Raw genomic sequence first — 54375 nt, 5'->3', positions numbered from 1 at the left:
ATCTCGCCGTCGTCGGCGATCTCGACCTCGGTTGCCGGGAACGGCCAGCCAACCGTGCCGAACCGGTAGGCGTGCGGACGGTTGATAAACGACGCGGCCGCGGTCTCGGTAAGCCCATACCCTTCGAGCACGACGATCCCGACGGTATCGAACCACTGCGCGACGTCGCGATCCAAAGCTGCGGCCGCGGAGACGAAAAACCGCAGCCGGCCGCCGAACCGCTCCCGGATGGTGGAGAGCACCAGCCAGTCCGCCAACTTATAAGCCAGCGACGACGGTAACGACGGCTTACTGCCCGCTTGCCGCGCCGCCGACACCTTCAATCCGGCCCGGAGTGCCCAATCGTAGAGCCTTTTCGTGAGCCCGCCCTGCTCGGCGATCATCTGCTCGACGTGAGCATGCGCCTTTTCGAAGATGCGCGGCGCAGCCCCCATGATGGTGGGACGTTGGGTCGCGAGGTTGTCGACAATCCTCTCGACGCGACCGTCGATCGCGGTGGGAAACCCGATCTGGAGCGGCAGCGCCAGCATCACCTTGCCGAATGCGTGAGCCAAAGGTAGCCAAAGGAAATTCAGGTCGTCGGGACCGAGGATCCCGAGCGCGTCGATGGCGGCGGCGGTGTAGGTCCACGCGCTGTGCGTCAGCCGCACACCCTTAGGCCGTCCAGTGGTGCCCGACGTGTAAATGAGGCTCGCAAGGTGACCGGGACCTACGGTTGCGGTGCGCTGCTCCACCGCGTTGGGGGCGTTGGTGAGTAATTGCATACCCAGCTGCTCCAGTTCACCGAGAGTGATCACCCAGTCGCCGTCACCTTGACCGTCGATGATCACGACTTTGTCTACTTCCGGCAGATCGGCGCGGTGCTGGAGCAGCTTGTCCAGTTGCGTCTGGTCCTCGGCGGCCACGACCCGGCTGCCGGAGTTCGCGACGATGTATGCGACATCGGCGGGGATTGTCGTCGGATACACGGTGGTGGTCGCCGCGCCTGCGCACATCACGGCGAAGTCGACGAGAACCCACTCGTAGCGTGTCGATGATGCCAGCGCGACCCGGTCCTCGGGTGCGATCCCCAGCGAGATCAGCCCAGCGGCGAGGTGGCGAACCCGTTCGCCGACCTGCTGCCAGGTAACGCTTTCCCAGCCGTGGTTATGGGGATACCGGAAAGCTTCCGCCTCCGGGGTGGCGGCGATGCGGTCGAGGAACAACCGTGCTACCGACGGTGCCCGCTTTTCGATCTTGGCAACGTCGGGATTCTCAGCAGCGGCGAGCAGGGTCTTCATGCCCGGGTGGCAACAGTGACGTCGATGGACAAATGCGTGCCGATGGCGTGGGCGGTCGCCCAGTCGCCGGTTTGCACCGCGTATGCAAAGTCGTCAGCCAGCGGGCTGTGGACACCCAACTCCGCCAACCACCCCGACACGATGGTCGCGATCTGATCTCCTGACACCCGAGCTTTTCGGCCTTCATGCAGGCAATCGGTCAGCTGATAGATCGTCATGGCTCGCATCTCCTGCGGCGAGTTGTGATGTGGCCACCGCCATCCGAAGTAGTGAGCTTCAGTGACGAATGGACCTACCGAGGGGCACGGGGCGCCAGACGAGTGAGTTCCGATCAAGCGGGCCAGGTTGGTTGCCGAATTCATCATGGCCTCCTCAATGAGCCTTACCGCATGATCAGACCACTGCCACTGGTCAGGCTGTAGGGCCAAGAGCACCGACTCAAAAGGGCTTCCGCCGCGCGCCGAACGTGCCGAAGTGCTACCCCTCGGTAGGCCTTTCGTCCCTTAGAACTGCGGCGACATCTCCTCTTCACCTTTTGAAGTCGAACTCTGACACGGCTAGATTCAGCTCATGCTAGCCCTGAACCAGTGATGTCTGCTGTCGACGTTGAGTCGCCGGCTTTCGTGCAAAACTACTGGCGCACCGGTCGGTTCACTCCTTGCTCAGCGCCTGGCCGACGCTTCGCACCACGCTGCGGAAGAATTCGATCTGGTCGGTCGCCAGCTCTTCAGCCAAGTCGAGGCTTGCCTCGACAACAGTCTTCCGCCGCGACTGATCTTCGACTGCCGAAGTCACCTCATCGATGAACTTTCGCACGGCGTCGATGGCGTTCTTCCGTCCTGTCTCGATCGATTCGAGCACGTCGTCAGACAGCTCCGCCCACCGCGGTTCGGCCTTTTGTGATGTCGATGTCATGGAAACCTCCCGTGTACTTGCCGGTATGTTCTCGGCTTTGCGGCTCGAACGCATTTCCGGCGTTTGACCTGACTTGTTGACGCTATGGCTCCAAACGGTCGCCGTGCGAGTGACTAAAGTCCTTCGTCACCAAGTCATTTGACATCGTTTGAGCTACGTTGGGTTAAGCACACCGCCGGGTTTCCGGAGCCACTCCTGGGTGACACGCGAAGGCTTACTAGCCGCACTGTTTGACCGCCAGCACTCGCTTTCGCAGGCCTTCGGTCGCAGTCTTCATCAGGCTTTCTGCGCCTTTTCTGATGAGAAGCCCCGGCAGCGGCACCACCGGGTCAATGGTGAGCTCGAAGCGGACCCGGGTCGAATTCCCCTCGGGACTAAGCGTGTAGCGGCCTTCCTGCGCGCGTTGCTGTTTGGCGCTGACGAGTGTCCAGCTCACTCCGTTGTCTTGCACGGTGTAAGCCAGCACTTGCTCATCGCTGACACCCACGACTCGCACGACTTGCCGAGACATGCTCGGGCGGCCCTGATCGTCCCGCTCGAGTATTTGCACTTTCTTGTGAGCCGGGGACCACTCGGTGAGTGACTCGAGGTCGAACAACACGGCCATGATTTCGTCGGGCGTTGCCGCGATAAGCACCTCGCGTGTCTCAGTGATAGCCATACCGAGAACATACTTAACGCCGTACGTTCCGGAGGCTGCATTGTTCGTCGGGCGCCAGCTTGTTATACACCATCGCGATCCGAAAGTTGCACGCACTCAAGCGGCTACGTATCGAGGAGCATACGAGCGCGGGGACCAATGACGTATGAAACCGGGTCTAAAGCCCCTGCCGATCGAGTTAGACGGGCAATAGCGTGGGCCCAGGAGGGATAATGACTACTCAGGCGGTGGAATCTGGTACGGACGTCGAGTTGCTCGACGGCCGCCATGTGCGGTTGCGTCGTCTCTGTGCCAACGACGCCCAAGCCGTATTAGCGCTCCACCAAAACCTCACCGAGCGTGATCGTCTCTTCCGTTTCTTCACCCTTCATCCGGCTCATCTGGATGAGCTCGTCAGGCAACTGACCGAGCAAGGAGATAAACAAACCGCGATCGGCGCGTTTGAAGGTGGCCACCTGATCGGAGTGGCAAGCTATGCGGTCTCCGACGATCCCAACGCGGCTGATGTAGCGATAGCCGTAGCTCATGAAGATCACTTGCACGGCGTAGGTACAGCCCTACTCAAATACCTTGCCCATCTCGCTCGCTCCCACGGCATTCGACAGTTTCTCGCTGATGTCATGGCCGAGAACTACCGCATGCTTCAGGTTCTGTCCTACTTCGGCTGGCCGCGTCGGCGACTGGATGCGGGATCAGTCCTTCACCTGGAGATTGATTTGCCGGAGGACGTCTAATACGGCGGCCCCCGGGGCCGTTCTCATTGTCAAGAAATGCCGACGGCCGCTCGTGGTACAACCTTGAGCCATGACTGGCCTTGCTGACGAGACGCGATGGATGGACGCCACCGACCAGGCGGCGCTGGTGGCAAAAGGGGAAGTCACGCCGTCCGAGCTGCTGGAAGCGGCGATCGAGCGGATCGAGCAGTCCAACCCGGTGTTGAACGCCGTGGTCATCGAGTGGTTCGACCATGCCCGTTCGCTGGCCGCCGATCCCAACCTGCCCAATGGTCCATTTCGCGGCGTCCCATTTCTGCTCAAGGACCTCTACACCAGCTTCGCCGGCCAGACCCTGTCGAACGGAAGCGTCGCGCTCAAAGCCGCAGGCAGAATCGACACCGCCGACACGACTCTGGTCGCCCGGTTCAAGGCGGCCGGGCTTGTCATCGCCGGGCGGACGAATACCCCGGAGATGGGCAGCTTGCCGACCACGCAACCGCTGGCGTGGGGCGCGACCCGCAACCCGTGGGCGCTTGACCGCACCCCGGGCGGGTCGAGTGGCGGGGCGGCCGCGGCGGTGGCGGCCGGCATGGTTCCGTTCGCCAACGCCTCGGACGGCGGCGGCAGCATCCGCATCCCCGCGTCCTGCTGCGGGCTGGTGGGGCTGAAACCGAGCCAGGGACGGATCACGGTCGGGCCGCTGCGCGCCGAGGTGGGGCTGGGCGTCGAACTGTGCGTCAGCCGCACGGTGCGCGACACCGCGCGGCTGCTTGATGCGGTGCGCGGCCCCGGTGTCGGCGATACCGTGATCGCGCCGGCGCCGCAGCGGCCCTATGCCGACGAGCTCGGTGCCGACCCTGGCCGGCTGCGCATCGGACTGCTCGACGTCCATCCGCGCGGCGACTTCTTGCACGAGGACTGTGTTTCGGCGGTGCGCGCCGCGGCGTCGATGCTGGAGGGCATGGGGCACACCGTCGAGCCGGCCTGGCCGGGGTGTCTGGCAGATACTACGTTGGTCGACAAGTTCATGGCACTGTGGGCGACGCAAATGGCGATGGCCACGAGGGGTTTCGGCGAGATGCTCGGGCGCGAAATGACCAAAGACGACATCGAGCCGGTGAACTGGGTGCTCGTCGAGCAGGCTCAGCGGTTGACCGCCGTGGACTACGCGGCCGCGCAAGCCGCGGGCTGGGCGTTTCGGCGTGACCTGCAGCAGTGGTGGGCCGACGGCTGGGACTTGTTGCTCACCCCGACGTTAGCCGAGCCGCCGCTACCACTGACGGAATTCGAGGATGACCCCGAGCAGCCGACGGCGCCGATGCGCCGCGCCGGGCGGTTCGCGGCGTTCACGCCGCCGTTCAATATGAGCGGCCAGCCGGCGATCAGCCTCCCGCTGCACCGCAATGCCGAGGGTCTGCCGATCGGCGTCCAGCTCGCCGCCGCTTACGGTCGGGAGGACGTGCTGATTCGCGTTGCCTCCCAACTGGAGTCGGCCCACCCGTGGTTGTCTCAGCACCCGGCGGCGCATTGGCGATCCGACGGTCTTCGATGAAGTGCAGGCTGACCGCCGTCAATCGGCCTAGACTCGACGCATCGACGCATGCGGCTGGGAGGGCGCATCCGGAGGGGAGGCGGCGATGAGTTCTCAGCAAGCACACCGCAGATCTGCCCCGATACCACTTGAATTGCCGCCAAGCCGGATAGTGCCGGTGCGCGCCCCGGACGGCACCTGCCTGCATACCGAGGTCTTCGGACCCGAGGACGGCTATCCGATCGTGTTGGCGCACGGCATCACGTGCGCGATCCGGGTATGGGCCTACCAGATCGCGGATTTGGCCACCGATTACCGCGTCATTGCCTTCGACCACCGCGGCCACGGCCGCAGCGGTCTGCCCCCGCGCGGCAATTACCGGCTCCAGCACCTGGCCTCCGACGTCGACGCCGTACTCGAGGCCACCCTTGCCCCAGGGGAGCACGCCGTCATCGCCGGCCACTCGATGGGCGGAATTGCGATCGCCGCTTGGTCGGAGCGCTATCGCCACAAGGTCCCGCACCGCGCCGACGCCGTCGCGCTGATCAACACGACCACCGGAGATCTGCTGCGCGAGGTGAAGCTGCTGCCGGTGCCGGCGCCGTTCGCAGCGGTCCGGGTGTTGGGCGGGCGCGCACTGGTCAACATCTTCGGTTCGTTCACGGTGCCGCCCGCGGTACGGCGCGCAACCCGCGAAATGATTTCGCTGCTGGCAGTCGGCGCCGACGCCGACCCCGACATCGGGGACCTCATCTACGAGCTGTTCGACGCCACCTCACCGGCGGGACGCGGCGGCTGCGGCAGGGCGCTGGTCGACGCGCTGGGGTCGCGGCACATCAGCTTGTCCGGTCTGACGGTGCCCACGCTGGTCATCGGCAGCGAACGCGATCGGCTTACGCCGCTGAGCCAGTCCCGCCGGATCGCGGCGGCCGCGCCGAACCTGGTCGGGCTCGTCGTGCTGCCCGGTGGTCACTGCGCGATGCTCGAACGCCCCACCGAAGTCAACCGCCAGCTGCGCGAACTGGTGGAATCAGTCGCCGGCGCGCGGCGCATCAGCTCGTAGCCGGCCGGCAACCTCGGCGGCCGCACGCTGGCCGGATCGCACCGCCCCGTCCAGGAACCCGGTCCACTCATCGGAGGTCTCGGTGCCTGCCCAGTGAACCGGCCCGACCGGGCGGCGCAACCACGGCCCGTAACGGGTCCACGATCCCGGCGGCACCGCAGCCGTCGGCCCACCGGCCGCAAATTCTTCTGCGCCCCAACGGTGATCGACATAGTCGAGTGGCTTGAGGGCATCGTCACCGAACAGCGAGGCGAAGCAGTCCAACGCGCGCTGGCGACGCTGCTCTGCAGGTAACGCGTCGAAGCTGCGGGCGTCGACGAATCCCAGCAGGATGCCCGGCCCGTCTGGCTGCGGGCTCACGTCGAACGTGATGAACACCGGGCCCTCGTCGGACAGCGCTTCGCCTGAGCACCCGGCGTCCCGCCAGAACGGAGTGGGGTAGGCGGCGTAGGCCTTGGACAGTCGGCCCTGCGGCCAACAGGTAGCCAGCCGCTGGTATTCGGCCGGCAGCGCAGGAGTGAACTCGATGCTCGCCCGATGCTCCGGAGGGATCGCCACGACCACGAATCTGGCTTCGGCCCTTCCGTTTTCGCTGGCAATACGCGCCGCGCCGTCCCGGTGCTCGATACTGCGCACCGCGGCGCCCAGCACCACCCGGTCGCCGAGTTCGACGGCCATCGCGTCGGCGATCTGCTGAGTGCCGGCCAAGAAGCGGTCCTGCTGCGCACCGTCGTGCACGTCGAGCAGCCGATCCAGGCCACCGGCCGCCCGCACATATCGGGCGGCGTGCAGCATCGACACGTCGTCGGGTTCGCAGCCCCAGGTGACCCGGGCCATGATCGCCAGCAGGTCGCGGGCGGTGGCGCCGGCACGCACTGACTGCAGCCAGCCGCCCAGCGACTGTTCGTCCAACCGCGACGCTCGCCGCGCGGTCCACGGTTCGGCCAGCGGCACGCGCCGGGCAATGCGCTCGAATTGCCAACGCACCCGGCCGATGTCGAGCAGTCCGCCCAGCGACAACCTCGGGATCGTGCCGGAATACGAGCGGGTCTCGCCGCGCCACCGGATCAGGTTGGCGCCATCGGCAAAGGTCGGGATGGTGTCGATGCCGAGTTCGGCGGCCAGCTTCAACACCGCGTCCTGGGTCGGGCCGACGAACGTACCGCCCAGATCGACCGGGATGCCGGCGACATGCCCGGTGTAGGAGCGCCCGCCCACCCGGTCGCGGCCCTCGAGGACCACCACGTCGTGCCCGAGTTGCCTCAGCTCACGGGCTGCGGTGAGTCCGGCGAAACCGGCCCCGATTACGACAACGTCGGCGGTCCAGTCCATGCCTCTCAGTGAACCGTCCAACGTCGACTTGTTGCGCCCAAACGCCCGAAATATCCCAACAAGTCGACGTTCGCGCCGGTCAGGGCGCCGGTCAGGGCGCCACTGTCAGCCAGTCGGCGAACCCCGACGGGTCATGTCGACCCAGCGCGCCGTGCTCGTAGAGCCCCCAGCCCTCCACCGGCTCGGCGTCGCCGTCGCGGCACACCGCCCGGCCGACGTGGTCGATGACCCCGAATCCGGCGCGCGCGACGATGGCCGGGTCGGTCATGTCGTAGGTCAGCCGCTCGGTGAACTTCTCGCCCTTCCACATGCCGTGCAGCCAGTCCGAATCGCCGCCGTAGCCGCCGCCGACGTGGATGGGCACCGCCAGCTTGGACTCCACCTCGAAGCGCACCGGGGTGCCGTCCGGCCTGGACGCCTCGATCGTGGCGCCGGTCGGGATGCGGGTACCCGACCGGTAATGAATTTTGACCCGCGGCCAGCCCAACTGTTCGACGCGGCCGTCGCGCCAGACTCGCGTGCAGTCGTTGAGTGACCGGAACCCGTTGGGCTCCTCCTGAATGATCAGCACGATCGCGAAGTCGTCGAACGCGATCGGCACGTAGAGCCACCACATGCCCTCGAAGGGCGGATCGGCCGGACGTCCCGCTGGTTCGGCCTCACCGATCGGGCGGATACCCCACGAGCGGTCCCGGCTACCGATCCAGGTCGATGGGTCGACGGCGATTTCCTCCCCGTCGAGCACGATTCGCCCGCTCCACGAGCCCAGCTGGGCGAAGCGCTGCGCGTTCAGCGTCACCCGGTTACCCGATCGCAAAATGTGCGGCTGCTCCTGGACGGGGTCGAACAACCCCTCCCAGGCCAGGTCGACGGCAATACCCTCGGTTTCCTCCAGGATCACCCGGAGCTTGCGCAGCGGTTCGCTGACCTCGACTCGGTAGCGGCCCACGTGCTGGTTGAGCCGGTCCTGGTCGATGGCGTCCGACAGGTGCACCGCGGTTTGGGTGTCGCCGCGGCGGATCAGCACGAACGCGTCCTTGACTCCGAGGTTGGGGTAGTAGCCGATGCCGGTGATCAAAAAGATGTCGCCGGTGCGGTCGTGGGCGTTGAGGTAGGACCGGTCGTAGAAGTTGCGGTCCGACGAGCCCGGCCAGGCGATCGGCTGCGGGATCTGGTGTACCGGAAACTCGTCGAGCGGTCCGAGCATCAGTCTTCTCCTATAAGTCTTTTCATCAATCCGGCGTGGTAGAACAGCGACTCGACATCGTCGGGTTTCTCCACTTCGCCGAAATGCACCCGCCGCGCGCCGGTGCGCATGAACACACAGGCCCACATCACGCCCGAATACACGTAAAACCAGTGCAGGTCCCCGAGTTCGACACCGGCCAGGCGCCGATAGCAGGCGCTGACGTCATCCTCGCGCATCACCTCCGGCAGCCCGGGCAGCGTTGCCAGACCGGCGAGCTCTTCAAAGACCATGTGCGCGAAGATCATCCATGCCACGTCGAGTTCACGCGGCCCCAGCGTCACCATCTCCCAGTCCAGCACCGCCACCGGTGTGAAATCGCGGTAGAGCACGTTGCCGATCCGGGCGTCGCCCCAACACAGCACCGGCTCAGCGGCGGCCGCCTGCTGCGGCCAATGCGCCTCCAGCCAGTCGAAGCTGCGCTCCAGCAAGGGGGAGCGGCCGATATCCGGAACGGCGAAGTCGTACCAGGACCGCACCCACTCGAAGTGCCGGCGCAGTGCCGTGTCGCCGGATCGGCCCTCGTCGAGAAACCCGAAGACCTTCTGCGGGTTCGGAATTGAGTGCAACTTAGCCAGCACTTCGACGGTGGTGTCCTGCAGTTCGCGTCGGCGTTCAGCGGGAGCGTCAGCGAACCAGTTGTTGCCGAAGGTGTAGGGCATCAAGTCGGGCGGCACCACACCCTCGACATGGTCCATCAGGAAGAACGGCTTGCCCAGGACATCGCCGGTGGTCTCGATCCAGCGCACCAACGGGACCGGCACGTCGGTGAGTTCGCCGACCAGGCGCATCACCTCGAATTGATGATCCAGTCGGTACGACGGGAACACCGGCACGTCCTCGGCAGTGGGCGCCACCCGCGCTACCCAGCGCTGCTCGACCGCAGCTCCGTGGTCGTCCCAGCGTCCGGTCAGGATGAGAGTCTCGGAGGACATCCCGTTGGCGTCGATGCCGCTTTCCACGGTCACCTGCGGGGTGACGCCACCGGGCATCACCGTCGAGAGCCATTGCGACATCACCGCCGGCACGGTGGTGACGTCGCGGCTGGACCGTTGCAGACGGCCGATGTCGCTGACAGCGGGTTGGTTGGCCACAATCGCCTCCGGCAATTACGATACGGTGGGTAGCGTTATGAAAGCAGACCTGACTTCGGTTGACAAGTCGCCGGGCGCCGGGCGGCCCCGGGACCCGCGCATCGACGCTGCCATATTGGCGGCGACGGCGGAACTGCTTGTGCAAATCGGCTATTCGAACCTCACGTTGGCTGCCGTCGCCGACCGCGCCGGGACCACCAAGACCGCGCTGTACCGCCGTTGGTCGAGCAAGGCCGAGTTGGTGCACGAGGCGGCGTTTCCGGTGGCGCCCACCGCTTTGGTGAGCCCGGCCGGTGATATGGCCGCCGACGTGCGGGCGATGATCGCTGCCGCGCGCGACGTGTTCACCAGCCCAGTGGTGCGGGCGGCACTGCCCGGACTGGTGGCCGACATGACCGCCGACTCCGAACTCAACGCCAGGGTGATGTCGCGGTTCGCGAATCTGTTCAGCGCTGTGCGGGTGCGGTTGCGGGAGGCCGTCGAACGCGGCGAGGTCCACCCGGACGTGCACCCAGACCGGTTGGTCGAACTGATCGGGGGAGCGACGTTGTTGCGGTTGCTGTTGCGTCCCGACGAGGACCTCGACGACGCCTGGGTGGATCAGACCACTGCGATCGTCGTGCACGGCGTGATCGCATAACGATCGTGGCGGCACTGCAGGCATTCCCCAGTGACTGGCGCAGCGCGCTGGTCTTGGTTCCGCACCCCGACGACCCCGAATACGGCATCGCGGCTGCGGTGGCGAAGTGGACGGCCCAGGGTAAGTCGGTCCGCTACGCGTTGGCCTGTCGTGGCGAAGCCGGCATTGCGGGCATGCCCCCCGAGCAAGCCGGGCCGGTCCGGGAAGCCGAGCAGCGCCGGTCGGCGGCCATTGTCGGCGTCGACGATGTTGATTTTTGGGACTTCCCCGACGGCAACATCCGCGATACCGACGAGCTGCGGGCGAAGATCGCGTCAGCCATCAACGACACCAAACCCGACGTGGTGGTGACGATTTACGGTGGGCCGCAATGGGCGCCGGAAATGCCCAACCAACGCGACCACATCGAGTTCGCAGCCGCGGTCAGCGCAGCCTACGATGCCCTGCCCGATCCGCCGCGCTGGTTGTTTCAGAACGGGCCAGACGGTACTCACGTCGAGGTGGTGGACGGCTATATCGCCGTCGCCGTCGCCGCGCTCGCGGCCCACACGGCCTACCTCTCGGTGCTGGACCCGCAGACACCGGTTATCGAGCAGGCCCGCCGGCAGGTCGACTTGGCAGTACCGACGCGGCCAGACTGCGGCGGGCGGATGGTGCAATTCATCGTGGAGAGGGGCAGTCGATGACAGGACGACTCGACGGTCGCGCGGCGATTGTCACCGGCGCCAGCCGCGGATTGGGCCGCGCGATCGCGCTGGCGCTCGCGGCCGAAGGCGCCGCCGTGGCCGTTGTCGGTCGCACCGAACAGGTTTGGGACGACCGACTGCCCGGCACCATCGGACAGACCGTCGCCGACATCGAGTCAGCCGGCGGGCGCGCCATTGCGATCCGCGCCGACCTGCTCGACCGCGACGACATCGACCGGTTGGTCAGCGAGACACGAGACGCCTTGGGCCCCATCACCATACTGGTCAACAATGCGGCGTTCACCGCGCCCGGCCGCCCGCCTAAGCCCGACGCTCCGGCCAAGCCAGCCAAACCGGCTAGAACGCCGTCAGGCGCGGCCAAACCGGGCTGGCCGCCGCTGCTGGGCACGCCGCTGGCCGCATACCGGCGACACTTCGAGATTTCGGTGTTCGCTGCCTACGAGCTGATCCAACTGGTGTGCCCCGACATGGTCGCCGCCCGTTTCGGGTCGATCATCAACATCACCTCGGTAGCGGCGCGGCTACCCGGCGACGGGCCCTACGCCGACCGCAGCGGTGGCGTGCTGCCCGGCTACGGCGGATCCAAAGCGGCGCTCGAGCACCTGACGTGGTGTGCCGCGTTCGATCTGCAGAGCCACAACATCGCGGTGAACGCGCTCTCGCCGTCCAAAGCCATACTGACGCCAGGACTTTCGTACTACACCCGCGAGTTCGACGAGGTCGCGACGGCGGAAGAATTCGCGCGGGCCGCAGTGAAATTGGCGCTAGTGGACGCGAGCGCTGTCACCGGCCGCACGATCGGTCATCTGCAGGTGCTCGACGGCAGCTTCCGGGCGTACGGCTAATCGGGTTTGGCGGCGGTCACCGCGTTGATGATCACCGCGTGCAGCCGATGCCAGCGCGGAGAGCAAAACCCGGCCTGCAGTAAAAGTCGAGTGGCGCGGCCGCGGGTACGCGCTTTGCCGCGGCGGGTGGTGATCAGAGTCGGCGCCAGCCAGCGGGAGAACTGGTCGACGAGCACCAAGCGGCCGCCAGGGCGCAGCGCCCGGAAGCATTCGGTCAGCCCTGCTTGCTGATCGGACCAATGGTCAAACGACGTCGTGCTCACGATCAGGTCGAACGCTGCGTCAGGGTAGTCGAGGTGTTCGGCCACCCCGACCGAGAAAGACACTCGGTTTTCGCGTGCTAAAGCGGTTGCGGTACTGATCATTTGCGACGCGGCATCGATGCCGGCCAGCTGCTGTGCGCCGGGATAGCGGGCGGCGAGTACGCCAAGCAGATACCCTGTCCCGCATCCGACGTCGAGCACTTGGTTGGGGGCTGCGACGGTCGCGACCGCCAACTCTGCGGTGCGATCGGCGATCGCGTGATGCAGCCTGCCGCGCCACCCGCGGTCGTATCCGGACGCGCGGTTCTCGAATGCCTCGACGTCTCGGTGCGGCGGCACAGCGTCAGTGTGCCTCATCCGCGCGGACACTGCTGCGCAGCGCGACCGCGAGCAGGATGGTGCCGAGCGCCAGGCCGGCGAACTCGAGCCATCCGACCAGCCGGCCGTCGGCATGGCCGGTGTCGACGATGTGGCTCAGCGAATGCAGTACCCAATGCGCCACCGCGAACGCCAAAGCCGGGACTCGCCAACTCGGCCACCGCAGTGCGGCGAGTAGCAGCAGACCCAACGGCAGCTCGAACGATGCCGTGTCGAAGATGTAGTGGTTGTTGCGCGGCCCGAACGCGCCCAGAGTGTCGAAGAAGGTGCCCGGGGCGAACAGCATGAACAAGCCGAGAAGTGTCGAATACAGTCCGAATCCGATCAGAACGGCGGCAACGAAGCGTGAGCGTGTCGTCATAGTGCGACCCTAGACGCTGGCGCGTCCCAAAGCATGTACCGCCTCGGCGACGGCGTCGGCCAGCGGATCGATCTCGGCGGCAACAAGATTCGAGACAGTAATCCGTATCCCCGGCGGGGAGCCGATTCTGAATCTCGTTCCCGGGGCGGTCGCCCAGCCGGCAGCGAGTAGCCGGGTGATCGCGACGGTTTCGTCGGGCACCGGAATCCAGACGTTGAGGCCGGATTCACCGTGGGAATCCACGCCACGCTCGGCCAGCGCCGACTGCAGCGTCGCGCGGTTGCGGCGGTACATGTCTTGGGCCTTGTGTACCAGCTGAATTGCCGCCTTGTCGCGCCACAAGCTGACCGCGAGGTCTTGCAGAAGATAGCTGACCCAGCCGGGCCCCAGCCGCAACCGGCCGTGTACCCGTTCGACCGTCCGGCGGTCCCCGGCCAGAACTGCCAGCCGCAAGTCCGGTCCGTACGCCTTGGATGCCGACCGCACGAAGGCCCAATGGCGCGTCGACCCGGCCAGGGCATGCAGCGCGGCGCCGGCGATACCGGCGCAGTGGTCGTCTTCCACCAGCAACAAGTCGTCGGCACGGTCGGCAATCACCCGCCGCAACTCCGCGGCCCGCTGCGCAGAGATCGCCGCGCCGGTCGGATTCTGGGCCCGAGTGGTGACCACCACGGCCCGCACGCCGCGGCGCAGCGCGTCGGCAACATCGGAGACCAGCGGCCCGTCGTCGTCGACGCGCAGCGGCTCGACCGAAAATCCCATGACAGCAAGGAGATCCAATAGATTCGCCCAGCCCGGGTCTTCGACTGCCACTCGATCGCCGGGCCGCAGGTGTGCTGCGAGAACTCGTTCGATGCCGTCGAGCGCGCCGGCTGTCACCGCGACGTACTCGGCCGGCACGCCCTCGTCGCGCAACGACACCTGCACGTATTCGGTCAACTCGGGCGACATCGCGGGCTCGCCATACAGCAGCGGCGCGCGTCGTTGCCGTAGAGGCTGGGCATGGGCGATCGGCAGCAACGCAGGATCGGGGTTGCCCGTCGACAGATCGCGCACGCCTTCGGGGATCGCCAGCCCGCGCAGGGATCGCGGTGTGGTGGCGGGGCGTTCGCGCACTCGGGTGCCTCGCCGTCCCGCGGTCTCGACTGCACCGCGGTCACGCAGCAGGCGGTAGGCGGCCGCAACGGTGTTGGCGTTCACGCTGAGCTGTGCGGCGAGTTGCCGGATCGGTGGCAGCTCGGCGCCGGGGGACAGCGCGCCCGTGGAGATGGCTTCCTCGACGCTGGTCGCTATTGCCTCGGCGCCCGACCCGCGAATGGTGTATCGTACTGGCACATATAACAGTATGCACTAGTACAAACACCTGCGGAGCGAAATGGACTCGCCGTCGACCTACGCGCCCACTGCGCGGAGCACGCCCAGCCGGTATCGGGAACGCGCCCACTACGAGCGCGCCACCGTCCACCGCATCCTCGACGAGGCCCTGATCTGTCACGTCGGTTACCTCCGCGACGGCCGCCCGGTGGTCCTGCCGACGACGCACGCCCGGGTCGGCGAGGTGCTGTATTTGCATGGTTCCACCGGCAGCGGTCCGATGCTGGCGGCCTCATCGGAGGGTCTGCCGGTCTGCGTCACGACCACCCTGGTCGACGGCCTGGTGCTGGCCCGCTCCGCGTTGCACCACTCGATGAAGTACCGGTCGGTCATCGTGCACGGCACCGCGCGCCTTGTCCGGGACCGACAGGAAAAGCTGCGCGCGTTGGATGCCTTGCTTGACCACGTGGCGGCCGGTCGCGCCGCTGACAGTCGGCCGCCCAACGCACGCGAGCTGGCCGCAACCGCCGTCCTGGCGATGGACTTGCTCGAGGTTTCGGCCAAAATACGCGACGGCGGGCCGGTCGACGACCCCGAAGACCTGGCGCTGCCGCACTGGGCCGGCGTGTTGCCGCTGGCCGTGACCGCCGGGGCACCCGTCCCGGCCGAAGGCCTCGACCCGGCAATTCCGCTGCCGCCGTACCTGGCGTCCTACCGACGAGGCTGACCGGCTAGCCCGACTGGCGCGTTTGCTGGCGGCAGTAGCGGGCGCCGTGCCAGGATGAGGCCAGCCCATGCCGCAACAGCGGCAGGCAACCGGTCGAGTGGTGTGCCGATGCCCGTGATCGACAAGGCGACAGGCCGCGTCGTCGCCGTGATCGTGCTCTTGATCGTCGTGGCCGCGGCGTTGCACGGATATCTGCCCGGCGTCGAACGCGCGCCGCGGCACGAGCCGCCGCGCGGTTCGGCCTCGCTGCTGTATGTGCTGGCACTGCTGGCCATCTCGCTGGTGATCGTCGGTGCGGCCGTCATCGCCCGACTCCGTGATCCGCGCACGCCGGCCACCAGTGCCGGCAATCTGCCCGACCGATTCGGCGGCGGCGCCGGACGGCCCGGCTGGCGGATACTGCTGATCGGAGCCGCGGTGCTCGTCGGGTGGCTACTGCTGGTGTGGCTGTTGACGCGGTTTTTCGGGCCATCCGGTGTTGGGCAGCTTCCGGACACGACCGCGCCGAACACCCAGCTGCCGACCGGTGAGACCGTGCCACCGCCTGAACAGCCGCGGGAGCCGGACTCTGACGAAGACGTGCTGGGTTACCTCGTCGTGAGCACGGTGGCGCTCCTGGTGTTACTCGTCGGTGGCGGAGTCGTCGCCGCCCGACGACGGCGCGGCACCGCACCCCGCATTGCGCCTGTCGAAACGGCCGAGCCGCCTGTTTCCACCGCAGCCTCCGAAACGCTTGTCCGCGCAGCCGAAGTCGGCCTCAGCGAGGTCGGCGATCTGAGCCGCGAACCGCGAGAAGCGATCATCGCGTGTTACGCGGCGATGGAGCGCGAACTGGCCAAAGTACCCGACGCTGCGCCGCAGGAATTCGACACGCCCACCGAAGTGCTGGCCCGGGCCGTCGAACATCGTGCGCTGCATGCCGATAACGCCGCCCAGCTCGTCCAGCTGTTCGCCGAGGCGCGGTTCAGTCGGCATGTGATGAACGAGGGTCATCGCCAGACCGCGGCAGATGTGCTGCAGTTGGTTCTCGCCGAATTGCGGAGCCTGGTATGAAACGCCTGGCGGTCTTGAGTGTGTGCGTGGTCGTCGCGGTAGAGGCGGTGATGTTGGTGCTGCCCGATCGTCGACTCGTGTTGTGGGCGTCCGGGGTGGCGGTGGCGTTGGCGGTGGTCAATATTCGTCGGTTCATCGGTCACCAGGACGAGTCCACGCGTGTCGCTGCCGGCAATGAGCTGGGGGAGTCGTTGCGCAGCTGGCTAACTCGCACCGAGACGTTGATCCGGTGGTCGGAATCCAACCGGGCAGACTGGGATCGGCATCTGCGTCCGATTCTGGCCCGGCGGTTCGCGATCGCCACCGGGCAGAAGCAGTCCAAAGATCCGGCGGCGTTTTCTACCACCGGGCAAATGCTTTTGGGTCCGCGGCTGTGGGCATGGGTGGACCCCAACAACGTCGCGCAAACCGGCGGCAAGGAACCGGGCCCCGGCCGAGCGGCGCTCGAGGAAATTCTGCAACGGTTGGAGCAGGTATGACTGGAGGCACCGCGGGACCCACCGAGGTAACTACTGCCCGCTGCGAGGCGGTGCTCGACGAAATCGAGCGTGTGGTCGTCGGAAAGCGTTCCGCCCTCACGCTGATTCTCACCACGGTGCTGGCCCGCGGTCATGTGCTCATCGAGGATCTACCCGGCCTGGGGAAGACGCTGATCGCGCGATCGTTCGCCGCGGCGCTGGGGCTTGGCTTCACCCGCGTCCAGTTCACCCCCGATCTGCTGCCAGCCGATCTACTGGGCTCGACTGTCTACGACATGCAGTCGGGGCGCTTCGAATTCCGTTCGGGACCGATCTTTACCAATCTGCTGCTGGCCGACGAGATCAACCGGACGCCGCCCAAAACTCAAGCGGCGTTGTTGGAGGCGATGGCCGAATACCAGGTCAGCATCGACGGGCAAACGCACCGGCTCCCAACACCATTCATCGTGTTGGCCACCGACAACCCGATCGAGTACGAAGGCACCTACCCGTTGCCCGAGGCGCAGCTAGACCGGTTCGCGGTTCGCCTCGAGTTGCGTTACCTTTCCGAGCGCGACGAGGCCTCGATGCTGCGCCGTCGTCTGGACCGGGGTTCGGCCGAGCCGACGGTCAACCAGGTTGTCGACGCCCACGATCTGCTGGTGATGCGGGAATCGGTGGAACAGGTGAGCGTGCATGAAGACGTTCTGCACTATGTGGTCTCGTTGGCCGCCGCGACCCGCCACCATCCGCAGGTCGCCGTCGGCGCCAGCCCCCGCGCCGAACTCGACTTGGTGCAACTCGCGCGCGCCCGCGCGCTGTTGCTCGGACGGGATTACGTGATACCCGAAGACATCAAAGCGCTCGCCGTTCCGGCGGTGGCACACCGGATCACGCTGCGCCCCGAGATGTGGGTGCGACGGATCCAGGGTTCAGACGTCGTCGAAGAACTGTTGCGCCGCCTGCCGGTTCCGCGTGCGCGCGGTGCAACGACGTGACCCAAACCCGGCAGGTCACCTTACGGTGGCGGGCGTCGGCGCTGACGAAAGCCGTGGCCACCTGTGCCGGTGCGGCTTTGGTGGCGGCGCTGGTCGCGTCGCAGTGGCAGCTTTTGGCGTTCGCGGCGCCGCTGCTGGGCGTGCTGTGTTCGATCGGTTGGCAGCGGCAGCTGCCCAAGGTCAGGGTGCACGCCGAACCTGGCTCACTGCGCTGCTTCGAGTCCGAGCAGACCCAGCTGAGCGTGACGGCGACCACCGAAAGTCCCGGCGTCGCAGTCGATCTCACGGTGGCTGCGGTCGACGGCATGCAGCTGGCCGTGGTCGAGCGGCCCTCTGCTCAGCAACAAACCATCGCCGCCACCGCCGACCGGTGGGGCCGCTATCCGATCCGGGCCACCCTCGACGTCGTCGCGCACGGCGGGTTACTGGTCGGGTCCGCCACCGCAGATGCGGCCTACGTCAACGTCTTTCCGATAGCACCCCCGCAGCCCACGGCTCTCCCGCAGACCGAACTGCTCGACCGGCTGGGCACCCATCTCACCCGGCACATCGGCCGCGGCGTCGAATACGCCGATATCCGCGCCTACGTGCCCGGTGATCAGTTGCGCACGGTCAACTGGCCGGTGAGCGCGCGGCGCGGCAGCTTGCATGTGACCGAGCGGCTGACCGATCGGGCAGCCGACGTGGTGGTGCTCGTCGATACTTATCCACAGCCGCCAGGTCCGGCGACAGAAGCCACCGAGCGCACCGTTCGCGGCGCGGCTCAGGTGGTGCAGACCGCGTTGCGCAACGGTGATCGCACCGGCATCGTGGCGCTCGGTGGGCGGCGGCCGCGATGGCTGGGCGCCGACATCGGCCAGCGTCAGTTTTACCGGGTACTCGATACGGTGCTCGGCGAAGGCGATGAGTTCGAAACCACCACCGGCACTCTCGCACCACGCGCCGCTGTGCCGCCGGGCGCGATCGTCGTCGCATTCTCCACGTTGTTAGACACTGAATTTGCGTTGGCGCTGATCGACTTGCGCAAGCGTGGCCACGTCGTGGTGGCCGTCGACGTCCTGCAGGGCTCGCCGTTCGAGGATCGGCAGGACCCGCTGATTGGCCGACTGTGGAGTTTGCAGCGGTCGGCCATGTATCGCGACATGGCCACGATCGGTGTCGATGTGGTGGCGTGGCAGGCCGAGCACACCTTGGACCAGTCGATGCGTGCGGTTCCTGACCATCGACGCCCAGTGGCGGGGCGACGATGATCGCCCGCGCATTGTCGATCGCCTGCGGGCTGCTGATGGTGGCAGCTGTCGGGATCGGCTCGCAGGGCGCCACATTCGTCGTCACGCTCCTTGCTCTGGTTGCCGTGGCCATTGGAGCGCTGGTTCGACCGGCCGCAACACTTGCGGTGCTGCTGACGGTGATCGCCATTGTCTTGTCAAACCCCGCGCCTATGCTGGCCGCGGCGGCCGGGCTGGCGGCAGCGGCCTATCTGCTACTGCGGCACGCCGTCAGTACGGGCACCGGGCTCGAAACCTTCAGCGGGTCAGCTCTGATGGGGGCCGTTGGTTTCACGCTGGTCGGATTGGTCGCAACAGCGTTTCCCTTGCAACTGCCATGGCTGCCGTTGGCCGCGCCGTTGGCGATCTTGGCGATTTACCTGTTGGCGATCCGGCCGTTCACCGTTGATCCGGCGCCGGCGGGTGACGAGCATGGTTGATTTCGGGCGACCTGCTACCCACGGATCTGTCGGCGGTTGCGTTCGCTGATCTCGGCGTAGCGGGCACCGAGATCGGTGGTGTCCGACCGCGCACCGGAGATCGCCTGCTCGGCGGCTAACGCGGGATCGGTGAGCGCAGCCGATCCTTTGAGGTAGATCTCCTTGAGCCCGGCCATGATCGGCGCAGGAACCTCGGCGATCTGGCCGGCCAACTCGACCGCCCGGGGCAGCAGCCGCGCATGCGGGACGACCTCGGTCACCACTCCGATCTGTTCGGCCCGGGACGCGTCGACGACTTCGCCGGTCATCGACAGCCGCCGCGCCATCGCCGCGCCGACCAACTGCGGCAGCCGCGCCGTCATCCCGCCGCCGGGCAGAATACCCACTCGCGCATGGGTATCGGCGAACACCGCTCGCTCCGAGGCGATCAGGAAATCGCAGCCCAGCGCCATCTCCAGCCCACCGGTGAACACCGGGCCGTTGATCGCGCCGACAACTGGCGTGGCCATCTCGGCCACCCGGGTGATGCAGTTATGCGACTGGTACCGCTCGAAATACGCCGCGCCCTCGAGCTGCGCCTGCTTCAAGTCCACACCCGCGCAAAACGCCGGGTCAGCCCCAGTGAGGACAACCGCGCGCACCGATGCATCGGCATCGGCCTCGCATAACGCATCGTACAAAGCTTCGATCAACGCGCTGTTCAACGCGTTCCGCGCCTCGGCACGGTTCAGGGTCAGTATTCGTACCGGTCCGGCGTCGTCGCGAAGGACCGTCATTGCACAAGTTGCGCGGCCCGCTCCACCAGATCGAGCAGCGGCTGCGGGAAGACGCCGAGCCCAATGGTCACCGCAGCGCACACTGCGATCGCCGCCTTACTCCAGAAACTCGGCATCACGACCTGCAACTCTTCGGCAGGCGGCTCGGTGAAGAACATCAGCACAATCACCCGGACGTAGAAGTAGGCCGCCACCCCGCTCGCGACCACACCGATGATCACCAACGGCACCGCTCCGCCCTCGGCCGCCGCCTTGAACACCGCGAACTTGCTGACGAACCCACTGGTCAGCGGAATACCCGCGAACGCCAGCAAAAACATCGAAAACAGCAGGCCCACAACCGGATAACGCCGCCCCAGCCCGCCCCACCGGGACATGGCTGCGTTCTCTTCGCCGTTGGTGTTGCGGACCAGACCGACGACGGCGAATGCGCCGACAGTGCTGAAGCTGTAGGCGACCAGATAGAACATCGTCGAGGAGACACCCGCCGGGATGTCGGCGATCACACCGGTGAGGATGAAACCGACATGTGCCACCGACGAATACGCCAGCATGCGTTTGACGTCGGTCTGGTTGATCGCGGTGATGGTGGCGATCACCATGGTCAAAATCGAGATCGCCCACAGCACCGGCCGCCACTGGTCGTGCAGCGGCGGCATCGCGACGTAGATCACGCGCAGCAACGCGCCGAATGCCGCGACTTTGGTGGCTGCCGCCATGAACCCGGTGATCGGCGTCGGCGCGCCGTCGTACACGTCGGGGATCCAGGAGTGGAACGGTACCGCGCCGACTTTGAACAGCAAGCCCACAGCCAACAGCGCGATGCCCGTCAACGCCATCGAGTCGCCGGGCCGTGCCGCCAGCGCGTCCCGGATACCGGGAAGTGCCAGTGTGCCGGTCGCGCCATACAGCAGCGCCACGCCGTAGAGGAAGAACGCTGACGAGAATGCGCCCAGCAGAAAATATTTCAGTCCCGCCTCCTGCGACTGCAGTCGGCGGTAGCGAGCCAAGCCACACAGCAGGTACAACGGCAGCGACAGGACTTCCAGCGCGATGAACATCGTCAACAGGTCGTTGGCCGCCGGGAACACCATCATGCCGCCGACGGCCAGCATCGTCAGTGGGAAGACCTCGGTCTGGGCCACCCCGAGCCGCACCGCTTGGCGTTCGCCTGCGCTGTCGGGAATCGCGGACGCTTGCGGGGTAAACGAGTCCAGGCCGGGCGCAACCGCCGTCGCCGCGCCCGGACCCGTGGCGACATTGTTCCCGCCGCGGCGTTCAGCGATGAAGATGATGGCCATCACCGACACCAGCACGACCGTGGCCTGCAGTAACAGAGTGGGGCCGTCGATGGCCAGGGCCCGCAGCACCGCGGTATCGCCGGACGACGGAATTTTCCCGGCCACCACCACAATTGCGACGAACGCGGCGACCAGCCCACCAATCGCCAGCGTCACCTGGCCGGCGTAGCGGAACCGTCGCGGCAGGAACGCCTCGAACAGCACGCCGGTCACCGCGACGCCGAAGACGATCAGCATCGGAGAAATCAGTACGTATTCGACGCTGGGCGTGGGCATGCTCATCGATGCGGTCCTTCTGCTGTCCGCGGCTGGTGCGCAGTCCGAGCCGGCGCAGTGGGCGCCGGGTCCTGCTGTCCGATGGTGGCCATGGTGTTGCCGACCGCGGGATTGATGATGTCCAGCACCGGTTTCGGATAGAACCCGAGCACCAGCAGCAGCGCGATCAGCGGCGCGACGACGACCACTTCGCGCGGGACCAGGTCACGGATCTTTTCGTTACCTTCACGGACAGGTCCGGTCATCACGCGCTGGTAGAGCCACAGCATGTAGATCGACGACAACACCAAAGCAGTGGCACCGAACGCCGCCGCTAGCCAGTAGCGATTGAAAGTGCCGACCAGGACCAAGAATTCGCTGATGAACGGCGCCAATCCCGGTAGCGACAACGTTGCCATTGCCGCGACCAGGAAGGTTCCGGCCAATACCGGGGCCACCTTCTGCACGCCGCCGAAGGCGCTGATCGACCGGGTGCCGCGGCGCGAGATCAGGAATCCCGCGATCAGGAACACCGCGGCGGTGGACAGGCCGTGATTGACCATGTACAGCGTCGACCCGCTCTGGCCCTGACTGGTCATCACGAAGATGCCGAGGATGATGAAACCGAAGTGGGAGATCGATGTGTAGGCGATCAAGCGCATGATGTCGGTCTGGCCGATCGCCACGATCGCGCCGTAGACCACGCCGATCACCGCCAGTACGACGATCACTGGCCGGAAATAGGTTGACGCGTCGGGGAAGAGCTGCAGGCAGTAGCGCAGCATGCCGAACGTGCCGACCTTGTCCATCACCGCCATCATCAGCACCGCGGTCGCCGGGGTGGATTCCACCGCCGCATCGGGCAGCCACCGGTGGAACGGCCACAACGGCGCCTTGATCGCGAACGCGAACATGAAACCAAGGAACAGCGCCTTGAGCACGGCAGGGTCGACAACCGAGGAACCCGGTGAGAATGCGGCGACGATCTCCCGGAAATCGAACGTCCCGGCGCCGTGCTGGGCGGTCACCACATACACCCCGATGACGGCCGCCAACATGATCAGGCCGCCGAATAGGTTGTACAGCAAGAATTTCACCGCGGCGCGGGACCGGTGCGCCCCTTCCCCGAACCCGCCGATCATGAAGTACATCGGGATGAGCATGGCCTCGAAGAACACGTAGAACAGCAGCACGTCGAGGGAGACCAACGAGATCAGCACCATCGACTCGACGGTCAATGTCAGCGCGACGTAGCCGTGCGGTCCCCGGCTGCGCTCACCACCATCGTTCCAGCCGGCCAGCATCAGCAGCGGCACCAGCCCCGCGGTGAGCAGCACCAGCACCACCGCGATACCATCCACCCCGAGGGTGTAGCCGGCACCGAATGCCGGTATCCATTGGCGGGATTCGAGGAACTGATAGGGCGCACCACCGGTATCGAATCCGGCGGTGATCACAATCGCCACCGCCAACGCTGCCAGTGCCACCGCCAGCCCGAACCATTTGGCGAATTGCCGCCACCCGGGTGGCATGACGATGACCAGCACCGCGCCGGCCAACGGCAGCAGCCACAGCAGCGAAAGCCAGGGGAAGCTCATGCCCACAGTTGCACCGCCAGGATTCCGGCGGCAACCAGTGCCGCACCCACGAACATCGACAACGCGTAGGAGCGGGCGAACCCGGTCTGCAAGCCGCGCAGCCGATCTGAGGTCCGGCTGACCAGCGCGGCCAGCGCGTTGACCGAGCCGTCTACACCGGCGTTGTCGACTTCGACCAGCGCGCGGGTCAATTGCCCACCGGGCCGCATGAACACCTCCTCGTTGAACGCGTCGCCGTAGAGGTCGTTACGTGCGGCCGCCGTCAGCGCAGAGACATCGGCGGGCGCGGTCGCGGGGACAGGCCGCCTGCCGTACATCCGGTAGGCAACCCCGACACCGACGAGCACGATGATCAGGGTCACCGAGGTGGTCACCCACACCGGGGCGACATGAGCGCCCTCATGGACACCCACAACCGGTTCGAGCCAGTCCTGCAGGGTGCCGCCCACGGCCAGCAGGCCCCCGGAGAACACCGAGCCGACCGCCAGCAGGATCATCGGCCACACCATCACCGCCGGCGCCTCATGCGGATGCGCATCGTCGGCCCAACGCTTTTCGCCGGCGAACGTCATCAGCATCACCCGGGTCATGTAGAACGCGGTGATGCCGGCGCCCAACACCGCCGCCGCACCGAGGATCGCGCCGCGGACCCCGCCGGCGGCCAGGGCGGCCTCGATGATGGCGTCCTTGGAGAAGAAGCCCGCAAACGGAGGTATCCCGATGATCGCCAGATAGCCGAGTCCGAAGGTGGCGAAGGTGATCGGCAGCAGAGACCGCAGCGCGCCGTAGCGGCGCATGTCCTGCTCGTCGTCCATCGCGTGGATCACCGAGCCGGAGCCGAGGAACAGCCCGGCCTTGAAGAAGCCGTGGGTGAGCAGATGCAGGATCGCGAAGGCGTATCCGGCCGGCCCGAGTCCGGCGGCCAGCACCATGTAGCCGATCTGGCTGATCGTCGATGCCGCCAGCGCGCGCTTGATGTCGTCTTTGGCGCAGCCAACGATCGCGCCGAACAGCAGCGTCGCCGCGCCGACGATCACCACCGCCAATTGCGCGTCCGGAGAAAGGTTGTAAAGCGGATTGGACCGCACGATCAGATACACCCCGGCGGTCACCATCGTCGCGGCGTGGATCAGCGCGGAAACCGGGGTGGGCCCCTCCATGGCGTCGAACAACCAGGCCTGCACCGGGATCTGTGCGGACTTGGCGCAGGCGCCCAGCAGCAATAGCAGTCCGATCGCGGTCAGCATGCCGCGACTGGCGCCGTCAGCCGCAGCAAAAACCCCGTCGAATTGCAGCGTGCCGAAGGAGGCGAACATGGCGAACATGGCCAGCGACAGCCCGATGTCGCCGACCCGGTTCATCACGAACGCCTTCTTGCCCGCAGTGGCTGCGACCGGCCGCTGGTACCAGAAGCCGATCAGCAGGTAGGACGCCAGGCCCACGCCTTCCCAGCCGACGTAGAGGCCCAGATAGTTATCGGCCACCACCAACAGCAGCATCGCCGCCACGAACAGGTTGAGGTAAGCGAAAAACCTTCTGCGGTCAGGGTCTTCGGCCATGTAGCCGATCGAGTAGATGTGGATCAGCGAGCCGACCCCGCTGATCAGCAGCACGAAGCAGATCGACAACTGGTCGATCTGCAGTCCGAAGTCGACCTGCAACCCACCGACCGGCACCCAGCTGAACAGATTCGGGTGGATCGCCCGGTCGTGGCCGGGCCGGCCGAGCAACTCTGTCAGCAGCGCTACACCCATGCCGAACGAGGCGAGCACGGTCGCGCAGCCCAGCAGATGCCCCCACCGGTCGGTGCGCCGACCGCCGAGCAGCAGGAGCAATGCGCCGGCCGCCGGCAGGGCTACGAGCAGCCAGGTCAGATGTGTCATATCAACCCTTGAGCAGGTTGGCGTCGTCGACCGAAGCCGACCGGCGGGCACGGAAAATCGTCATGATGATGGCCAGGCCGACAACGACTTCGCAGGCGGCGACCACCATCGTGAAGAACGCGACCATCTGGCCGTCGAGGCGGCCGTGCATGCGCGCGAAGGTGACGAACGCCAGGTTGACGGCGTTGAGCATCAGTTCGACACACATGAACATCACGATCGCGTTGCGCCGCAACAAGACACCGGCGGCCCCGATGGTGAACAGCAGCGCCGAGAGATACAGGTAATTCTCGGGGTTCATTTGCGCCACTCCTCTCCCCCGCAAGCGGGAGGTGCCCCCACATCGCTCTTTTGCTCTGCATCGTCGTCGGCGCAGTTCATTGGCGGGCTCCGTTCCCAGAACCGTTAGGCGTGCGCTGCTCCAATATCGGCGGCACCGACAGCTTCGAGTAGGAGCCGTCGGGTAGCAGGGCGGCGACGTCGACGGCGTTGTGCCGGGCATAGACGCCGGGGCCGGGTAGCGGCGTGGGGTATCCGCCGCTGCGGAACCGTTCGATCGACAGTTCGCGCTGAGATTTACGGCGCTCGAACCGTTCACGATGCGCCAGCACCATTGCCCCGACGGCCGCGGTGATCAACAGTGCGCTGGTCAACTCGAACGCCCACAGGTAGCGCGAGAAGATCAGCGTCGCCAGGCCCTCGACGTTGCCGCCGGCGTTGGCCTGGGTCAGCCCGGCGAACCCGCCGGTGGCCACGCTGCCGATGCCCGCGATCAGCACGATCCCGAATCCAAGACCGGCCACCACCGCGGCAACCCGTTGCCCGCGCAGCGTTTCCACCAGCGACTCCGCCGAATCGACCCCGATCAGCATCAGCACGAACAAGAACAGCATCATCACCGCGCCGGTGTAGACCACCACCTGGACCACACCGAGGAACAACGCGTCCTGCGTCATGTAGAAGATCGCCAGGATGATCATGGTCAACGCCAAGAACATCGCCGAATACACCGCGTTGGCGGCCATCACCACGCCCAGCGCGCCGATCAGCGCCAGCGCTCCGAGCACCCAGAACATCACCGCCTCACCGGTGGAAGTGCGGGTGATCGCATCAGCCAGCAGCGTGGTCATTGGCTTGCCTCGGCGGCCGGTTTGACATTGCCGCGGTAGTAATCGAAATCGGTGGCACCGGGCGCCCGCGGATGCGGGGGCGGTTCCATGCCGGGCTGCAGCGGGGCCAGCAATCGGTCCTTCTCGTAGATCAGGTCGGCGCGGTTGTCGTCGGCCATCTCGTAGTCGTTGGTCATGGTCAGCGCGCGCGTCGGGCAGGCCTCCACGCACAGGCCGCAGCCGATGCACCGCAGGTAATTGATCTGGTAGACCCGGCCGTAGCGTTCACCGGGCGAATACCGTTCCTCCTCGGTGTTGTCGGCGCCCTCGACGTAGATCGCATCGGCGGGGCAGGCCCAGGCGCACAACTCGCAACCGATGCACTTCTCCAAGCCGTCTGGATACCGGTTGAGTTGGTGACGGCCGTGATACCGGGGCGCCACCGGGCCGGGGTTTTCCGGATACTCCTCGGTGATCGGCCGTTTGAACATCGTGCCGAATGTGACGCCGAACCCGGCGATGGCCTCCAAAAACTTAGGTGCCACGTGCATCCTCCTTGATCGCACCGGCGGTGACCTCGCCCGGCAGCGGCGGGGTCGGGAATCGTGGTTCCGCTTCGGCGATTTCGTGCAGCGGCTGGCGCTGCTTCCGCTCGACTTCACGGGTTTCCAAGCCGGACAGCGGTCTTCGCAGATACAGCAGCAAACCGAAGGCGACGACGACGCTGGCGATCACCAATACCGCAGTCCAGTGCTGGTAACCGTCATTGCGCAGAGTGCGGATGACCGCGGCGACCATCACCCAGAGCAGCGATACCGGAATCAGGCATTTCCAGCCCAGCGCCATGAACTGGTCGTAGCGCAGCCGCGGCAGCGTGGCCCGCAGCCAGAAGTAGACGAACAAGAAGGTCCACACTTTGGCGGTGAACCACAGCACCGGCCACCAGCCGCTGTTGGCGCCGGCCCACATGTTCAGCGGCCAGGGCGCATGCCAGCCGCCGAAGAACAGCGTCGCCGCCAACGCCGACACAGTGGTCATGTTGATGTACTCGGCCAGATAGAACATCGCGAACTTCAACGACGAGTACTCGGTGTGGAAGCCGGCAACCAATTCGCCCTCGGCCTCCGGCAAGTCGAAGGGCGCGCGGTTGGTTTCGCCGACCATCGACACCAGATAGACCAGGAACGACGGCAGCAGTAAAAACACGAACCAGACGCGGTCCTGCGCGGCCACGATCTGCGACGTCGACATGGTCCCGGCGTAGAGGAACACCGTCGCGAACGACAGGCCCATCGCGACTTCGTAGGAGATCACCTGGGCGGTGGAACGCACCCCGCCGAGCAGCGGGTAGGTCGAACCCGATGCCCAGCCGGCCAACACGATGCCGTACACCCCGATCGACGACAACGCCAGGATGAACAGCACGGCCACCGGAAGGTCGGTCAGCTGCAACATTGTTCGGTGACCGAACACCGACACTTGCGGGCCGAACGGGATGAAAGCAAACGCGGTGATCGCCGGGACGGTCGAGATGATCGGCGCCAGTAGAAACACCGCGCGGTCGATGCCGGCGGGCAGGATGGCTTCTTTGAGGGCCAGCTTGATCCCGTCGGCCAGGCTCTGCAGATAACCGCGCGGGCCGACCCGGTTGGGGCCCCACCGCAATTGCATGCGGCCCAACAACTTACGTTCGGCCAGGATCGCGATCAGCACGGTCAGCACCAGGAACGCGAAGACGGCGACGGCTTTGGCCGCGAGCAGCCACCAGGTGTCCTGTCCGAAGCCGGTCATGAGTCCACCCCAATGCCTACGAGACCGCCAACTGTTACGCCGAGCTGTCGGTGCACCGCCGAGCCTGCCGAATTCAGCGGCAGCCACACCACCCGGTCCGGCATATCGGTGACCGCCAGTGGCAAGCTGACCGAGCCACGCGGCGTGCTGACCGTGACCGGATCACCGTCGGCAGCACCGATTTCGGCTGCTGTGTCGGCCGAGAGCCGCACCACTGGCGCTCGCGCGGTCCCGGCCAGATGCGGCTCGCCGTCCTGCATGCGACCGTCGTCGAGCAGCATCCGCCAGCCCGCCAGCACCGCTTCGCCCCGACCCGGCTGCGCTGCCGCGCCCGCCGGGACATCCGGGGCCGCACCCCGGTCGCCGTCCCAGCTGCCCAACTGGCTCAGCTCCTCGCGGGCGGCAGCGACGTTCGGCAGACCGAGGTCCACCCCCATTTCGTCGGCCAGCGCGTCGAGCACGCGATGATCCGGGGTAGCGCCATCCTGCAGCGCCGCGCCGAAGCCGCGGTAGCGGCCTTCCCAGTTGACGTAGGTGCCGGACTTCTCGGCCGCCGGCGCGATCGGAAATACCACGTCGGCGCGCTCAGTCACTGCGCTGTGCCGCAGTTCCAGGCTCACGACGAAACCGGCGGCATCCAACGCGGTCAGCGCCGCATCCGGATCGGCCAGGTCGCCCGGCTCCACCCCGCCGACCAACAGCGCTCCGAGCGTCCCGTCAGCGGCAGCGGCCAGGATGCCGTCGGTGTCACGCCCTGGGTCAGAAGGCAGTTCGTCGACGTGCCAGGCGGCGCAGACCTGCGACCGGGCTTCCTGGTCGGCGACCGGCCGGCCACCGGGCAGCAGCGCGCCCAGCGCGCCGGCTTCCAGCGCACCGCGCTCACCGGCGCGGCGCGGCACCCAGGCCAGCTGCGCCCCTGTGGTGTCGGCCAGCCGCGCCGCGGCGGTCAAGCCTCCCGGCATACCGGCCAGCCGTTCCCCGACCATGATCACCGCGCCGGGCTGGCGCAGTAATTCACTGATCTCGTCGCTGATCTCGTCGAGAGCGGTCGCTTCGCCGCCGGGCACGGTCTTGACCAGTCGGCCGGACATTCGCTGCAGGCCCCGGGTGGCGAACGGTGCGACGGCGTAGACCGGCAGCTTGTGCTTGCGGGCGGCCTTGCGCAGCCGCAGGAAGACGATCGGTGATTCCTCTTCCGGCTCGAAGCCGACGAGCAGCACCACCGGTGCTGATTCCAGGTCTGCGTAGCTGACGGTGACCGGCCGGCCCGCGATCCGGGCTGCCAAGAACGCAGTCTCCTCTTGCGAGTGGGGTCGGGCGCGAAAGTCGATATCGTTGGTGCCCAACGCGATTCGGGCAAACTTGGTGTAGGCGTAGGCGTCTTCCCAGGTCATCCGGCCGCCCACCAGCACGCCCGTACGTGCTCCGGACAGCCCTTTGACCGCGGTGGCCAGCGCCTGCGTCCAGGATGCCGGCACCAGCGAGCCGTCGGCGTCGCGGACCAGGGGAGTGGTGATCCGGTCGCGCTGGGTGGCGTAGGTGAACGCCCACCGGCCTTTGTCGCAGTTCCACTCCTCGTTGACCTCGGGGTCGTCGCCGGCCAACCGGCGCAGCACCTTGCCGCGGCGGTGGTCGGTGCGCTGCGCGCATCCGGATGCGCAGTGCTCGCACACACTTGGGCTCGACACCAGGTCATACGGGCGGGCCCGGAACCGGTAGGCGGTGCCGGTCAGCGCGCCGACTGGGCAGATTTGCACGGTGTTGCCCGAGAAGTACGACTCGAACGGCTCGTTGGCATAGATGCCGACCTGCTGCAGCGCGCCGCGCTCGAGCATGTCGATGAAATTGTCACCGGCGATCTGGTTGGAGAACCGGGTGCAGCGCGCGCACAGGATGCAGCGCTCCCGGTCCAGCAGCACTTGTGAGGAGATGTTGATCGGCTTGGCGAAGGTGCGCTTGACATCGGTGAAGCGAGAGTCGGGCCGGCCGTTGGACATTGCCTGGTTCTGCAGCGGGCACTCGCCGCCCTTGTCACACATCGGGCAGTCCAGCGGATGGTTGATCAGCAGCAGCTCCATCACGCCGTGCTGGGCTTTGTCGGCGTCTTCCGAGGTGAGTTGGGTGCGCACCACCATGTCGTCGGTTGCCGCGATCGTGCACGACGCCATCGGCTTGCGCTGGCCCTCGATTTCGACCAGGCATTGCCGGCAGGCGCCGACGGGGTCCAGCAGCGGGTGATCGCAGAACCGCGGGATCTGGATGCCCATCAACTCGGCGGCGCGAATCACCAAGGTGCCCTTGGGGACACTGATCTCGGTGCCGTCGATCGTCAACGTCACCATCTCGGGCTCGGCGACGTCGCCGCCGGCTTCCGTGTCGGCCGGTTTAGTCATGCGTCCGCTCCGTTCGCCGTGAGCATGGACTTTCGCGGATCGAACGGGCAACCCCCACCCTCGACGTGGGCGATGTATTCGTCGCGGAAGTACTGGATCGACGACTTCACCGGCATCGCCGCACCATCGCCCAACGCGCAGAACGACTTTCCGAACAGAACGTCACCGATGTCGAGCAGCTTTTCCAAGTCGTCGTGAGTACCCTTTCCGGTTTCCAGCCGTTCGTAGATCTGATCCAGCCAGAACGTGCCCTCGCGGCAGGGTGTGCATTTGCCGCAGGATTCGTGTTTGTAGAACTGCGACCAGCGCCGGGCCGCGCGCACCACGCACGTCGTCTCGTCGAAGATTTCCAGGGCTTTGGTGCCCAGCATCGAGCCGGCTTCGCCCACACCCTCGTAATCCAGTGGCACGTCGAGGTGTTCGTCGGTGAGGATCGGCGTCGACGACCCGCCCGGCGTCCAGAACTTCAGCCGGTGCCCCTTGCGAACGCCACCGGCGTAGTCGAGTAGTTCGCGCAGGGTGATCCCCAGCGGCGCCTCGTACTGGCCGGGCCGGGTGACGTGCCCGGACAGCGAATACAGCGTGAAGCCAGGCGATTTCTCGCTGCCCATCGACCGGAACCAGTCGACACCGTTGAGGATGATCGGCGGCACACTGGCGATGGTTTCGACATTGTTGATCACCGTCGGGCAGGCGTAGAGCCCGGACACCGCCGGGAACGGTGGCCGCAGCCGGGGCTGGCCGCGGCGGCCCTCCAGCGAATCCAGCAACGCGGTCTCCTCGCCGCAGATGTAGGCGCCGGCGCCGGCATGCACCACCATTTCCAAGTCGTAGCCGGAACCCGCGATGTCGCTGCCGAGGAAGCCGGCCGCATAGGCCTCGGCGACCGCGTTCTGCAGGCGGCGCACCACCGGTAGCACTTCACCCCGCACGTAGATGAACGCATGGCTGGCCCGGATCGCGTAGGCGGCGATGATGCTGCCCTCGATCAACACGTGCGGGGTGGCCAGCATCAGCGGCATGTCCTTGCACGTGCCCGGTTCGGATTCGTCGGCGTTGACCACCAGATAGTGCGGCTTGGCCGCCGCGCCCTCGTCGCCCTGCGGGATGAACGACCACTTGGTGCCGGTCGAGAAACCCGCGCCGCCGCGTCCCCGCAACCCGGAGTCCTTGACGGTCTGCAAGACCTCGTCGGGCTGCGTGTCGAGCGCCTTTTGCAGCGCCTTGTACCCGTCGTGGCGGCGATAGGTGTCCAGCGTCCAAGACTCGGGGTCGTCCCAATAGCGGCTCAGCACCGGGGTCAACCGGGTTCGCGACATCATTCACCGTCCCCGGCGTTGTCGGTCGGCGGTGCTTGCATGTCGCGTTCCTGGGCGACCCGCAGACCCGCCAAAGTGGCTTCGCCCGCACCGCCCTGCCCGTCGTCGCCGCGCTGATCGGGGAAACCCGCCAGGATGCGCTCGGTCTGGCGGAACCGGCACAGTTCTGCGCCGCGGGTCGGCCGCGGCGGCTGTCCGGAGCGCAGCCCGTCGACCAGCCGGCGGGCCGACTCGGGGGTCTGGTTGTCGAAGAACTCCCAGTTGACCATCACCACCGGGGCGTAGTCGCACGCCGCGTTGCATTCCACGTGCTGCAGGGTGATCGCGCCGTCGTCGGTGGTCTGGTCGTTGTCGATGCCAAGATGCTCGGTCAGCGCGTCGAAGATGGCGTCACCGCCCATCACGGCGCACAGCGTGTTCGTGCACACCCCCACCAGGTAGTCGCCGGTGGGACCGCGGCGATACATGCTGTAGAAACTGGCCACCGCGGCGACTTCGGCGCCGGTCAGTCCGAGTTGTTCGCCGCAAAACTCCAAACCTGCTGGCGTCAAGTAAGAGTCCTCGGACTGGACCAGGTGCAGCAGCGGCAACAGCGCCGAGCGGCTGTTGGGGTAGCGGCCGATGATCTCCTTGGCGTCGACCTCCAACCGCGCGCGCACGTCCGGGGGATACGACTCGGGGGCGCCTTCGACGACGAACTGCCCGGGCTCCTCGGGCGGCGGGCCGAGTTCCAGAAAAACCCGCCCGGTCACCGGTCGACTCCGCCCATGACCGGATCGATGCTGGCGACGGCGGCGATCACGTCGGCGACCATGCCGCCCTCGCACATCGCCGCTACCGCTTGCAGATTGGTGAACGACGGGTCGCGGTAATGCACGCGGTAAGGGCGGGTACCGCCGTCGGACACCATGTGCACACCCAGCTCGCCGCGCGGGGACTCCACCGCGACGTAAACCTGGCCCGGCGGCACCCGAATGCCTTCGGTGACCAGCTTGAAATGGTGGATCAGCGCTTCCATCGAGCTGCCCATGATCTTGGCGATGTGCTCCGGTGAGTTGCCCAGCCCGTCGGGACCCACTTTCAGGTCGGCGGGCCAGGCGATCTTGCGGTCGGCCACCATGACCGGGCCGGGTTGCAGCTTGTCCAGACACTGCTCAACGATCTTCAGCGACTCTCTCATCTCTTTGACGCGAATGATGTAGCGGCCGTAGGCATCACAGGCGTCATCGGTGATCACGTCGAACTCGTAGTTCTCGTATCCGCAATACGGTTCGGCCCGGCGCAGATCGTGCGGCAATCCGGTCGAGCGCAGCACCGGACCGGTGATGCCCAGGGCCATGCAGCCGGTCAGGTCGAGGTAGCCGATGCCCTGGGTGCGGGCCTTCCAGATGTAGTTCTCGTTGAGCAGGTTCTCCAAGTCGTTGAGCCGATGACTCATCAGCGGAAGGAATTCCCGAATGTCATCGACGGCATTGGGTGGCAGATCCTGGGCCAGCCCGCCCGGGCGGATGTAGTTGTGGTTCATCCGCAATCCCGTGATCGACTCGAATAGGTTGAGCACAAGTTCGCGTTCGCGGAAGCCGAGGAACATCGCGGTCATCGCGCCCAGTTCCATGCCGCCGGTCGCCAACGCGACCAGGTGCGACGAAATTCGGTTGAGTTCCATCATCATCACGCGGATGACGTTGACCCGCTCGGGGATCTCGTCGGTGATGCCGAGCAGCTTCTCCACCCCAAGGCAGAAGGCGGTCTCGTTGAAAAACGGTGACAGGTAATCCATTCGGGTCACAAAGGTGACACCTTGGGTCCAGTAGCGGTATTCGAGATTCTTTTCGATTCCGGTGTGCAGGTAGCCGATTCCGCAGCGGGCCTCGGTGACCGTCTCGCCCTCGATCTCCAGGATCAGTCGCAGCACGCCATGAGTCGACGGATGCTGGGGACCCATGTTGACGACGATGCGGTCCCCGGGATCACCGGCGGCGCGGGCGGCTTCGACGATCTGTTCCCAGTCTTGGCCGCCGGCCATCAAGACCGTTTCGGTGGGTTCGCTCATCAGTTGTAGGCTCTCCGCTCGTCGGGCGGGGGTATTTGCGCACCCTTGTACTCGACCGGAATTCCGCCGAGTGGGTAGTCCTTGCGCTGCGGGTGACCGTGCCAGTCGTCGGGCATCTCGATGCGGGTCAGCGACGGGTGCCCGTCGAAGATGATGCCGAAGAAGTCGTAGGTCTCGCGTTCGTGCCAGTCGTTGGTGGGATAGATCGCAAACAACGACGGGATGTGCGGATCGCTGTCGGGCGCAGCCACTTCCAGCCGGACACGGCGGCCGTGGGTGATCGATTTCAACGGGTACACCGCGTGCAGTTCGCGGCCGGTCTCGTGCGGATAGTGCACACCATTGACGCCCAGGCACAGCTCGAAGCGCAGCCCCGGTTCGTCGCGAAGTCGCTGGGCGACCTTCGGCAGATGCTCGCGGCGCACGTGCAGCGTCAATTCGTCGCGGTAGACCACGACATCCTCGATCGCGTCGTCGAAGTCGACGTCGTCGTTCTTCAGCGCTTCGGCCAGCAGGTCGACGACCTCGTCGAAGTAACCACCATAGGGCCGCGGGCTGCTGCCGGGCAGCGTGACCCGGCGGACCAGTCGCCCGTAACCGGACGTGTCACCAGTGTCGGCCACGCCGAACATGCCGCGCCGCACATCGATGACCTCATCGCCGTCGGGCGGTCCGCCCACACCGGACGGCTCGCTTGTTTTGCGTGGGTCGTGCTCCGGTGAACTCATCGCAGCAGCCCGCGCATCTCGATCGTGGGCCGAGCCGCCAGCGCCGCTTCTTCGGCTTCGGCGATGGCACGTTCCCGGTTGACACCCAATGGCATTTCCTGAATCTTCTCGTGCAGCTTGAGGATTGCGTAGAGCAGCATCTCGGGGCGTGGCGGGCAGCCGGGGAGGTAGATGTCCACCGGGACGACATGATCCACGCCCTGCACGATCGCGTAGTTGTTGAACATCCCGCCCGACGATGCGCAGACCCCCATCGCCAGTACCCATTTCGGCTCGGCCATCTGGTCGTAGATCTGCCGCAAAACCGGCGCCATCTTCTGGCTGACCCGTCCGGCGACGATCATCAGATCGGCCTGCCGCGGTGTCGCCGAGAAGCGCTCCATGCCGAAGCGCGCGATGTCGAATCGCGGTGACGCCGTCGACATCATCTCGATCGCGCAGCATGCCAACCCGAAGGTCGCGGGCCACAACGAGTTCTTGCGGAAATACCCCGCCAGCGTTTCCACCGTGGTCAACAGGAAACCGCTGGGCAGCTTTTCTTCTATGCCCACGTCTTACCTCAATCCCACGTCAGGCCGCCTCGACGCCAGATATAGGCGTAGGCCACGAACACCGTGAGCATGAACACCACCATCTCGACGAGCGCAAACACGCCCAGCGCGTCGTAGGTGACCGCCCACGGGTACAGGAACACGATTTCGATGTCGAAGACGATGAACAGCATCGCGGTCAGGTAGTACTTCACCGGAAATCGCTGACCGCTGCCCGCGTGCGGGGCGTTCGCCGGCTGGTCGGTGGGTTCGATCCCGCACTCGTAAGCCTCCATCTTCGCGCGGTTGTATCGGGCCGGGCCGACGATCACCGCCACGAGCACCGAGAACACCGCAAAAGCGGTGGCAATCCCCCCGAGTACCAGGATCGGCGTGTAGAGATTCATCCCGTCGCGCTGCTCCCTCGATGGCTGTTTCGTGTGAGCTCAACCACAGCCTAGCGAGCCTGTGTGCGGCTTCGCTCAGGGGTTCAGATGTGAGCTAAGACACAACCGTTCGAGTTGGTGCAGATACGGCAGTAGCGCCGTGAAACCTCCACGGCGCTAGGCGTATTCGTTGCGGTTAGGAGACAGGTGCGCGCAGTAGACCGAGCACGGTGCGGCCCAGTCGGATGGGATCGACCGGATGCGGCACGGCGGCCTCGGCGCGCGACCAGCTGGCCAGCCAGGCATCGTCGGGGCGCCCGGTGAGCACCACGATCGGTGGGCACTGGACCACCTCGTCCTTGAGCTGCTTGGCGATGCCCATTCCGCCTTCCGGGGTTGCCTCCCCGTCGAGGATGGCCAAGTCGATCCCGCCGGCGTCGACCTGCTGGACCACCTTGGGTCCTGTCGCGACTTCCACGTAGCTCAATTCCGGCAGATCCGGGTGCAGCTGTTTGCCGAGTGCGAGCATCACGTCTTGGCGGGTTCTGGCGTTATTGCTGTACACAAGGATCCGAAGCGCGGCGGTGTCAGGCATGTGCAGATCGTATGCTGTCGTCATTTCGCCCGGACGAAGTACGCGTCGGCCGAGGCTTTCGCCGTCTGGCCGACCATGCCCATCCGATTCCAGTCCAGGTTGAACTGGGCTCGATCGACTTCCGTGTCGGCCGTGATCCGCACTGAGCCGTCGCCGAGCACGGTGACCTTGGCAGGCAGCGGCAGTGTGGCCGTGACTCCTTTGATGGTGAAGTCGGCCTGTAGGTCGGCGCCGTTGCCGGTGGTGGGTTGCACGGCGGTGATGACGACGCTGATCTCGGGGAAGCGCTCGACGTCGAAGAAATCGGCCGAGCGTAGGTGCTCGTCGCGTTTGCGGATGCCGGTGCGCAGCGAGGCGACGTCGATGTCGACGCGGCCGAAAACGGCGCCTTTGGCGGTCACCTGGCCGTCGCCGCTGGCCTCGGTGAACTGGCCTTTGACGTTGAGCAGGCCCCAGAAGTTCTTGATCTTGAAGGTGAAGGTCGAGCGGTCGGGAACCAGGTTCCACACCCCGGCGGTGTCCGGATCGCTCAGCAGTGTTTCCACGGTGGTCATCTGCGCCGCTCCTTTCCGCCGTTAGCTCAACAGCGGCGCGAGCTCGGCCGGGTCGAAGTACTCGTCGATACGGCTGATCAGGGCGTGAGAACCTGAGGAGCCACCCAACTTAATCACGATGCACACGCGCAAGGCGATCGATCCGCCGTTGTGACCGGTGGCGTGCAAGATGTGCTGCTGGACGAAGCCGTTGGGAAAAAGCTGGCGGTCGAGGATCTCGTAGCGGCGGTCGGCGGTGACGTCGATGAACCAGTGCAGCACTCGCAGCGCACGTTGTTTGTCGTTGTCGCGGCTCGCGCCGACCCGCCAGACGGCGATGTCGTCGTCGAAGATCTGCTCGAGCGTTGCCACGTCGCTCTGCTCGATCGCCGTGAAAAGCCGGTCGGCCACGTCGATGATGACTTCTGCGCTTTGGCCGGACTCGGTAGCGGGCATCGGTCGCCCTCCTATTCCTCGTGGTATCCGGGGTGTGCGACGGCCAGCCGTTGGCTGACCAGGACACGCAGAGCCTGCAGCACCTCGTCGCTGCGCTCGTCCAACTGGCCGGTGCGGATCGCGGCGGCCAGTCCGGCTTCGTCTTCGAAGCCCAGTCGGGCCAATGCGGCATGGGCCGGTTCGGCGCCGGGGTCCAGGAGTTCGCGTTCGACCATCCGCAACGCGTTGGCGGCCACGCGCGCATGAAAGTTGACCTGGCCGCTGGTGGCGGCCCGGACGTCGGTTTCCAAGAATTCGGCTACCGCCGCGACCAGTTCCGCGGCGGTCGGGCGACCATGAACACCGGTCATCGCGCGTCGGCCTCGTCGAGCAGGGTGAGCAGGTCCCACTCGGTCTCGCAGACCCGCCGTCCGATGGTGGCCAACTCCACCGACCGCGTCTGTCCGCTCAGGTGCCGCTCCGCCTGGTAGCGGCAGATGACGCCCCAGCGCAAGGTGGCCAGCACCAGCCACCAGTGGAATGCCACCCGGTCGACCGTAGTCCCGCTGGCATCTTCATAGGCGCAAAGAAAGCTTTCGATGCTGCCCAGCCCGCCGGCGCCGCGGCTGGCCGGCGCGCCGAACCGCCAGGCCCGGATGCAAAACCAAGCCAGGTCTTCATAGACCTCGCCGAGGTGCACCAGCTCCCAGTCGAGCACTGCCGCCAGGTCGGATCCGTCCACGATGAGGTTGCCCATCCGGTAGTCGCCATGCACCAAACCCATCGGAGACGGGGCCGGCCGGTGTGCGGCAAGCCAGCGAAATGCCCACTCGAAGGTGGCGGTGGTGTCGCCCATCGCGTCCAGCCGGTTGTGCCAGTCGCCGAGCTGGTCTTCGGTTTTCAGGTCCGTGTCGTGCGGGTCGGCGCGGTGGATGGCGGCCAGCGCCTGCGCGCATTGACGCATCAGCTGCTCGCGGCCCTCGTCGTCCAGCTGTCGGTCGATACGCCGGACAATCGTCTCGCCCGCGACCGCGTCACAGATCAGAAACGGATTGCCCAGTGCGGCAGTCGAATTGTCGGCGGTCACGATGTGTGGGACGGGCGCGCCGGCCGCTGCGGCCGCCGCCTGAACGCGGGCTTCGAGCTCCATCGACGCGTGCATGTCGTCAGGCGGACCGATACGCAGGATCAGCGACCGGCGGACTTCCGGGGCGACCGCCTCGAACGCCCACGTGCTGCGGCTCGCCCCGCCGGTCAGCGCGCGCAGGTTGTCGATCGTGGTGTCGACGCCGAGCGCTGCGGCCACCACCCGGGCCAGAGCGGGCTCTTCGACATGTGTCACTTCTTACCGAACTTGAACAGCCGCTGGGCGACCCGGCGGATCTGAATCTCTTCGGCGCCCTCGGTGATCCGGTAGCGGCGGTGATGCCGGTAGATGTGCTCGAACTGCTCGTGGCGGGTGTAGCCGAGCCCGCCGAAGATCTGCATAGCCCGGTCGGCGGCATCGCACACCAACCGGTTGGCCCGATAGTTGGCCATCGACACCTTGTCGGACACCTCCAGGTGATGGTCGCGGTCCAAATGCCATGCCGCGTAATAGACCAGCAGTCGCACCATTTGCGCTTCGGTCTGCAACTCGGCCAGCGGCCACTGCACCGCCTGGTTGACCGACAGCGGCTTGCCGAACACGATGCGTTGGCCGGCATACTCGGCGGCCCGGTCGATGCAGTACTGCGCCGCGCCCAGGCTGCTGGCCGCCTGTCGAATCCGGTTCTCGTGCAAGAAGGTTTGCGCCACCTCGAGACCGCGGTCGACGTCGCCCAACACAGCGTCATCGGGCACGCGCACGTCCTTGAGCTCGACTTCACCGTGGTCGCTGGGCATGTTGAACGTCCACCAGTAGAACGGGACGGTGAAACCCGGGGTGTCGGTGGGCACCAGGAACGCGGTGATGCCCGTCGCCTGTCCCGGGTCACCGGAGGTGCGGGCGAAGACAAGATCGTGGGTCGCGCGGTGCACACCGGTGTTGAACCGCTTGGCGCCGTTGATCACCCAGCCGTCGCCGTCGCGCTCGGCGTGAGTTTCCAGCCACGTCGCATCCGAGCCGTGCGCCGGCTCGGTCAGTCCGAACGCCATCGAGCGCTCTCCGGTGATCAGCGCCTCCGACCAATCGCGGCGCTGCTCGTCGGTGCCGAACCGCTCCATCATGATCACCTGCGGAAAGTTGCCGACGATCGACGATTCGTCCTGCAGATCGTTGTGCAGGCCAAGACCTTTGGCGGCAAGGTGCTCGCGGATGACCGCCATGTCCAGGTTGGTGCCGTCCCGGCCGCCGAGTGACGCCGGCAGCGCGTAGCGCAGCCAGCCCGCCTTGTCGGCTCGCCGGCGCATCTCGCCGAGCAGATCCTCCCACTCCCGCCGCGGGATGCCGCCGTTATCGACATCGGTGCGGGCGAACTCGCGGCGCTGGTCGAAGTACTGCATGTTCTCGGCCTGCAGCGGGGCGATCTCGGCGTCGATGAACGCATCGATGTCGGCAAGCAGACGCGGAAGGTGTTCGGGCAGGGTGAAATCCACGGTGTTCTCCTTCAGAAGCCGTAGAGGGTTTTCTTCCAGATCCTCGACAAGGTGGTGATTGCATCATCGTCGCTGAGGTCTACGCCCAACTCGGAGGGGCCGACGAACACCGTGGTGAAGTTTTCGAAGAGCAGCGCGATCGCCGCGGCGGTATGTTCCGGATCAAGCTCCGCAGAATAACCGTGCTCCTGTGCGCGCCGCACCGATGCGGCCACGATGTCCATGCCGAAGCGGCGAAATTCGTTCTGTACTCCGGCGAATCGCCGCTGCGTAGCGGCCAACTGCGCCACCGCGATCATGATGCCGATGTTCTGCTTGAACATGTTCCAGTAGCCGGTGACCACCGAGGTGAAGAACGCCGTGTCATCGGGTGACTCGGGCAACGAGACACTCAGCCCGGAGGGCGCCACGACGTCGTGCAGAAACGACTCCGCCAGCGCGGCCAGCAGGTCTTCCTTGTCGGCGAAGTAGCGGTAAAACACCGACGGCGATTTACCGGCGGCCGACGTGATGTCGGCCAGCGTGGTGCCGTGAAAGCCGCGCTCGGCGAACAGTTTGCGCGCCGCCTGCTCGATCGCCTGACGGGTATGGCGGCCTTTGGAGCTGCGCGCTTCGGTGGGCATCAGCTTCGTTTCCGGTCGCCCGCCCGCAGTAACGCACCGGGCAGGTCATGGCCCACCGCCGTCCGCGCGACCTCGGCAGCCGCGATCGCCCCGTTCAGATCGACGTCGACGTCGACGCCGCTGTCGGCCAACAGATAGACCAGGTCCTCGGTGGCGATATTGCCGGTGGCGCCCGGCGCAAACGGGCAACCGCCCAGCCCGCCCACCGAGGAGTCCAGCCTGCTGACGCCGGCGCTGACCGCTGCGTAGGCACTGGCCAGCCCGGCACCGCGGGTGTTGTGGAAATGCCCGCCCAGCGGCAGGTCGTCGATGACCGGACGCACCGCCTCGATCAGCGAGCGCACCCGTCCGGGTGTGGTGGTGCCGATGGTGTCGGCGATCGACAGCCGGTCGGCGCCGTGGTCGCGAGCCGCGGCTGCGATGTCGACGACCCGCTGCGCCGGGGTAGGTCCCTCGAAGGGGCAATCCCATGCGGTGGCGATGATGACTTCGACGACCACGTCGCTGTCGCGGCCGATCGCCACGATGTCGGCGATCTGCGCAGTGGCCTCGGCGCTGCTACGGCCGACGTTGGCGTTGCTGAACGTGTCAGAGGGCGAGACCACGTACTCGATGGCTCGCAGTCCGGCGGCCACTGCGCGTTTGGCACCGTTGGGGCTAGCGACCAGCGCGGAGAATTCGATATCGGGGAAGTGGTGCAGTTCGGCGGCCACCTCGGCGGCATCGGCCATCGACGGCACCTTCGACGGCGACACGAACGCGCACGCCTCGACCTCCCGCACTCCGGTGGCGGCGATCGCCGCGAGTAGTTCGAGTTTGGCGGACAAGGGGATTGGCTGCTCGATCTGCAACCCGTCGCGCAAGGCGACTTCCCGGATGGTGACGTGCTGGGTCGTCATAGCGCCCCCTCGCTACGTAGTGCTTCGAGCTCCTCGGCGGTTTTGCCGAGCAGACCGATGTAGACGTCGTCGTTGTGCTGTCCGGGCCGTGCGGGGCCGGCGTTGCGCACACGGCCGGGGGATTCGGACAACAGCGGCATGATTCCGGGGCCGAGGACGGTCCGGTCAATTCGTTCGTCGTAGTGTTCGGCGATCATCCCGCGAGCCTGCAGCTGCGGGTCGGCGACCACCTCGGCCACCGTGTTGATCGGCCCGGCGATTACGCCGGCGGCAGTGAGGGTTTCAATGATGTCGCCGGGCTGGCGTTCGGCGGCCCAGTCGCCGATGATCTTGTCCAGCTCGTCCTGGTTGCGGCCGCGGGCGCCGTGGGTGGCGAACCGGTCATCGGTGACCAGTTCGGGCCGGCCCATCGCCTGGCACAGCCGGGCGAAGACGGTGTCCTGGTTGGCTGCGATGACCACCCAGGTGCCGTCGCCACTGCGATAGATGTTCGACGGCGCAATGCCTTCCAGGCGGGTGCCCGACGGTCCGCGCACCACGCCGCCGACGTCATAATCGGGGATGGTCGATTCCTGGATCGCCAAACACGATTCGGTCAGCGCCACGTCGACCACCTGGCCCTCGCCGGTGACGCCACGCCGGTACAGGGCGGCCAGCGCACCCTGGGCGGCGAACATGCCGGCCAGGCTGTCACCGAGAGACAGCGCCAGCCGCGGCGGCGGGCCGCCGGGAAAGCCGTTGAGATGCCGCAGCCCACTGGCCGCCTCGGCCACCGACGCATAGCCGGCTTTACGGGCATCGGGGCCGGTTTGACCGTAACCGGACACCCGCACCAGGATGATGCCTCGGTTGCGTTGGCGCAGTATGTCGTAACCCAGGTTCCACTTCTCCAGGGTGCCGGGCCGGAAGTTCTCGACGACAATGTCGGATTTTTCGACGAGCTCGAGGAACAGATCACGTCCCCGCGGCTGGCGCAGGTCGAGTGTGACGGCCTTCTTGTTGCGGGCGTGCACGGTCCAGAAGAAGTGATGGCCGTCGAGTTCGGCCTGTCCCCAGGTGCGCAGCGGGTCCGGGGCGCCGGGCGGTTCGATCTTGATGACCTCGGCGCCCATGTCGCCGAGCAGCCGACCGGCGAACGGCCCGGCAATCAGGGTGCCCAACTCGAGCACCCGGACACCATCCAGCGCGCCTGAGGGCGTCACTGCGGCCTCGCGAAGTCGTGGCGCACCAGCCAGTCGCTGACGACGTCGACGGCCTGACGCAGTGCGCCGCGCTGGTCTGGGCCGGCGTAATAGTGGGTGGCGCCGGGGATTTCGTGCATTTCCTTGTCGGCGTGGCCGATCGCTTCGAACAGCCGGCGAGTGTGGCTGGGCGTACAGGCGTCATCGGCCAAATTGCCGATCACCAACGCCGGCACGGCGATATCGTGCCCGCACTCCACGCCGTCGCCGTTGGCGTCGTCGTAGCTCCATTGCGATAGCCAGCTGCGCAACGTGCAGAACCGGGCCAGCCCGACCGGGCTCATGTTCACCACCTGAGGGTCGCCCAGATAGCACGTCCCGGGGGCGCGTTCGTTGGGATCGACCGACGGGTCGAGCCAGCGCGGATCGGCCATGGTGCCGTGCACGACGAAGGCGAACTCGTCGTCGGGGCGGCCCGCGGCCTTCAGCTCGGCGAGCTTCTCCTTGACCCAGGCCGTGATTCGTCGGTTGCGGTCGATCTGGGCTTGCCGGTAGCGCGCGAGGAATTCCTGGCTGTAGGGCGGCTGGTTGGGGTTATCAGGGTTGTAGAGGTCCAGTTCTGGATCGCGTTTGGTGGGATCGGACTCGTCGAGAATCGACGCGTCCAGCCATTCGGTCATGGTGCCGTGCCGGCTGATATGGGCGGCCAGCAACATGATGCCGTCGGCGGCGGGCAGCTCCAGTTGAGTGAGGTCGGGCCCGTCGCCCGACGGACTCGATGTCACCGTCGCGTGCTGGGCCTGTTGTTGGTAGAACACCGACAGTGAGCCGCCGCCGCTCCAGCCCGCCAGCACGACCTTGTCGTAGCCGAGCCGATTCTTGGCGTCTTTGATGCACTCGCCGAGGTCTTGAACCACCTTCTCCATCAGCAGCGCCGAGTCGGTGCCGCGGAATCGGCTGTTGCAGTAGATGACATGGTGGCCGGCGCGCGCCAGCGCGTTCATCATCGGCAGGTAGGCCCCGCCGCCGATGGGATGCATGAACACCAGCACGGTGTCGGACGGTTTGTCGCGTGGCTTGAGTAGATGACTTTCCAACACCACCAGTTCGGCCAGCCCGCCGTAGACGTCGCGAACACCGGAATTATTCTGGAAGGCAATCAGATACGGGATCCGGTCGTATTCGTGCTTGACCGCTGTGCTCGTCATCAATGCTGTCCTAGGTCGTGCGCCAGCACTTCGGCTGACGGGGTGAGTCTGCGGCGGGTGTCGACGGCGATCACCTGCCAGTCGACGCTGTGGAAGTCGTCGAACTTGCGCCGCGCGCGTTCGCGCGCCTTCTCCGGTGCGCCGTGGTGAACTCCTTGGGGCGCATGGGAAATCAAGCCCGGCGGCATCGGGATGCCGTAGAGGGAGCCGCCGTGGAAGAACGCGATCTCGTCGTAGTCGACGTTGCGGTGATACCAGGGCGTGCGCTCGGTGCCGGGCACTCCTTCGGCGGGCTTGGGCAAGAAGTTCATCACGTAGACCCCGGTGGCCTGCATGAACAAGTGCACCGTGGGCGGCAAGTGAACGCTGTCGGAGGTCACCACGTTGTAGTCGGCGATGTTGAAGGTGAACGCGAAGTTGTCGCCGCGCCAACCTTCCACGTCGAGTGGATTGTGTTGGTAGAACAGCGTCGTCGGCCCACCGTCGTGCACCAGCCGGACCTCGTACTCATCGCGCCCAGAAGGAGGCGGGTCGTCCAACGCGACTGGCTCGGGAATGTTGGCCTGCGACGGGTCGAACGGAAAGTGTCGGCCCAACGCGCCCGGTGGTGGCACCCGGAATTCGTCGGTGGCCTCGATCATCAACAGCGTGGTCTCGCCGCTGGGCATCTGGCGCCAGGTCGTGGCCTTCGGCAGATACACCCAGTCGCCCTGACGGTAGGGCAGCGGCCCGAATTCGGTCTGCAATTCGCCGTCACCGTTGTGCACGAAGCACAGCAGGTCGCCGTCGACGTGGCGGACATAGAACGGCATCGGTTCGCTGCGCCGGGACAGCGAGATGCGGCAGTCGGCGTTGGAGAACATCAGCAGCGGCCCGCCGTCGGCGTCGGTGGCGTCGCTGGGCTTGAGCTCGCTGGACAACACGTCGAGTGGCCGCAGCGGGCCGACGGAGCGGTAGCCGGTCGGGTCGTGGCGGCGGTACATGTTGGCGGTGCGGCCGGTGAAGCCTCCCCGGCCGAGTTCGTCGTCTTTGAGGCCGTCCAGATCGGCGTGCAGACGGCGTGGTGTTTTGCCTTTGCGCAGGTGGACAAAGGATTCCATCGGTGTCTCCCGGGTCGGCCGCGGCTAAAACTAAAAGTGAGATTACTTTCTCTTTTGCACGGGCACAAGGGTGGGCCCCCGTCCGCGACCGTGCGATCTCATACGAGGTTCGCGGCGCGTCGCGGATAAAACCGCACAACCGGCACCGGCGTACATCGCCTACGGCGCGGTGCAGCTCGCTAGCCTGAGGATCGTGGGTGCTGACACGCCCGAGCCTCCCTGGGAATTCGTCACCGCGCCGCCTCGCAGCGGTCCCGGTGTCGCCTCGATGGTGGGCTATCGCTCTTTGGGCGCTCCGCCCGAGGTGCATCGGGGGATGCCGTCGTCGACGCTGACTTTCATCGTCAGCCTCGATGACGGGGTCGAGGCGGCCGACACCGCAGAGGCTCTCCGCGACGCCCGGCCCACCCCGCTGCTTTTGAGCGGGTTACACGAGCAGGCCGCTCAGATCCGGCAGCGGCGGGGTCAAGCCGGAGTGCAGCTGGCCGTGCATCCGCTGGCCGCGCGGGCGCTGTTCGGGGTGCCGAGCGCCGAGTTGAGCGTGACCGATTTCGATGCCACCGCCGTGCTGGGCCGCCGCGCCGTCGAGCTGTGCGAGCGGGCGGCCGAGGCGCGGGATTGGCGGGATGCCTTCGCAGTGGTTGCCGACTACCTGGTGGGTGCCCGGCAGCGCCGCGACCGTGCAACCGTGCGCGCGGAAGTCGCCTACGGGTGGCATCTCCTGGAGCGCAGTCGCGGCCGGGCCTCGGTGAGCGCGGTCGCCGACCGAGTCGGCGTAAGTGCACGGCATTTGACGACGTTGTTCAACCAGGAAGTCGGCCGGTCGCCGAAGGCGGTGGCGATGCTCATGCGTTTCGAGCACGCGACCGCGCGGATGGCTGAGTCGGTGCGGCAGCGCGGGCTGGTTGATTTAGCGGCTGTCGCGGTCGACACGGGGTACAGCGATCAGGCCCACCTGACCCGCGAGTTTGGCCGGTTCACCGGTACGTCGCCGCGCCGGTGGCTGGCCGAGGAGTTCCGAAACATTCAATACGGCGGCCACTCGTTCCGATCAGACTGGGAGCATGACTGTTTCCAATCCGACCGTGTGGTTGACATTGCAAGCCCACAACGCCCCGAAACTCATTGACTACTACGTAGATACCTTCGGCTTCGTCGTCGCCGCACGGTATGGCGACGGAGAGACGGTCGCCCACGCGCAGCTGATGTGGCCGGAAGGCAGCGGTGGAATCATGCTCGGCAGCCACAAGCCGGGCGCCGAGTGGTGCCGCGAGCCCGGCACCGCCGGCGGCTACATCGTTACCGCCGATCCGGACAGCCTCTATGAGCGTGTGTTGCAACGCAAAGCCGAAATCGTTCGGCCCCTTGGCGACACCGATTACGGCGCTCGTGAATTCACCGTCTGCGACCCCGAGGGTAACCTGTGGTCCTTCGGCGACTACCGCGGCGAGCCGATGCCGGCGTGATGCGCGCCAAACGGATCACCGCCAACCTACGAGTAGCCGACATCAACGCAGCGAAATCCTTCTACACCGACTACCTCGGCCTGAGCACCGAAGAGTTCAACCTGGGCTGGGTGGCCCGCTACACCGAACCGGCCAGCGGTGCCAACGTTCAACTCGTCACGCGCGATGCATCGGCCCCCGAAGACTCGGTCATCTCCGTCCACACCGATGACGTCGACGGTGCCTATGCCGAAGCCCAGAGGCTTGGCTACGAGATCGTGCATCCGTTGACCACAGAGCCGTGGGGAGTGCGTCGCTTCTTCGTGCGCGCACCGGACGGCAACGTCGTCAACGTCGTGAGCCACCGGGATTGAGCACCGGCGCAGCGTGCGGGTTCAATCCCGTATGCGCAGGACGACTTTGCCTTTGGCGGTACGGTTCTCAAGCGATGCGACCGCTGCGGCGGCTTCCTCCAGCGGGTAGACCACCGGCTCAGGAGGAGACAGCTTCCCCGAGGTAAGCAGCCGCTCGAGCCCCGCCCACTGCTCATGCAGCGCGTTGGGGTGCTTCCCGGCCCACGCGCCCCAGCCGACCCCAACCACGTCAATGTTGTTGAGCAGCAGCCGATTCACCTTGACCGTGGGGATTTCACCGCCGGTGAATCCGATCACCAGCAGTCGCCCTGCCGGAGCCAGCGAGCGCAGCGAGTCGGTGAACCGGTCGCCGCCGACGGGATCGACCACCACGTCGACGCCACGGCCGTCGGTCAATTCTTTGACCGCGTCTTTGAATCCGTCGGCCAGCACCACGTCCGTCGCACCGGCAGCGGTCGCAATATCAGCCTTCTCCTGCGTGCTGACCACGGCGATGACGCGCGACGCGCCGAGCACCGATGCCAGCCGCAGCGTTGAGGTACCGATGCCGCCGGCTGCTCCGTGCACGAGCACCGTTTCGCCCGCCTCCAGTCGGCCCCGGACCGTCAGCGCGAAGTACATGGTCAGGTCGTTGAACAACAGCCCGGCGCCCGCCTCGAAGCTGACGTTGTCGGGCAGCTTGAACGCTCGGTCGGGGGCGAGCACCGCGACCTCGGCCATTCCGCCGGTGAGCATGGTCAGGCCGACCACCCGATCGCCGGGACGCACGGTGGCATTGTCGGGCGCCGATCGGACCACGCCGGCGATCTCCGCTCCCAATACGAACGGCGGATCGGGCCGGTACTGGTAGAGGCCGTGGGTGAGCAGCGCGTCCGGAAACGCCGCGCCGGCGGCGTGCACCTCGACGATCACGCCGTCACCCGTCGGCTCGTCGACCTCGGCCACTTCGATACCGTCCGGTCCATCGAGCCTGGTCACCCGTGCTGCGCGCATGCCACCTCCGTCGTCAACGAAACGTCGTCCAACCCGCCCAACCCCCGGTGATCGTAGCCCCGCACGCCGGCCCTCCGGGCTGCACAGGGAACCCACAGCCGCTGCACAGCGGGGCCCCGCGGGCCACCAGGTGAACAGAAGGTAAACTAATCGTGAACAACCTGGGGTTCGGGCGGCTGCCGGCCGTGCGACCACGACCGTTGGGAGGTGTGGCAGATGTCGAGCTTGCCGCCCGTAGCTCTCGATAGCACCGTCGATCCCGCGGATCGAGCCGACGCGATCGACTTCATCAACCGTGTCAACCTACTGTTCGACGCCTGCGATCTCGATGCCATGGTCGAGGCCTTCCTTCCGGACGGCGTGACGTATCACACCCACGGCGTGGCTCGGGGCCGGGCGGAAACGCGGCGCTTCTTCGAAGAGACCTACCCCTACAGCGTCCCCGGGGTTAGCCGCATCGCCACCAACCCGATCGTCGATAGCGACGGCGACGGTGTGATCGTGCGCTACTACAACCTTCTGGTTCGTTACGCACCGGAGCCGGCTGGGCCAAGGATCGTGACGGGCCAGGTGGTCGAGGAACCCGATGATCTGCCAGCGATCTGGGTCTACTCCGCTGTGACGGACCGCCTGCGTCGGCTCGATAACGTGTGGCGGATCTTCGAACGTCACATCGGGACGACGACGATGAACGACCGGCTACGCCCGACGGCCTCGGCGGCCGGGTATATGGACCCGTGCTTGCGCCGGGTCGCATCATGGTGAGAGCCCGCCGGCGACACGTACCACCGCTCGCCCGCTGAAGGCTCCGGCCCGCAGCTGGTCCACCACGTCGACGACGTCTTTGACGTCGACCTCGGTGACGATCGCGTCGAGATGACGCGGCCGCAGTTCATCGCCGAGCCGGTGCCACAGTTCACGGCGCGGCCCGATCGGCATCTGCACCGAGTCCATGCCCAGCAGCGCCACACCGCGCAGGATGAACGGCATCACCGTGGTGTGCAGGGCGGGTCCGCCGGTCAATCCGCTGCAGGCCACCGCGCCGCCATAGTCGACGGCGCTGAGCACATCGGCCAGCGTCGCGCCGCCCACGCAGTCGATCCCGGCGGACCAGCGTGCTTTGGCCAGCGGGCGCGGCTTGGCGTCTGGGTCGGCGGGCAGCCGACCGATAACCTCCGCGGCGCCAAAGCTTTTCAGCAGTTCGACGGCGTCAGGTTTGCCGCTGGAGGCCACGACCTGGTAGCCGGCACCCGCGAGTAGGTCCACGCTGACCGAGCCGACGCCACCGCTGGCGCCGGTCACGACCACCGGCCCGGCGTCGGTGGCGACGCCCCAGTCGATGAGGGCCTGCACGCTCATCGCCGCGGTGAAGCCGGCAGTGCCGATCGCCGCGGCGTCGCGCGGGCTCAACGCGCCAAGCGGCACCACCTGATCGGCTGGCAGCCGGGCGTATTCGGCGTAGCCGCCGTGGTGGCCGGTGCCGATCTGATAGCCGTGCGCCAGCACCGCGTCGCCCACCGCGAAGTCCGGCGACTGCGACTCGACGACTTCACCGGTCAAGTCGATGCCCGGCACGACGGGGTAGTCGCGGACCACGCCGCCGCCCGGAGTGAGCGCCAGCGCATCTTTGAAGTTGACGCTGGAGTAGGCCACCCGGATCGTCACCTCGCCGGGCGGCAGGTCTGCCGGGCGGAGGGGCTCGACCGTGGTGGTGATCGTGTCGCCGTCTTGGCGCGCCATCAGCGCCTGAAACGTTTCCATACGTCGACGCTAGCCTCGTGCCCGGGAATCCCGCGCGTAGCTGGACGCGCTTGGCGGTTCCTAGCGTGCCACCGCGCCAGCCGGATCTTCTGCCCGCCACTCCGCTAGGACGCGCGCCTTCTGCTCAGCGATCACCTCGCCGAGATGTGATGCTTTCGGCCAGCCATAGTAGGCGGCGAAATGCAATGCGATTTCGTCCATTTCGTCGAAGGACACGTCGCGACTCTTCAGCGCGGCATATACGTGCGACGTGATCGGGATGGGTGCGTCCTGAATCGCCACGCACGCCACCGTCACCAACCGCCGCTCTTTCATGCCCAGCCCGGGGCGCAACCACATTTCGCCGAACACGAAATTGAGAATCCCAGCCCCGGAGTAGGGGTCGTCCCGTGACGGGGTGTACGGCACGCAGTTGACCTCGCGGAATGAACGCTCACCGCCCGCCAGCCGGCTTTCCGGATCGCTAGGGGTGCTCAGCGGCAGCAGCGGTTCCGGGGGCGGCACCGGAAGTCCTCTTTCGTGATGGATGCGAGCCCACTGCGCGTCGACTGCCATGTTGAACCGTGATGCCTTGGGCCACCCGCCGTATACCGCGAAATGCAGTACTGCTTCCCGTATTTCGGTGATGGACAGATCACCACTGTTCAGTGCGGCGTAGACGTGCTGATCCAGCGGATCTTGCACGTCGGCCGCCGCGACGCAGGGCAGCGTGACGAACCGCCGGTCGCGTCGGCTCAACGCGGGACGCGACCATACCTCGGCGAAGACGAAGTCGATCAGGCCGTTGGCGTTCGCGGGGCTCGGATCGTCTGCAGGCCGGAACGTCATCACCTCAGCGAAGTGCTGCCTGCCGCGCTCCGTGCGTCCGGTATCGGGTGTTGCCATCACTGCCGCCTATCTGAGGGTGACGCCGGCGTCGACTTTGAACTCCAGACCGGTCACGTATCGCGATTCGTCGGAGAGCAGGAACAGCACCGCATTGCTGATATCGATGGCCTCGGCCATGACGGTGGGAAGCGCGTTGAGGAAGATCGGCACCAGATCTGGCCGTTGTTCACCCAACAGCCCCTGCAGCGACTCCGGCCGCATCCCGGTCTCGACGCCGGTCGGATGCACGGTGTTGACCCGGATGTTCTGCGCGGCAAGCTCATTGGCCAGTGCCCGGGTCAACCCGACAACGCCGTGCTTTGACGCGGTATAGGGCAGGTGCAGCGGTGTGCCCTTGAGGCCCGCTGAGGAGCTGATGTTGACGATGCTGCCGCCGTGGTCGACGAGATGCGGAAGCGCTGCAGCGCAGGTGTTCCACGTTCCGATGAGATTGATGTCGACCACCGTGCGCCATTGTTCAGAGGTCGTCGTGTCCCACGTGCCGACCGTCAGCACCCCGGCATTGGCCACCGCGCCATCTAGCCCACCCAATTCGGCGACGCCGTCATCGACGGCAGCTTTCAGCGCCGCCACATCGCGTACGTCGACGACCTTCGTGATTGCCCGGCGGTCGTACTTTTCGACCAGACGGGCGGTTTCGGCGAGGTCCTCGACCGATGCCAGCGGATACTCGAGTTCTGGCAGCGACTTGCAGATGTCGACCAGGATGAGGTCGGCGCCTTCCTCGGCCAACCGCACCGCGTGGCTGCGGCCCATGCCGCGTGCCGCTCCGGTGATCAGCACCCGCTTGCCGGCTACCCGCCCAGACACCGTATCGCTCATAGTTTGTTGCAGAAGCCGGCGTCGACGGGGAACGTCACTCCGGTGACATATTTGGCCTCATCGGAGACCAGGTACGCGATCGCCGCGCTGATGTCTTCAGGCTCCAGCATCTCGACCGGCATCGGATTTTGCAGATGCGCACCGCCTTCGGGATAGCTCTCCAGGAACGCGGTCATCGCGGGATTGACTGCCATCATCGTACGTACCGCGGTGGGGTGGACCGTGTTGACCCGAATGCTGTAGGGCGCCAATGTGTTCGCCAGAGTGCGCATCAACCCCACTACTCCGTGTTTGGAGGCGGCATAGCCCAGCCCGCCGCCCTGCAGACCACCGAAGCCACGCAGTCCGGCTGTCGAGCTGGTAAACACGATGGCGCCGCCACGCTGGCCGGCGAGTAGATGCGGGATGGCCGCCCACGCTGTGTGATAGGCGCCGTCGAGGTTCACACCGATCGCCGCTCGCCACTGTGCCAGCTCCTCCTCGATGCTCAGCTGCCGAAACGCCACCGGCGCGATGCCCGCGTTCGCGCATACGATGTCGAGCCGACCGAAATGCTCCACCCCGGCATCCAGTGCTGCCTTCACCTGGTGGTAATCGCGCACATCGGCGACGGTGGCCAGCATTTTGCCGCCCTCGCTTTCCACCAGCCCAACCGTCTCGTCGAGTTCCTCGCGGGTTGCCATCGCGTAGTGGTTGGCGTCAATGTCGGCACAGATGTCGATGCCGATGATGTCGGCGCCATCGCGGGCCAGGCGCACCGCGTGGCTGCGGCCCTGGCCGCGCCCGACGCCAGTGATGAAGGCGACCTTGCCGTCCAGACCACCCATCGGTCCTCATTTCGCTGCGTGTCAGTAACCGCGTTACCGGTGTAGAGTAACCTGGTTACACCATGAGGGCAAGGGCTTTTCACGTGACTAGTGCCGAAGCGACGAACGACAAGGTCGGTCTTGACCCGGACCGGGTGCTCGATGTTGTCGCCGACATCCTCGAGAACGACGGGTACGACGCCGTGCAATTACGGGAAGTGGCACGCCGCGCCCGGACATCGCTGGCCACCATCTACAAGCGCTACGCCACACGAGACGAGTTGATCCTCGCCGCGCTCGAGCGCTGGATCGAGGAGAACCGCTACGCAGGCTTGGCGGCGCAGACGCACGACGCCGATGAGACGCTGTATGCCGGTCTGATACGGGTACTGCGCACGATCTTCGAGCCCTGGGAGGATCACCCCGGCATGCTCGAAGCGTATTTCCGTGCACGGACTGCACCGGGGGGTGACAAGTTGATTCGCCGGGGCTTCGATGCAGTGATGCCAGCGGCGATGGCGGTGCTCAGCGACGTCGATGCCGACTTTGTCCGAGACCTCGACACCATCCTGTCGACTTTGGTGCACGGCCTGGTGGGACGCTTCGCCACCGGCGAGATCGGTATCACCGAGATCCTGCCGACGCTCGACCGCGCGGTATTTCGGTTGGTCGAAGGGTATGAGCGAGCCAGCTACCTAGGTTAGTCCGACTAGACTAAGTCCGGTATGATCGCCGAATGCCAACCGTCAACATCCACGATGCGAAGACCCACCTGTCGCATCTGCTTGCTCGAGTCGAGAATGGCGAGACGATCACCATCGCGCGCGCTGGCAAACCAGTCGCCGACCTCGTCCCGCATGCACGCGCCGACATCGTCTTCGGCGGGCTGGCAGGTCGACTTCATTACGACGCCGATCATTTCGATGACACCGACCGCGATCTCAACGCGCTGTTCGGCATCGAATGAGCGGGCTCCTGCTCGATACCCACGTCATACTCTGGCTGCTTGATCACAGTCCCCGGCCCGGGGCCCAGGCCCGGCAACGCATACGGGACAGCGCGGGCGTATACGTCTCCGCTGCGAGCACTTGGGAGCTCGCCATCAAGGTCGCCGTCGGCAAAATCCAGTTACCCGACGATTTCGACAACGCGGTTAATCGGTCCGGCCTGCGCGAACTGCCCCTCACACGACGCCACACGCTCGCGTCTGACCTGACGGCACTGCCGCATAAAGATCCTTTCGACGCAATTCTGGTGGCGCAAGCGACTGTAGAGCGGCTGACGTTGGTTACCGCCGATGCGAAGCTGCTGAAGGTGCTGCCCGACGCGGTGGACGCCAGGGTCTAAGCCCGGCTCCTACAGCGCAGTTCATGAGCCGGTCATCGCTGCGCGGATCACTTCGAGGTCGTGGTCGTCGATCTTGAACACCCCGAATCGAAACTTGTAGCCCCACCGAGCTTTGTCCTCGATGAACTCGAGTTGGTCGATGAGCGGCCGGATCGGCGTCTCTGTGCACTCGAGGAAGTCGACGTTGCGCCGCCACGGCTGGAAGTCAGGCGTCATTGTGGCCTGATATGGCTCATCGTCGGCGACTTGGCCGATGGCGGTGAAGGCCTGAAGCGGCTCACCCTCCGGGTAGGCGGTCTTCGGTGAGTAGAAGATGATCCAGTCACCACGCGCCATCTTGCGCAGCATGTGCGGCTTGCCGTGGTTGGCCTGGGTGAAGCGACCGCGCACCCCCTGTTCGACATGGTCACGGCTAACCGTATTGATCCAGTTCGTCATGACCGCATGCTAAGTCGGGTGGCAGACAACATCTGCGCGCTTGTCGTTGGGCTGTGGATAACGTTGCGTGCCTTCCGCTTTCTGCGGGTGATATCACATACGGCATCAAGACGGAGAAGGTGTTAGTCCCAGGCCGGGGAGATTAGAGAGGCTGCTGAGCAGCCTGAGGTTCTACTGGCGGCTGCCTCAGGCGCCCTACTTGAGTTCCGAGGACGACAGGCCCAACAACCGTCGTGCCACCACCAACTGCTGAATCTGCTGGGTGCCCTCGAAGATGTCCATGATCTTAGAGTCGCGCGCCCACTTCTCCAGCAGCGTCTGCTCGGAATAGCCAGTGGTGCCGGCCATTTCGACGGCTTTGCAGGTGATATCACTGCCCACCCGGCCGGCCTTGGCTTTGGCCATCGACGCTTCTTTGGAGTTGGGAATGCTGTTGTCGGCCTGCCACGCCGAGCGCACCGTCAGCAGATAGCTGGCCTCCCAGTCGGCCTCCATCCGCAAAAACTCTGCCGCCGGGGCGCTTTGGGCATGCGACGGCTTGTCATAAGAGATCTCCACGCCGGCCTCGGTCAAGACCTTGCGCAGTTCTTCCAGCGCCGCCCGAGCGACGCCGACGGCCATCGCCGCCACCACAGGGCGGGTGTTGTCGAAGGTCTCCATCACCCCGGCAAAGCCCTTGCCCGTCTCGATTTCCGGGTTGCCGAGCAAGTTGTCCTTGGGAATGCGGGCGTTGTCGAATCGGATCACCGCAGTGTCGGAGCCTTTGATGCCCAGCTTGTTCTCCAGCCGTTCCACGGTGACGCCGGGATGCTCGCGCGGCACGATGAACGACTTGATCGCCGGGCGGCCCAGCGACTTGTCCAAGGTCGCCCACACCACGATGTGGGTGGCGCGCGACTCTAAGATCATGGACATCTTCGAGGGCACCCAGCAGATTC

At 66.1% G+C, this 54375-nt stretch carries 62 protein-coding genes (1 of these 62 only partly in view); 19 read left to right on the top strand and 43 right to left on the bottom strand.

Going from position 1 to position 54375, the window contains the following annotated elements; genetic code table 11:
- From A5707_RS21960 to A5707_RS21945, 4 genes are all read right to left on the bottom strand, one after another.
- Positions 1–1280 carry the 5' portion of an AMP-dependent synthetase/ligase gene (locus tag A5707_RS21960; protein ID WP_065016541.1) on the bottom strand. It extends 562 nt beyond the left edge of the window, so only the first 1280 of its 1842 coding nucleotides appear in the window; its start codon is at positions 1278–1280; its stop codon lies beyond the left edge, outside the window.
- Positions 1277–1498: a hypothetical protein gene (locus A5707_RS21955; protein WP_331713174.1), complete on the bottom strand. Its 222-nt coding sequence runs from the start codon at positions 1496–1498 to the stop codon at positions 1277–1279. Before A5707_RS21955 ends, A5707_RS21960 begins: the two co-directional genes overlap by 4 nt.
- Before the next feature lie 433 nt (positions 1499–1931).
- On the bottom strand, positions 1932–2195 hold the full coding sequence (locus A5707_RS21950) for a hypothetical protein (RefSeq protein WP_065016540.1): 264 nt from the start codon (positions 2193–2195) through the stop codon (positions 1932–1934).
- Positions 2196–2412: 217 nt separating this feature from the next.
- On the bottom strand, positions 2413–2856 hold the full coding sequence (locus A5707_RS21945; RefSeq protein ID WP_065016539.1) for an SRPBCC family protein: 444 nt from the start codon (positions 2854–2856) through the stop codon (positions 2413–2415).
- A 212-nt stretch (positions 2857–3068) separates the two neighbouring features.
- Between A5707_RS21945 and A5707_RS23575 the strand changes: the two genes are divergently transcribed.
- The 3 genes from A5707_RS23575 (at position 3069) to A5707_RS21930 (ending at position 6166) form a co-directional block, all read left to right on the top strand.
- Positions 3069–3590, top strand: a complete 522-nt coding sequence (locus tag A5707_RS23575) for a GNAT family N-acetyltransferase (RefSeq protein ID WP_082969619.1) — start codon at positions 3069–3071, stop codon at positions 3588–3590.
- Between the two features lie 70 nt (positions 3591–3660).
- A complete protein-coding gene (locus A5707_RS21935; protein WP_065016537.1) occupies positions 3661–5124 on the top strand; it encodes an amidase in 1464 nt (487 codons plus the stop codon).
- Between the two features lie 85 nt (positions 5125–5209).
- Complete coding sequence (locus A5707_RS21930) at positions 5210–6166, top strand: alpha/beta fold hydrolase (RefSeq protein ID WP_065016536.1); 957 nt, start codon at positions 5210–5212, stop codon at positions 6164–6166.
- Here A5707_RS21930 and A5707_RS21925 read toward each other — a convergent pair.
- The 3 genes from A5707_RS21925 to A5707_RS21915 form a co-directional block, all read right to left on the bottom strand.
- Positions 6134–7519, bottom strand: coding sequence for a flavin monoamine oxidase family protein (locus A5707_RS21925; RefSeq protein ID WP_269455161.1), 1386 nt, complete (start codon positions 7517–7519; stop codon positions 6134–6136). The genes A5707_RS21930 and A5707_RS21925 overlap by 33 nt on opposite strands.
- A gap of 70 nt (positions 7520–7589) precedes the next feature.
- Positions 7590–8705 carry a hypothetical protein gene (locus tag A5707_RS21920; protein WP_065016534.1) on the bottom strand — a complete coding sequence of 372 codons (1116 nt, stop codon included), beginning with the start codon at positions 8703–8705 and terminating at the stop codon, positions 7590–7592.
- Complete coding sequence (locus tag A5707_RS21915) at positions 8705–9838, bottom strand: phosphotransferase family protein (RefSeq protein WP_065016533.1); 1134 nt, start codon at positions 9836–9838, stop codon at positions 8705–8707. The genes A5707_RS21920 and A5707_RS21915 overlap by 1 nt, the downstream gene beginning before the upstream one ends.
- A 37-nt stretch (positions 9839–9875) precedes the next feature.
- On the opposite strand from A5707_RS21915, the gene A5707_RS21910 reads away from it, so the two are divergent.
- Genes A5707_RS21910 through A5707_RS21900 form a run of 3 tightly spaced genes read left to right on the top strand, consistent with a single transcriptional unit; the run spans position 9876 to position 12030 of the window.
- Complete coding sequence (locus A5707_RS21910; RefSeq protein WP_065016532.1) at positions 9876–10478, top strand: TetR/AcrR family transcriptional regulator; 603 nt, start codon at positions 9876–9878, stop codon at positions 10476–10478.
- Between the two features lie 5 nt (positions 10479–10483).
- A complete protein-coding gene (locus A5707_RS21905; protein ID WP_065016531.1) occupies positions 10484–11164 on the top strand; it encodes a PIG-L deacetylase family protein in 681 nt (226 codons plus the stop codon).
- Entirely contained in the window at positions 11161–12030 is an 870-nt protein-coding gene (locus A5707_RS21900; protein ID WP_065016530.1) for an SDR family NAD(P)-dependent oxidoreductase, read from the top strand. Before A5707_RS21905 ends, A5707_RS21900 begins: the two co-directional genes overlap by 4 nt.
- Here the strand turns inward: A5707_RS21900 and A5707_RS21895 are convergent.
- From A5707_RS21895 to A5707_RS21885, 3 genes are read right to left on the bottom strand one after another with little or no spacing between them, the layout of a single operon-like run.
- Positions 12027–12650: a class I SAM-dependent methyltransferase gene (locus tag A5707_RS21895; protein WP_197495401.1), complete on the bottom strand. Its 624-nt coding sequence runs from the start codon at positions 12648–12650 to the stop codon at positions 12027–12029. The two genes, A5707_RS21900 and A5707_RS21895, sit on opposite strands and share 4 nt — an antisense overlap.
- The gene (locus A5707_RS21890; protein WP_065016528.1) at positions 12637–13032 is read right to left on the bottom strand and encodes a hypothetical protein; all 396 of its coding nucleotides are present in this window, start codon (positions 13030–13032) and stop codon (positions 12637–12639) included. The genes A5707_RS21895 and A5707_RS21890 overlap by 14 nt, the downstream gene beginning before the upstream one ends.
- A gap of 9 nt (positions 13033–13041) precedes the next feature.
- Positions 13042–14367 (bottom strand): aminotransferase class I/II-fold pyridoxal phosphate-dependent enzyme, encoded by a 1326-nt coding sequence (locus A5707_RS21885; RefSeq protein WP_065016527.1) that lies wholly within the window; start codon positions 14365–14367, stop codon positions 13042–13044.
- 40 nt (positions 14368–14407) lie between these two features.
- Here A5707_RS21885 and A5707_RS21880 point away from each other — a divergent pair, with 40 nt between their 5' ends.
- The 6 genes from A5707_RS21880 (at position 14408) to A5707_RS21855 (ending at position 19290) form a co-directional block, all read left to right on the top strand.
- Positions 14408–15073 carry a pyridoxamine 5'-phosphate oxidase family protein gene (locus tag A5707_RS21880; protein ID WP_065016526.1) on the top strand — a complete coding sequence of 222 codons (666 nt, stop codon included), beginning with the start codon at positions 14408–14410 and terminating at the stop codon, positions 15071–15073.
- A gap of 108 nt (positions 15074–15181) precedes the next feature.
- Positions 15182–16126: a DUF4129 domain-containing protein gene (locus A5707_RS21875; protein WP_065016648.1), complete on the top strand. Its 945-nt coding sequence runs from the start codon at positions 15182–15184 to the stop codon at positions 16124–16126.
- The gene (locus tag A5707_RS21870) at positions 16123–16605 is read left to right on the top strand and encodes a hypothetical protein (protein ID WP_065016525.1); all 483 of its coding nucleotides are present in this window, start codon (positions 16123–16125) and stop codon (positions 16603–16605) included. The genes A5707_RS21875 and A5707_RS21870 overlap by 4 nt, the downstream gene beginning before the upstream one ends.
- Positions 16602–17582: an AAA family ATPase gene (locus A5707_RS21865; RefSeq protein WP_065016524.1), complete on the top strand. Its 981-nt coding sequence runs from the start codon at positions 16602–16604 to the stop codon at positions 17580–17582. The genes A5707_RS21870 and A5707_RS21865 overlap by 4 nt, the downstream gene beginning before the upstream one ends.
- Positions 17579–18832, top strand: coding sequence for a DUF58 domain-containing protein (locus A5707_RS21860; protein ID WP_065016523.1), 1254 nt, complete (start codon positions 17579–17581; stop codon positions 18830–18832). The genes A5707_RS21865 and A5707_RS21860 overlap by 4 nt, the downstream gene beginning before the upstream one ends.
- On the top strand, positions 18829–19290 hold the full coding sequence (locus A5707_RS21855) for a hypothetical protein (RefSeq protein WP_065016522.1): 462 nt from the start codon (positions 18829–18831) through the stop codon (positions 19288–19290). The genes A5707_RS21860 and A5707_RS21855 overlap by 4 nt, the downstream gene beginning before the upstream one ends.
- 14 nt (positions 19291–19304) lie before the next feature.
- Here A5707_RS21855 and A5707_RS21850 read toward each other — a convergent pair whose 3' ends face one another.
- The 26 genes from A5707_RS21850 to A5707_RS21725 all read right to left on the bottom strand — a co-directional run bounded on the left by A5707_RS21850 (position 19305) and on the right by A5707_RS21725 (position 44563).
- Entirely contained in the window at positions 19305–20066 is a 762-nt protein-coding gene (locus tag A5707_RS21850; protein WP_065016521.1) for an enoyl-CoA hydratase, read from the bottom strand.
- The gene (nuoN, locus tag A5707_RS21845; protein ID WP_065016520.1) at positions 20063–21649 is read right to left on the bottom strand and encodes an NADH-quinone oxidoreductase subunit NuoN; all 1587 of its coding nucleotides are present in this window, start codon (positions 21647–21649) and stop codon (positions 20063–20065) included. Before nuoN ends, A5707_RS21850 begins: the two co-directional genes overlap by 4 nt.
- On the bottom strand, positions 21646–23220 hold the full coding sequence (locus A5707_RS21840) for an NADH-quinone oxidoreductase subunit M (RefSeq protein WP_065016519.1): 1575 nt from the start codon (positions 23218–23220) through the stop codon (positions 21646–21648). The genes nuoN and A5707_RS21840 overlap by 4 nt, the downstream gene beginning before the upstream one ends.
- Positions 23217–25103, bottom strand: a complete 1887-nt coding sequence (gene nuoL / locus A5707_RS21835) for an NADH-quinone oxidoreductase subunit L (protein WP_065016518.1) — start codon at positions 25101–25103, stop codon at positions 23217–23219. The genes A5707_RS21840 and nuoL overlap by 4 nt, the downstream gene beginning before the upstream one ends.
- A gap of 1 nt (position 25104) precedes the next feature.
- The gene (gene nuoK, locus A5707_RS21830; protein ID WP_065016647.1) at positions 25105–25404 is read right to left on the bottom strand and encodes an NADH-quinone oxidoreductase subunit NuoK; all 300 of its coding nucleotides are present in this window, start codon (positions 25402–25404) and stop codon (positions 25105–25107) included.
- A gap of 76 nt (positions 25405–25480) precedes the next feature.
- Positions 25481–26233: an NADH-quinone oxidoreductase subunit J gene (locus A5707_RS21825; RefSeq protein ID WP_065016517.1), complete on the bottom strand. Its 753-nt coding sequence runs from the start codon at positions 26231–26233 to the stop codon at positions 25481–25483.
- Positions 26230–26763: an NADH-quinone oxidoreductase subunit NuoI gene (gene nuoI / locus A5707_RS21820; RefSeq protein ID WP_065016516.1), complete on the bottom strand. Its 534-nt coding sequence runs from the start codon at positions 26761–26763 to the stop codon at positions 26230–26232. Before nuoI ends, A5707_RS21825 begins: the two co-directional genes overlap by 4 nt.
- Positions 26747–28003, bottom strand: coding sequence for an NADH-quinone oxidoreductase subunit NuoH (nuoH, locus tag A5707_RS21815; RefSeq protein WP_065016515.1), 1257 nt, complete (start codon positions 28001–28003; stop codon positions 26747–26749). Before nuoH ends, nuoI begins: the two co-directional genes overlap by 17 nt.
- On the bottom strand, positions 28000–30396 hold the full coding sequence (locus tag A5707_RS21810) for an NADH-quinone oxidoreductase subunit G (RefSeq protein WP_065016514.1): 2397 nt from the start codon (positions 30394–30396) through the stop codon (positions 28000–28002). The genes nuoH and A5707_RS21810 overlap by 4 nt, the downstream gene beginning before the upstream one ends.
- Positions 30393–31718, bottom strand: coding sequence for an NADH-quinone oxidoreductase subunit NuoF (gene nuoF, locus A5707_RS21805; RefSeq protein WP_065016513.1), 1326 nt, complete (start codon positions 31716–31718; stop codon positions 30393–30395). Before nuoF ends, A5707_RS21810 begins: the two co-directional genes overlap by 4 nt.
- On the bottom strand, positions 31715–32467 hold the full coding sequence (gene nuoE, locus A5707_RS21800; RefSeq protein ID WP_065016512.1) for an NADH-quinone oxidoreductase subunit NuoE: 753 nt from the start codon (positions 32465–32467) through the stop codon (positions 31715–31717). The genes nuoF and nuoE overlap by 4 nt, the downstream gene beginning before the upstream one ends.
- Positions 32464–33768, bottom strand: coding sequence for an NADH dehydrogenase (quinone) subunit D (gene nuoD, locus A5707_RS21795; protein WP_065016511.1), 1305 nt, complete (start codon positions 33766–33768; stop codon positions 32464–32466). The genes nuoE and nuoD overlap by 4 nt, the downstream gene beginning before the upstream one ends.
- On the bottom strand, positions 33768–34496 hold the full coding sequence (locus tag A5707_RS21790; RefSeq protein WP_065016510.1) for an NADH-quinone oxidoreductase subunit C: 729 nt from the start codon (positions 34494–34496) through the stop codon (positions 33768–33770). Before A5707_RS21790 ends, nuoD begins: the two co-directional genes overlap by 1 nt.
- Positions 34493–35047, bottom strand: a complete 555-nt coding sequence (locus A5707_RS21785; protein WP_065016509.1) for a NuoB/complex I 20 kDa subunit family protein — start codon at positions 35045–35047, stop codon at positions 34493–34495. The genes A5707_RS21790 and A5707_RS21785 overlap by 4 nt, the downstream gene beginning before the upstream one ends.
- 8 nt (positions 35048–35055) lie before the next feature.
- On the bottom strand, positions 35056–35433 hold the full coding sequence (locus tag A5707_RS21780; RefSeq protein ID WP_065016508.1) for an NADH-quinone oxidoreductase subunit A: 378 nt from the start codon (positions 35431–35433) through the stop codon (positions 35056–35058).
- A gap of 175 nt (positions 35434–35608) precedes the next feature.
- Positions 35609–36007, bottom strand: a complete 399-nt coding sequence (locus A5707_RS21775) for a response regulator transcription factor (RefSeq protein ID WP_065016646.1) — start codon at positions 36005–36007, stop codon at positions 35609–35611.
- A gap of 20 nt (positions 36008–36027) precedes the next feature.
- The gene (locus A5707_RS21770) at positions 36028–36561 is read right to left on the bottom strand and encodes a YceI family protein (RefSeq protein WP_065016507.1); all 534 of its coding nucleotides are present in this window, start codon (positions 36559–36561) and stop codon (positions 36028–36030) included.
- A gap of 21 nt (positions 36562–36582) precedes the next feature.
- On the bottom strand, positions 36583–36996 hold the full coding sequence (locus A5707_RS21765) for a nuclear transport factor 2 family protein (protein WP_065016506.1): 414 nt from the start codon (positions 36994–36996) through the stop codon (positions 36583–36585).
- 11 nt (positions 36997–37007) lie between these two features.
- Positions 37008–37346, bottom strand: a complete 339-nt coding sequence (locus tag A5707_RS21760) for a DUF6285 domain-containing protein (RefSeq protein ID WP_065016505.1) — start codon at positions 37344–37346, stop codon at positions 37008–37010.
- Positions 37343–38293 carry a phosphotransferase family protein gene (locus A5707_RS21755; RefSeq protein ID WP_419866463.1) on the bottom strand — a complete coding sequence of 317 codons (951 nt, stop codon included), beginning with the start codon at positions 38291–38293 and terminating at the stop codon, positions 37343–37345. The genes A5707_RS21760 and A5707_RS21755 overlap by 4 nt, the downstream gene beginning before the upstream one ends.
- A 20-nt stretch (positions 38294–38313) precedes the next feature.
- Positions 38314–39552 carry an acyl-CoA dehydrogenase family protein gene (locus A5707_RS21750; protein WP_065016503.1) on the bottom strand — a complete coding sequence of 413 codons (1239 nt, stop codon included), beginning with the start codon at positions 39550–39552 and terminating at the stop codon, positions 38314–38316.
- A gap of 11 nt (positions 39553–39563) precedes the next feature.
- Positions 39564–40175 (bottom strand): TetR/AcrR family transcriptional regulator, encoded by a 612-nt coding sequence (locus A5707_RS21745; protein ID WP_065016502.1) that lies wholly within the window; start codon positions 40173–40175, stop codon positions 39564–39566.
- Positions 40175–41074 carry a hydroxymethylglutaryl-CoA lyase gene (locus A5707_RS21740; protein WP_065016501.1) on the bottom strand — a complete coding sequence of 300 codons (900 nt, stop codon included), beginning with the start codon at positions 41072–41074 and terminating at the stop codon, positions 40175–40177. Before A5707_RS21740 ends, A5707_RS21745 begins: the two co-directional genes overlap by 1 nt.
- On the bottom strand, positions 41071–42276 hold the full coding sequence (locus A5707_RS21735) for a CaiB/BaiF CoA transferase family protein (RefSeq protein WP_065016500.1): 1206 nt from the start codon (positions 42274–42276) through the stop codon (positions 41071–41073). The genes A5707_RS21740 and A5707_RS21735 overlap by 4 nt, the downstream gene beginning before the upstream one ends.
- The gene (locus tag A5707_RS21730; protein ID WP_065016499.1) at positions 42273–43463 is read right to left on the bottom strand and encodes an alpha/beta hydrolase family protein; all 1191 of its coding nucleotides are present in this window, start codon (positions 43461–43463) and stop codon (positions 42273–42275) included. The genes A5707_RS21735 and A5707_RS21730 overlap by 4 nt, the downstream gene beginning before the upstream one ends.
- The gene (locus A5707_RS21725; protein WP_065016498.1) at positions 43463–44563 is read right to left on the bottom strand and encodes a homogentisate 1,2-dioxygenase; all 1101 of its coding nucleotides are present in this window, start codon (positions 44561–44563) and stop codon (positions 43463–43465) included. Before A5707_RS21725 ends, A5707_RS21730 begins: the two co-directional genes overlap by 1 nt.
- A gap of 268 nt (positions 44564–44831) precedes the next feature.
- On the opposite strand from A5707_RS21725, the gene A5707_RS21720 reads away from it, so the two are divergent.
- From A5707_RS21720 to A5707_RS21710, 3 genes are read left to right on the top strand one after another with little or no spacing between them, the layout of a single operon-like run.
- Entirely contained in the window at positions 44832–45692 is an 861-nt protein-coding gene (locus A5707_RS21720) for a helix-turn-helix domain-containing protein (RefSeq protein WP_065016645.1), read from the top strand.
- The gene (locus A5707_RS21715) at positions 45628–46029 is read left to right on the top strand and encodes a VOC family protein (RefSeq protein ID WP_065016497.1); all 402 of its coding nucleotides are present in this window, start codon (positions 45628–45630) and stop codon (positions 46027–46029) included. Before A5707_RS21720 ends, A5707_RS21715 begins: the two co-directional genes overlap by 65 nt.
- Positions 46029–46382, top strand: coding sequence for a VOC family protein (locus tag A5707_RS21710; protein WP_065016496.1), 354 nt, complete (start codon positions 46029–46031; stop codon positions 46380–46382). The genes A5707_RS21715 and A5707_RS21710 overlap by 1 nt, the downstream gene beginning before the upstream one ends.
- A 21-nt stretch (positions 46383–46403) precedes the next feature.
- Here A5707_RS21710 and A5707_RS21705 read toward each other — a convergent pair whose 3' ends face one another.
- On the bottom strand, positions 46404–47375 hold the full coding sequence (locus A5707_RS21705) for an NADPH:quinone oxidoreductase family protein (RefSeq protein ID WP_065016495.1): 972 nt from the start codon (positions 47373–47375) through the stop codon (positions 46404–46406).
- A 216-nt stretch (positions 47376–47591) separates the two neighbouring features.
- Here A5707_RS21705 and A5707_RS21700 point away from each other — a divergent pair, with 216 nt between their 5' ends.
- Complete coding sequence (locus A5707_RS21700) at positions 47592–48140, top strand: nuclear transport factor 2 family protein (protein ID WP_065016644.1); 549 nt, start codon at positions 47592–47594, stop codon at positions 48138–48140.
- On the opposite strand, the gene A5707_RS21695 is transcribed toward A5707_RS21700, so the two are convergent.
- Genes A5707_RS21695 through A5707_RS21680 form a run of 4 tightly spaced genes read right to left on the bottom strand, consistent with a single transcriptional unit; the run spans position 48132 to position 51673 of the window.
- A complete protein-coding gene (locus A5707_RS21695; protein WP_065016494.1) occupies positions 48132–49136 on the bottom strand; it encodes an acryloyl-CoA reductase in 1005 nt (334 codons plus the stop codon). The genes A5707_RS21700 and A5707_RS21695 overlap by 9 nt on opposite strands.
- A 60-nt stretch (positions 49137–49196) precedes the next feature.
- On the bottom strand, positions 49197–50021 hold the full coding sequence (locus A5707_RS21690) for a carboxymuconolactone decarboxylase family protein (protein ID WP_065016493.1): 825 nt from the start codon (positions 50019–50021) through the stop codon (positions 49197–49199).
- Between the two features lie 9 nt (positions 50022–50030).
- Complete coding sequence (locus A5707_RS21685; RefSeq protein ID WP_197495400.1) at positions 50031–50846, bottom strand: mycofactocin-coupled SDR family oxidoreductase; 816 nt, start codon at positions 50844–50846, stop codon at positions 50031–50033.
- A complete protein-coding gene (locus A5707_RS21680) occupies positions 50843–51673 on the bottom strand; it encodes a mycofactocin-coupled SDR family oxidoreductase (protein ID WP_065016492.1) in 831 nt (276 codons plus the stop codon). The genes A5707_RS21685 and A5707_RS21680 overlap by 4 nt, the downstream gene beginning before the upstream one ends.
- 83 nt (positions 51674–51756) lie before the next feature.
- Between A5707_RS21680 and A5707_RS21675 the strand changes: the two genes are divergently transcribed.
- The 3 genes from A5707_RS21675 to A5707_RS21665 are packed head-to-tail and all read left to right on the top strand — an operon-like array spanning position 51757 to position 52999.
- Positions 51757–52356 carry a TetR family transcriptional regulator gene (locus A5707_RS21675; RefSeq protein ID WP_065016491.1) on the top strand — a complete coding sequence of 200 codons (600 nt, stop codon included), beginning with the start codon at positions 51757–51759 and terminating at the stop codon, positions 52354–52356.
- A 32-nt stretch (positions 52357–52388) separates the two neighbouring features.
- A complete protein-coding gene (locus A5707_RS21670; protein ID WP_065016490.1) occupies positions 52389–52619 on the top strand; it encodes a type II toxin-antitoxin system Phd/YefM family antitoxin in 231 nt (76 codons plus the stop codon).
- Positions 52616–52999, top strand: a complete 384-nt coding sequence (locus A5707_RS21665) for a type II toxin-antitoxin system VapC family toxin (protein WP_065016489.1) — start codon at positions 52616–52618, stop codon at positions 52997–52999. The genes A5707_RS21670 and A5707_RS21665 overlap by 4 nt, the downstream gene beginning before the upstream one ends.
- A gap of 21 nt (positions 53000–53020) precedes the next feature.
- On the opposite strand, the gene A5707_RS21660 is transcribed toward A5707_RS21665, so the two are convergent.
- Together A5707_RS21660 and A5707_RS21655 are read right to left on the bottom strand one after the other, a co-directional pair.
- Positions 53021–53437, bottom strand: coding sequence for an EVE domain-containing protein (locus tag A5707_RS21660; RefSeq protein ID WP_065016488.1), 417 nt, complete (start codon positions 53435–53437; stop codon positions 53021–53023).
- Between the two features lie 195 nt (positions 53438–53632).
- Positions 53633–54375: acyl-CoA dehydrogenase family protein (locus A5707_RS21655; protein WP_269455160.1), on the bottom strand; the 743-nt coding region annotated here is incomplete at its 5' end.

The sequence above is a fragment of the Mycobacterium kyorinense genome (genome assembly GCF_001672775.1).
Classification (GTDB): domain Bacteria; phylum Actinomycetota; class Actinomycetes; order Mycobacteriales; family Mycobacteriaceae; genus Mycobacterium; species Mycobacterium kyorinense_A.
This window is presented reverse-complemented; position numbering and strand designations above follow the sequence as displayed.

Excerpts from the sequence above, each read along its gene's own strand:
- A5707_RS21765 (WP_065016506.1), bottom strand. The coding sequence starts at position 36,996 with ATGCCCGCTACCGAGTCCGGCCAAAGCGCAGAAGTCATCATCGACGTG.
- A5707_RS21690 (WP_065016493.1), bottom strand. The coding sequence starts at position 50,021 with ATGGCAACACCCGATACCGGACGCACGGAGCGCGGCAGGCAGCACTTC.
- A5707_RS21870 (WP_065016525.1), top strand. The coding sequence starts at position 16,123 with ATGAAACGCCTGGCGGTCTTGAGTGTGTGCGTGGTCGTCGCGGTAGAG.
- A5707_RS21875 (WP_065016648.1), top strand. The coding sequence starts at position 15,182 with ATGCCCGTGATCGACAAGGCGACAGGCCGCGTCGTCGCCGTGATCGTG.
- A5707_RS21840 (WP_065016519.1), bottom strand. The coding sequence starts at position 23,220 with ATGAGCTTCCCCTGGCTTTCGCTGCTGTGGCTGCTGCCGTTGGCCGGC.
- A5707_RS21855 (WP_065016522.1), top strand. The coding sequence starts at position 18,829 with ATGATCGCCCGCGCATTGTCGATCGCCTGCGGGCTGCTGATGGTGGCA.
- A5707_RS21720 (WP_065016645.1), top strand. The coding sequence starts at position 44,832 with ATGGTGGGCTATCGCTCTTTGGGCGCTCCGCCCGAGGTGCATCGGGGG.
- A5707_RS21920 (WP_065016534.1), bottom strand. The coding sequence starts at position 8,705 with ATGCTCGGACCGCTCGACGAGTTTCCGGTACACCAGATCCCGCAGCCG.
- A5707_RS21740 (WP_065016501.1), bottom strand. The coding sequence starts at position 41,074 with ATGACGACCCAGCACGTCACCATCCGGGAAGTCGCCTTGCGCGACGGG.
- A5707_RS21760 (WP_065016505.1), bottom strand. The coding sequence starts at position 37,346 with ATGACCGGTGTTCATGGTCGCCCGACCGCCGCGGAACTGGTCGCGGCG.
- A5707_RS21950 (WP_065016540.1), bottom strand. The coding sequence starts at position 2,195 with ATGACATCGACATCACAAAAGGCCGAACCGCGGTGGGCGGAGCTGTCT.
- A5707_RS21945 (WP_065016539.1), bottom strand. The coding sequence starts at position 2,856 with ATGGCTATCACTGAGACACGCGAGGTGCTTATCGCGGCAACGCCCGAC.
- A5707_RS21895 (WP_197495401.1), bottom strand. The coding sequence starts at position 12,650 with ATGAGGCACACTGACGCTGTGCCGCCGCACCGAGACGTCGAGGCATTC.
- A5707_RS21810 (WP_065016514.1), bottom strand. The coding sequence starts at position 30,396 with ATGACTAAACCGGCCGACACGGAAGCCGGCGGCGACGTCGCCGAGCCC.
- A5707_RS21660 (WP_065016488.1), bottom strand. The coding sequence starts at position 53,437 with ATGACGAACTGGATCAATACGGTTAGCCGTGACCATGTCGAACAGGGG.
- A5707_RS21725 (WP_065016498.1), bottom strand. The coding sequence starts at position 44,563 with ATGGAATCCTTTGTCCACCTGCGCAAAGGCAAAACACCACGCCGTCTG.
- A5707_RS21780 (WP_065016508.1), bottom strand. The coding sequence starts at position 35,433 with ATGAATCTCTACACGCCGATCCTGGTACTCGGGGGGATTGCCACCGCT.
- A5707_RS21935 (WP_065016537.1), top strand. The coding sequence starts at position 3,661 with ATGACTGGCCTTGCTGACGAGACGCGATGGATGGACGCCACCGACCAG.
- A5707_RS21710 (WP_065016496.1), top strand. The coding sequence starts at position 46,029 with ATGCGCGCCAAACGGATCACCGCCAACCTACGAGTAGCCGACATCAAC.
- A5707_RS21790 (WP_065016510.1), bottom strand. The coding sequence starts at position 34,496 with ATGAGTTCACCGGAGCACGACCCACGCAAAACAAGCGAGCCGTCCGGT.
- nuoN (WP_065016520.1), bottom strand. The coding sequence starts at position 21,649 with ATGAGCATGCCCACGCCCAGCGTCGAATACGTACTGATTTCTCCGATG.
- A5707_RS21670 (WP_065016490.1), top strand. The coding sequence starts at position 52,389 with ATGCCAACCGTCAACATCCACGATGCGAAGACCCACCTGTCGCATCTG.
- A5707_RS21705 (WP_065016495.1), bottom strand. The coding sequence starts at position 47,375 with ATGCGCGCAGCACGGGTGACCAGGCTCGATGGACCGGACGGTATCGAA.
- A5707_RS21775 (WP_065016646.1), bottom strand. The coding sequence starts at position 36,007 with ATGCCTGACACCGCCGCGCTTCGGATCCTTGTGTACAGCAATAACGCC.
- A5707_RS21770 (WP_065016507.1), bottom strand. The coding sequence starts at position 36,561 with ATGACCACCGTGGAAACACTGCTGAGCGATCCGGACACCGCCGGGGTG.
- A5707_RS23575 (WP_082969619.1), top strand. The coding sequence starts at position 3,069 with ATGACTACTCAGGCGGTGGAATCTGGTACGGACGTCGAGTTGCTCGAC.
- A5707_RS21930 (WP_065016536.1), top strand. The coding sequence starts at position 5,210 with ATGAGTTCTCAGCAAGCACACCGCAGATCTGCCCCGATACCACTTGAA.
- A5707_RS21695 (WP_065016494.1), bottom strand. The coding sequence starts at position 49,136 with ATGGAAACGTTTCAGGCGCTGATGGCGCGCCAAGACGGCGACACGATC.
- A5707_RS21865 (WP_065016524.1), top strand. The coding sequence starts at position 16,602 with ATGACTGGAGGCACCGCGGGACCCACCGAGGTAACTACTGCCCGCTGC.
- nuoD (WP_065016511.1), bottom strand. The coding sequence starts at position 33,768 with ATGAGCGAACCCACCGAAACGGTCTTGATGGCCGGCGGCCAAGACTGG.
- A5707_RS21880 (WP_065016526.1), top strand. The coding sequence starts at position 14,408 with ATGGACTCGCCGTCGACCTACGCGCCCACTGCGCGGAGCACGCCCAGC.
- A5707_RS21665 (WP_065016489.1), top strand. The coding sequence starts at position 52,616 with ATGAGCGGGCTCCTGCTCGATACCCACGTCATACTCTGGCTGCTTGAT.
- nuoF (WP_065016513.1), bottom strand. The coding sequence starts at position 31,718 with ATGATGTCGCGAACCCGGTTGACCCCGGTGCTGAGCCGCTATTGGGAC.
- A5707_RS21680 (WP_065016492.1), bottom strand. The coding sequence starts at position 51,673 with ATGGGTGGTCTGGACGGCAAGGTCGCCTTCATCACTGGCGTCGGGCGC.
- A5707_RS21900 (WP_065016530.1), top strand. The coding sequence starts at position 11,161 with ATGACAGGACGACTCGACGGTCGCGCGGCGATTGTCACCGGCGCCAGC.
- A5707_RS21890 (WP_065016528.1), bottom strand. The coding sequence starts at position 13,032 with ATGACGACACGCTCACGCTTCGTTGCCGCCGTTCTGATCGGATTCGGA.
- nuoI (WP_065016516.1), bottom strand. The coding sequence starts at position 26,763 with ATGCACGTGGCACCTAAGTTTTTGGAGGCCATCGCCGGGTTCGGCGTC.
- A5707_RS21700 (WP_065016644.1), top strand. The coding sequence starts at position 47,592 with ATGTCGAGCTTGCCGCCCGTAGCTCTCGATAGCACCGTCGATCCCGCG.
- nuoH (WP_065016515.1), bottom strand. The coding sequence starts at position 28,003 with ATGACCGGCTTCGGACAGGACACCTGGTGGCTGCTCGCGGCCAAAGCC.
- A5707_RS21955 (WP_331713174.1), bottom strand. The coding sequence starts at position 1,498 with ATGACGATCTATCAGCTGACCGATTGCCTGCATGAAGGCCGAAAAGCT.
- nuoL (WP_065016518.1), bottom strand. The coding sequence starts at position 25,103 with ATGACACATCTGACCTGGCTGCTCGTAGCCCTGCCGGCGGCCGGCGCA.
- A5707_RS21745 (WP_065016502.1), bottom strand. The coding sequence starts at position 40,175 with ATGCCCACCGAAGCGCGCAGCTCCAAAGGCCGCCATACCCGTCAGGCG.
- A5707_RS21715 (WP_065016497.1), top strand. The coding sequence starts at position 45,628 with ATGACTGTTTCCAATCCGACCGTGTGGTTGACATTGCAAGCCCACAAC.
- A5707_RS21910 (WP_065016532.1), top strand. The coding sequence starts at position 9,876 with ATGAAAGCAGACCTGACTTCGGTTGACAAGTCGCCGGGCGCCGGGCGG.
- A5707_RS21685 (WP_197495400.1), bottom strand. The coding sequence starts at position 50,846 with ATGAGCGATACGGTGTCTGGGCGGGTAGCCGGCAAGCGGGTGCTGATC.
- nuoK (WP_065016647.1), bottom strand. The coding sequence starts at position 25,404 with ATGAACCCCGAGAATTACCTGTATCTCTCGGCGCTGCTGTTCACCATC.
- A5707_RS21730 (WP_065016499.1), bottom strand. The coding sequence starts at position 43,463 with ATGACGAGCACAGCGGTCAAGCACGAATACGACCGGATCCCGTATCTG.
- A5707_RS21850 (WP_065016521.1), bottom strand. The coding sequence starts at position 20,066 with ATGACGGTCCTTCGCGACGACGCCGGACCGGTACGAATACTGACCCTG.
- A5707_RS21825 (WP_065016517.1), bottom strand. The coding sequence starts at position 26,233 with ATGACCACGCTGCTGGCTGATGCGATCACCCGCACTTCCACCGGTGAG.